General features: G+C 63.3%; 53 protein-coding genes and 1 tRNA gene (1 of these 54 running past the window's edge). 24 read left to right on the top strand and 30 right to left on the bottom strand.

The features are described 5' to 3' along the window. Positions 1-83: 83 nt before the first annotated feature. A complete protein-coding gene (locus tag CK215_RS23865; protein ID WP_245418777.1) occupies positions 84-3,698 on the bottom strand; it encodes a DEAD/DEAH box helicase in 3,615 nt (1,204 codons plus the stop codon). After that, positions 3,691-4,656 carry an aminotransferase gene (locus tag CK215_RS23860; protein ID WP_095832380.1) on the bottom strand — a complete coding sequence of 322 codons (966 nt, stop codon included), beginning with the start codon at positions 4,654-4,656 and terminating at the stop codon, positions 3,691-3,693. Before CK215_RS23860 ends, CK215_RS23865 begins: the two co-directional genes overlap by 8 nt. A gap of 440 nt (positions 4,657-5,096) precedes the next feature. Between CK215_RS23860 and CK215_RS23855 the strand changes: the two genes are divergently transcribed. Genes CK215_RS23855 through CK215_RS23845 form a run of 3 tightly spaced genes read left to right on the top strand, consistent with a single transcriptional unit; the run spans position 5,097 to position 7,698 of the window. After that, positions 5,097-5,528 carry a DUF3489 domain-containing protein gene (locus tag CK215_RS23855; RefSeq protein ID WP_095832379.1) on the top strand — a complete coding sequence of 144 codons (432 nt, stop codon included), beginning with the start codon at positions 5,097-5,099 and terminating at the stop codon, positions 5,526-5,528. 5 nt (positions 5,529-5,533) lie between these two features. Then, positions 5,534-6,007: a DUF2924 domain-containing protein gene (locus CK215_RS23850; RefSeq protein WP_095832396.1), complete on the top strand. Its 474-nt coding sequence runs from the start codon at positions 5,534-5,536 to the stop codon at positions 6,005-6,007. Next, entirely contained in the window at positions 6,004-7,698 is a 1,695-nt protein-coding gene (locus CK215_RS23845) for a recombinase family protein (RefSeq protein ID WP_095832378.1), read from the top strand. Before CK215_RS23850 ends, CK215_RS23845 begins: the two co-directional genes overlap by 4 nt. 431 nt (positions 7,699-8,129) lie before the next feature. Here the strand turns inward: CK215_RS23845 and CK215_RS23840 are convergent. Continuing rightward, positions 8,130-8,205 (bottom strand) — tRNA-Ile (locus tag CK215_RS23840). Positions 8,206-8,419: 214 nt separating this feature from the next. Between CK215_RS23840 and CK215_RS23835 the strand changes: the two genes are divergently transcribed. After that, positions 8,420-9,130, top strand: a complete 711-nt coding sequence (locus CK215_RS23835; protein ID WP_095781353.1) for an SIMPL domain-containing protein — start codon at positions 8,420-8,422, stop codon at positions 9,128-9,130. A gap of 211 nt (positions 9,131-9,341) precedes the next feature. Here the strand turns inward: CK215_RS23835 and CK215_RS23830 are convergent, their stop codons facing one another. Both CK215_RS23830 and CK215_RS23825 read right to left on the bottom strand, forming a co-directional pair. After that, positions 9,342-9,692, bottom strand: a complete 351-nt coding sequence (locus tag CK215_RS23830; RefSeq protein WP_095779689.1) for a hypothetical protein — start codon at positions 9,690-9,692, stop codon at positions 9,342-9,344. A gap of 313 nt (positions 9,693-10,005) precedes the next feature. Continuing rightward, complete coding sequence (locus CK215_RS23825) at positions 10,006-10,452, bottom strand: YcgN family cysteine cluster protein (RefSeq protein WP_066994651.1); 447 nt, start codon at positions 10,450-10,452, stop codon at positions 10,006-10,008. Positions 10,453-10,647: 195 nt separating this feature from the next. Between CK215_RS23825 and CK215_RS23820 the strand changes: the two genes are divergently transcribed. Then, positions 10,648-12,867 (top strand): OmpA family protein, encoded by a 2,220-nt coding sequence (locus CK215_RS23820; protein ID WP_095832377.1) that lies wholly within the window; start codon positions 10,648-10,650, stop codon positions 12,865-12,867. Positions 12,868-13,289: 422 nt separating this feature from the next. On the opposite strand, the gene CK215_RS23815 is transcribed toward CK215_RS23820, so the two are convergent. From CK215_RS23815 to CK215_RS23805, 3 genes are all read right to left on the bottom strand, one after another. Next, positions 13,290-14,156 (bottom strand): NAD(P)-dependent oxidoreductase, encoded by an 867-nt coding sequence (locus tag CK215_RS23815; RefSeq protein WP_095781351.1) that lies wholly within the window; start codon positions 14,154-14,156, stop codon positions 13,290-13,292. A gap of 104 nt (positions 14,157-14,260) precedes the next feature. After that, positions 14,261-14,908 carry a helix-turn-helix transcriptional regulator gene (locus tag CK215_RS23810; RefSeq protein ID WP_095832376.1) on the bottom strand — a complete coding sequence of 216 codons (648 nt, stop codon included), beginning with the start codon at positions 14,906-14,908 and terminating at the stop codon, positions 14,261-14,263. An 8-nt stretch (positions 14,909-14,916) separates the two neighbouring features. Then, complete coding sequence (locus CK215_RS23805) at positions 14,917-15,792, bottom strand: S1C family serine protease (protein ID WP_095781349.1); 876 nt, start codon at positions 15,790-15,792, stop codon at positions 14,917-14,919. 170 nt (positions 15,793-15,962) lie between these two features. Between CK215_RS23805 and CK215_RS23800 the strand changes: the two genes are divergently transcribed. Next, positions 15,963-16,910, top strand: a complete 948-nt coding sequence (locus CK215_RS23800) for a trypsin-like peptidase domain-containing protein (RefSeq protein ID WP_095832375.1) — start codon at positions 15,963-15,965, stop codon at positions 16,908-16,910. Positions 16,911-16,925: 15 nt separating this feature from the next. On the opposite strand, the gene CK215_RS23795 is transcribed toward CK215_RS23800, so the two are convergent. Continuing rightward, complete coding sequence (locus CK215_RS23795) at positions 16,926-17,351, bottom strand: VOC family protein (RefSeq protein WP_095832395.1); 426 nt, start codon at positions 17,349-17,351, stop codon at positions 16,926-16,928. A gap of 66 nt (positions 17,352-17,417) precedes the next feature. On the opposite strand from CK215_RS23795, the gene CK215_RS23790 reads away from it, so the two are divergent. Further along, positions 17,418-18,044 carry a TetR/AcrR family transcriptional regulator gene (locus CK215_RS23790; protein WP_095832374.1) on the top strand — a complete coding sequence of 209 codons (627 nt, stop codon included), beginning with the start codon at positions 17,418-17,420 and terminating at the stop codon, positions 18,042-18,044. Here the strand turns inward: CK215_RS23790 and CK215_RS23785 are convergent. Continuing rightward, the gene (locus CK215_RS23785) at positions 17,986-18,933 is read right to left on the bottom strand and encodes a LysR family transcriptional regulator (RefSeq protein ID WP_066994956.1); all 948 of its coding nucleotides are present in this window, start codon (positions 18,931-18,933) and stop codon (positions 17,986-17,988) included. The two genes, CK215_RS23790 and CK215_RS23785, sit on opposite strands and share 59 nt — an antisense overlap. Before the next feature lie 111 nt (positions 18,934-19,044). On the opposite strand from CK215_RS23785, the gene CK215_RS23780 reads away from it, so the two are divergent. The 3 genes from CK215_RS23780 (at position 19,045) to CK215_RS23770 (ending at position 20,971) form a co-directional block, all read left to right on the top strand. Then, positions 19,045-19,689 carry an FMN-dependent NADH-azoreductase gene (locus tag CK215_RS23780; protein ID WP_066994627.1) on the top strand — a complete coding sequence of 215 codons (645 nt, stop codon included), beginning with the start codon at positions 19,045-19,047 and terminating at the stop codon, positions 19,687-19,689. Positions 19,690-19,755: 66 nt separating this feature from the next. Further along, positions 19,756-19,881 carry a hypothetical protein gene (locus CK215_RS32290; protein ID WP_280953085.1) on the top strand — a complete coding sequence of 42 codons (126 nt, stop codon included), beginning with the start codon at positions 19,756-19,758 and terminating at the stop codon, positions 19,879-19,881. A gap of 157 nt (positions 19,882-20,038) precedes the next feature. After that, on the top strand, positions 20,039-20,971 hold the full coding sequence (locus CK215_RS23770) for a 3-keto-5-aminohexanoate cleavage protein (protein ID WP_066994624.1): 933 nt from the start codon (positions 20,039-20,041) through the stop codon (positions 20,969-20,971). 30 nt (positions 20,972-21,001) lie between these two features. Here CK215_RS23770 and CK215_RS23765 read toward each other — a convergent pair whose 3' ends face one another. From CK215_RS23765 to CK215_RS23735, 7 genes are all read right to left on the bottom strand, one after another. Next, on the bottom strand, positions 21,002-21,295 hold the full coding sequence (locus CK215_RS23765; RefSeq protein WP_066994621.1) for an HlyU family transcriptional regulator: 294 nt from the start codon (positions 21,293-21,295) through the stop codon (positions 21,002-21,004). Between the two features lie 199 nt (positions 21,296-21,494). Then, positions 21,495-22,166 (bottom strand): PadR family transcriptional regulator, encoded by a 672-nt coding sequence (locus CK215_RS23760; protein ID WP_066994618.1) that lies wholly within the window; start codon positions 22,164-22,166, stop codon positions 21,495-21,497. A gap of 148 nt (positions 22,167-22,314) precedes the next feature. Then, entirely contained in the window at positions 22,315-22,695 is a 381-nt protein-coding gene (locus tag CK215_RS23755; protein ID WP_170950370.1) for a DCC1-like thiol-disulfide oxidoreductase family protein, read from the bottom strand. Positions 22,696-22,759: 64 nt separating this feature from the next. Further along, a complete protein-coding gene (locus CK215_RS23750; RefSeq protein WP_066994615.1) occupies positions 22,760-23,053 on the bottom strand; it encodes a GYD domain-containing protein in 294 nt (97 codons plus the stop codon). A gap of 204 nt (positions 23,054-23,257) precedes the next feature. Next, complete coding sequence (gene rpoD / locus CK215_RS23745; protein ID WP_095832373.1) at positions 23,258-25,288, bottom strand: RNA polymerase sigma factor RpoD; 2,031 nt, start codon at positions 25,286-25,288, stop codon at positions 23,258-23,260. A 422-nt stretch (positions 25,289-25,710) separates the two neighbouring features. Then, positions 25,711-27,663: a DNA primase gene (gene dnaG / locus CK215_RS23740; protein WP_095832372.1), complete on the bottom strand. Its 1,953-nt coding sequence runs from the start codon at positions 27,661-27,663 to the stop codon at positions 25,711-25,713. A 138-nt stretch (positions 27,664-27,801) separates the two neighbouring features. Further along, positions 27,802-28,164 carry an RcnB family protein gene (locus tag CK215_RS23735; protein ID WP_066994606.1) on the bottom strand — a complete coding sequence of 121 codons (363 nt, stop codon included), beginning with the start codon at positions 28,162-28,164 and terminating at the stop codon, positions 27,802-27,804. A gap of 362 nt (positions 28,165-28,526) precedes the next feature. Between CK215_RS23735 and CK215_RS23730 the strand changes: the two genes are divergently transcribed. Continuing rightward, entirely contained in the window at positions 28,527-30,191 is a 1,665-nt protein-coding gene (locus CK215_RS23730; protein ID WP_095832371.1) for a Na/Pi cotransporter family protein, read from the top strand. 245 nt (positions 30,192-30,436) lie between these two features. After that, a complete protein-coding gene (locus CK215_RS23725; protein ID WP_095832370.1) occupies positions 30,437-31,618 on the top strand; it encodes an MFS transporter in 1,182 nt (393 codons plus the stop codon). A 25-nt stretch (positions 31,619-31,643) separates the two neighbouring features. Here the strand turns inward: CK215_RS23725 and CK215_RS23720 are convergent, their stop codons facing one another. Further along, the gene (locus tag CK215_RS23720) at positions 31,644-33,020 is read right to left on the bottom strand and encodes a PLP-dependent aminotransferase family protein (protein ID WP_170950369.1); all 1,377 of its coding nucleotides are present in this window, start codon (positions 33,018-33,020) and stop codon (positions 31,644-31,646) included. 111 nt (positions 33,021-33,131) lie between these two features. Between CK215_RS23720 and CK215_RS23715 the strand changes: the two genes are divergently transcribed. Next, positions 33,132-33,515 carry a DUF983 domain-containing protein gene (locus CK215_RS23715; RefSeq protein WP_170950368.1) on the top strand — a complete coding sequence of 128 codons (384 nt, stop codon included), beginning with the start codon at positions 33,132-33,134 and terminating at the stop codon, positions 33,513-33,515. Between the two features lie 27 nt (positions 33,516-33,542). On the opposite strand, the gene CK215_RS23710 is transcribed toward CK215_RS23715, so the two are convergent. Both CK215_RS23710 and CK215_RS23705 read right to left on the bottom strand, forming a co-directional pair. Further along, complete coding sequence (locus CK215_RS23710; protein ID WP_066994598.1) at positions 33,543-34,100, bottom strand: GNAT family N-acetyltransferase; 558 nt, start codon at positions 34,098-34,100, stop codon at positions 33,543-33,545. A gap of 52 nt (positions 34,101-34,152) precedes the next feature. Next, complete coding sequence (locus tag CK215_RS23705) at positions 34,153-34,863, bottom strand: DNA helicase (RefSeq protein WP_066994597.1); 711 nt, start codon at positions 34,861-34,863, stop codon at positions 34,153-34,155. Positions 34,864-35,157: 294 nt separating this feature from the next. Here CK215_RS23705 and CK215_RS23700 point away from each other — a divergent pair, with 294 nt between their 5' ends. Further along, on the top strand, positions 35,158-36,147 hold the full coding sequence (locus tag CK215_RS23700; protein ID WP_095832369.1) for a hypothetical protein: 990 nt from the start codon (positions 35,158-35,160) through the stop codon (positions 36,145-36,147). A gap of 9 nt (positions 36,148-36,156) precedes the next feature. Here CK215_RS23700 and CK215_RS23695 read toward each other — a convergent pair whose 3' ends face one another. Then, positions 36,157-36,606 (bottom strand): GatB/YqeY domain-containing protein, encoded by a 450-nt coding sequence (locus CK215_RS23695; RefSeq protein WP_095779703.1) that lies wholly within the window; start codon positions 36,604-36,606, stop codon positions 36,157-36,159. Positions 36,607-36,877: 271 nt separating this feature from the next. On the opposite strand from CK215_RS23695, the gene carA reads away from it, so the two are divergent. Further along, a complete protein-coding gene (gene carA / locus CK215_RS23690; protein ID WP_095832368.1) occupies positions 36,878-38,080 on the top strand; it encodes a glutamine-hydrolyzing carbamoyl-phosphate synthase small subunit in 1,203 nt (400 codons plus the stop codon). 181 nt (positions 38,081-38,261) lie between these two features. On the opposite strand, the gene CK215_RS23685 is transcribed toward carA, so the two are convergent. The 3 genes from CK215_RS23685 to mntR form a co-directional block, all read right to left on the bottom strand. After that, positions 38,262-39,530: a TCR/Tet family MFS transporter gene (locus tag CK215_RS23685; protein ID WP_095832367.1), complete on the bottom strand. Its 1,269-nt coding sequence runs from the start codon at positions 39,528-39,530 to the stop codon at positions 38,262-38,264. Positions 39,531-39,674: 144 nt separating this feature from the next. Further along, positions 39,675-40,589, bottom strand: coding sequence for a neutral zinc metallopeptidase (locus tag CK215_RS23680; protein ID WP_095832366.1), 915 nt, complete (start codon positions 40,587-40,589; stop codon positions 39,675-39,677). A gap of 365 nt (positions 40,590-40,954) precedes the next feature. Continuing rightward, entirely contained in the window at positions 40,955-41,407 is a 453-nt protein-coding gene (gene mntR / locus CK215_RS23675; protein ID WP_066994948.1) for a manganese-binding transcriptional regulator MntR, read from the bottom strand. Positions 41,408-41,634: 227 nt separating this feature from the next. On the opposite strand from mntR, the gene CK215_RS23670 reads away from it, so the two are divergent. From CK215_RS23670 to CK215_RS23660, 3 genes are all read left to right on the top strand, one after another. After that, positions 41,635-42,984, top strand: a complete 1,350-nt coding sequence (locus tag CK215_RS23670; protein ID WP_095832365.1) for an Nramp family divalent metal transporter — start codon at positions 41,635-41,637, stop codon at positions 42,982-42,984. 45 nt (positions 42,985-43,029) lie between these two features. Continuing rightward, positions 43,030-43,872, top strand: coding sequence for a methyltransferase domain-containing protein (locus CK215_RS23665; protein WP_095832364.1), 843 nt, complete (start codon positions 43,030-43,032; stop codon positions 43,870-43,872). Between the two features lie 97 nt (positions 43,873-43,969). After that, positions 43,970-44,620 (top strand): dihydrofolate reductase family protein, encoded by a 651-nt coding sequence (locus tag CK215_RS23660; protein ID WP_095832363.1) that lies wholly within the window; start codon positions 43,970-43,972, stop codon positions 44,618-44,620. A 50-nt stretch (positions 44,621-44,670) separates the two neighbouring features. On the opposite strand, the gene CK215_RS23655 is transcribed toward CK215_RS23660, so the two are convergent. Continuing rightward, positions 44,671-45,537, bottom strand: a complete 867-nt coding sequence (locus tag CK215_RS23655) for a LysR substrate-binding domain-containing protein (protein ID WP_095832362.1) — start codon at positions 45,535-45,537, stop codon at positions 44,671-44,673. A gap of 100 nt (positions 45,538-45,637) precedes the next feature. On the opposite strand from CK215_RS23655, the gene CK215_RS23650 reads away from it, so the two are divergent. Further along, positions 45,638-46,237 (top strand): LysE family translocator, encoded by a 600-nt coding sequence (locus CK215_RS23650; RefSeq protein WP_095832361.1) that lies wholly within the window; start codon positions 45,638-45,640, stop codon positions 46,235-46,237. A 29-nt stretch (positions 46,238-46,266) separates the two neighbouring features. Here the strand turns inward: CK215_RS23650 and CK215_RS23645 are convergent, their stop codons facing one another. After that, on the bottom strand, positions 46,267-47,445 hold the full coding sequence (locus CK215_RS23645; RefSeq protein WP_095832360.1) for an MFS transporter: 1,179 nt from the start codon (positions 47,443-47,445) through the stop codon (positions 46,267-46,269). A gap of 193 nt (positions 47,446-47,638) precedes the next feature. Here CK215_RS23645 and CK215_RS23640 point away from each other — a divergent pair, with 193 nt between their 5' ends. The 4 genes from CK215_RS23640 to CK215_RS23620 all read left to right on the top strand — a co-directional run bounded on the left by CK215_RS23640 (position 47,639) and on the right by CK215_RS23620 (position 53,626). Next, positions 47,639-47,995 (top strand): helix-turn-helix transcriptional regulator, encoded by a 357-nt coding sequence (locus CK215_RS23640; RefSeq protein WP_095832359.1) that lies wholly within the window; start codon positions 47,639-47,641, stop codon positions 47,993-47,995. A gap of 402 nt (positions 47,996-48,397) precedes the next feature. Continuing rightward, positions 48,398-49,186: an SH3 domain-containing protein gene (locus tag CK215_RS23630; protein WP_348628614.1), complete on the top strand. Its 789-nt coding sequence runs from the start codon at positions 48,398-48,400 to the stop codon at positions 49,184-49,186. Between the two features lie 371 nt (positions 49,187-49,557). Continuing rightward, on the top strand, positions 49,558-53,049 hold the full coding sequence (carB, locus tag CK215_RS23625; protein WP_095832356.1) for a carbamoyl-phosphate synthase large subunit: 3,492 nt from the start codon (positions 49,558-49,560) through the stop codon (positions 53,047-53,049). A gap of 232 nt (positions 53,050-53,281) precedes the next feature. Then, the gene (locus CK215_RS23620) at positions 53,282-53,626 is read left to right on the top strand and encodes a hypothetical protein (protein WP_170950367.1); all 345 of its coding nucleotides are present in this window, start codon (positions 53,282-53,284) and stop codon (positions 53,624-53,626) included. Positions 53,627-53,660: 34 nt separating this feature from the next. Here CK215_RS23620 and CK215_RS23615 read toward each other — a convergent pair whose 3' ends face one another. Both CK215_RS23615 and CK215_RS23610 read right to left on the bottom strand, forming a co-directional pair. Next, positions 53,661-54,128 carry a hypothetical protein gene (locus tag CK215_RS23615; protein WP_095832355.1) on the bottom strand — a complete coding sequence of 156 codons (468 nt, stop codon included), beginning with the start codon at positions 54,126-54,128 and terminating at the stop codon, positions 53,661-53,663. Then, positions 54,129-54,518: a DUF6152 family protein gene (locus CK215_RS23610; protein WP_095832354.1), complete on the bottom strand. Its 390-nt coding sequence runs from the start codon at positions 54,516-54,518 to the stop codon at positions 54,129-54,131. A 221-nt stretch (positions 54,519-54,739) separates the two neighbouring features. Here CK215_RS23610 and CK215_RS23605 point away from each other — a divergent pair, with 221 nt between their 5' ends. Next, positions 54,740-55,060 (top strand): DUF1476 domain-containing protein, encoded by a 321-nt coding sequence (locus CK215_RS23605; protein WP_066994550.1) that lies wholly within the window; start codon positions 54,740-54,742, stop codon positions 55,058-55,060. 29 nt (positions 55,061-55,089) lie between these two features. On the opposite strand, the gene CK215_RS23600 is transcribed toward CK215_RS23605, so the two are convergent. After that, complete coding sequence (locus CK215_RS23600; RefSeq protein WP_095832353.1) at positions 55,090-55,647, bottom strand: DUF4142 domain-containing protein; 558 nt, start codon at positions 55,645-55,647, stop codon at positions 55,090-55,092. Positions 55,648-55,862: 215 nt separating this feature from the next. Further along, a protein-coding gene (locus CK215_RS23595) for a carbohydrate ABC transporter permease (RefSeq protein WP_095823228.1) crosses the window boundary here: on the bottom strand, positions 55,863-55,974 show its final stretch. 713 nt of this gene lie beyond the right edge of the window; 112 of the gene's 825 nt are visible here — the last part of the coding sequence; its start codon lies beyond the right edge, outside the window; it ends in the stop codon at positions 55,863-55,865.

Raw genomic sequence — 55,974 nt, 5'->3', positions numbered from 1 at the left:
AGTCGACCACTACCCATACTATCGCCTGCAATTAGACGGCCGCCGCTGAATGTCAGCCGCTATTGGCAAGTCACGACCGATTGCTAAAAGACCCTCGCCACCGAGACTTCCCCGTTCTCAATAAGAAGATCGTAGTCGTTGGGCTGCCTGAACCCCGTCGGGAAGTCCTTCGGAATTTCCGATACGGCAAGCCTGAAACCAGATGCATCGAGCCAGCGGATGCGCCTTTCGGAACGAACTGGAATGACGGGGTAGCGCCCCGCCCGGCCATCTGTCCCAGCGAGATCTGCAGCAATCGGCGCCCGCCTTACTGCTGCTGCGGCGGGGGTCCTCAATGTCCTGGACCACGACAATAAGTTGCTAGGATCAATCTGATCCTCACCGCTCGGATCTTCGATCTCTTCCTCAAGCCACGCGAGATATTGCCCGCGTATGCCTTCAGCTTCCGGACGCGATTTTGCGATGCCCAGAGAGAGTGCAAAGGCAACAATCGGATCGAGCGTCCCCCAACGTAGCAGCTCTTTTGCCCAAAAGGCATACCACGGAAGCCCAGTGACATCCTTCCACGTGTCGATCGTAGGTGCATCGAGCGGATCATCGGTTCCCTGCGACCATGCACGCGCGACAACTGCGCCGATGGCAACGCCCAAGCGAAACTCGAAATTGTCGGACGTAAATATCTGCCAAGCGCGAAGATCTTGTGGGTCGGGCCTTGCTGCGCCCGGCGCTGCCATCCACCAGCTGAGCACCTCCCGCCAATTGGCATAGAGGGTACGGCCCATTTCTGTGTCGCGAATGGAAAACCCATAACCACCGTCATCGGCAACCGCTTCGCCGAGCGCGATAAAGACGGCAAGGCGCCGCTCTGGACTCATCGTGCCGTAGCCTTCAGTCTGCTGTAGCTCCTCAAGGATGGTCCGCGCGATGGGCTCGAAGCGTCTGCCGACATGGGGAGCGTAACCATAGTCGTAGAGGCGCCTCCGCTCTTCGGCATCAGGATAGATCGTCTCGACCATCCCTCGCCCTCTCTTGATGAAGGCCTGTTCCATCCAGTCTTCGGTCGCTTGTGCGACTTGCGTGAACGTCAATTGCCACAGTTGCGCGAGCATTGCCTCGGTATTGGCCGGCGTTGCTGCGACCGCACTAATCGCCTCAGCCTCCTCTACAGCCGCCAGGATCATGGTGTCGAGCTCATCGAGCCGATCGGCAAGCCGCGCCGCAGGTGTCGCGCGCGATTGACCTGCATCGGGTGAAACGGTCGCAGGGGCAGCAACTTCGAGCCAGCGAAGAAAGTCATCGTCGTCTTCGACATCAGGTAGACGCAGCGCCTGTTGCCGAATAGTGCGGAGCAAGACTGCAAGCGGACTTCTTGTATTGCTCTCACCCGCAGCGTCCGTCCTCAATCTTGCGATGAGCCTGTCATACTCGTCGCGCCGATCGCGCACTTGCCTTCGATGCGTGCCAAGTTGCCTTGCCGCGGACGTGGATGGCACGATCGGCAGAGCGACGAGAGTAAGTCCTTCCATGCCTTTTGCAGCGCCCGGCCGGCCGGCTCGGCCTGAGAGATTGCGGAACTCCGCCGCCGACATCGGATACTCGGTCTGGGTTTGTGTCGCGACATCGAAAATTGTTCGCTTCAATACAGGAAGAAAAATCATGTCGAAGGGCAGATTGACGCCCTCTGTGAGGGTCGCTGTCGCGACAGTGATCGGGCAGACGGACCTATCAATGAGAGCTACCATCAGCCGTCTGAGCCGCTGCGGCATCTGGCCATGATTGGTTGCGATGCCGTGATCAAGAAGGCGGAGTTCGTGAGAGTTCTCGCCGCAGTAATCTACGCAGACCATGCGAGCTTCATTGAACAGTGCCGCATCATCTCCCTCGGTAGGTGGAGCGAAAGCCGGAACGTCCTCCCAGCCCGCCAAATCGAAAGCCTCGGCATACCAGCCCATCGTCAGTTCGGGACGCTGCGAGATCGAGATGAGGATGCGCCGTTCGTCACTAGCGAGGTGCAATGCCGTCCACAGGATGCTGTTCTGTGTAAAATGATTGAGGCTGTTGCGGATGCCTGAAAGCGGCTCCGGCATAGGGTCAATCTTCAGCGGAATGTATACGTCACCCCGGCCTCTCACTCCGAGCCGATGGTCGTTGATCCGGTGCAGCTCTATGCGAGGCGATCCCTTGCTCACCTCGAGTACGCCGATGGCTTGGCGTGTACTGCGATAGTTCGACCCGACCGGTTGCGCTTCAGGGTCAGATTCTATCCAGCGGGCGACGGGCGGAGCCGCACCCCCTGCAACCGCCGTCAGCGCGATGCGCACGATATTCGGTTTGCGCAGTAGCAGGCGCGAGATGAAACTCTCGAGCCGGATTGCCCGATTCGTGTGTTCAGCAAGGGCATTGCGCTCGCGCTCATTGTCTTCAAGAACAACCTGATGAGCCTCATCTACTATGAGTAATTTGAGGCGTGCTAGTAGCACCGGACCAAGATAGCGCATAAGGGCATCCGACTTTTCGACGGTCGCTATCAGAACGGTCGGCGAGGTGGACGTCAGCCACGCATCGGTGATCCCCCAGTCGGAACCGCCGTAGAGTCCTGTCACCACGAAGTCGCGGCCCAATTCACCAGTCAGTTTCGCCTCGACTTCGCCCGCGAGGGCGCGCGATGGCACGACATAGAGGGCTAGTGGTGCAGGGCCATCCTGACCATGCCCCAGGATTAGAAGCTCCTTGAGGATCGCCAGATTGGCGACGAGCGTCTTGCCGGAGCCGGTAGGCGTACAAAGGGCAAATGAGGAGTTGTTGAGGAGCCGTTCGACACCCTGCTTTTGCGACGGCCACAGAATGCCTCGACCGCGCGCATATTGCCGCCTTGCAAACTGGTTTACATCCGGCAGTCTTTCGGGGTTGAGCAAGCCTAATTGCCGCAACGGTTCGTAGATCGTGGATTCGCCGAACCGCTCGCATGCGGATCGCAAAAAGAAGGCGAGTAGCGCCACATCATCGGGCGAAGTTCGCACGAGAAGGCGCTCAACATCTCTCAAGCGATCAAGTGCAACCGAGAACCGCGCTGTATCGCCCCGCCGTAACGTCTGCGCTGCAAGGCCGATACAGCGAACAAGCTCGATGGTGCCGAACCATGTGACACTTTCTTCTGTGCCTTCGCCGAAGAATTTCTCCTCAACGCCTCGCAGGGTAAGGTCACTGTTATCGCTCCAGAACCCCGCAGCTCGACGAAGCACCGCGTCGAAATCGGCCTTCAGAAAATCGGCAAATAGCCGCGATCCCCTATCGTCTGGGACGACCTGACGTAGCAATCCCGAGGCCGTCGCCGGTAGGCCACCAAGCTGATAGCAACCAGCCGCAAACAACGCGGTCGGAATTTCCTCGCCGATCTTATCTCTTGCTCGTGCGAGCCACTCGAGCAGCTCGCCGGCCCTCCGGAACGCGAGTGTCGCTTCCTCGGGACTTCCGTCGCCGACAGTCGAAAGTACTTTGCCAGCGCGAATTAGGTAACGCGACTGCTGGAGGATTGTGTCGGACTCATTCTCGTTCCATTGAATTGTCTCGACATCCCAATCCGTTTGCAGGCATCGGACGAATGATCTTGCCTGCAACGCACTGAGTATTCTTTCCTGAGCGAGATCGTTTTGGATGGCCCGCGCAAGATCGAGACGGTCTTGATCGAACTCAGGCAAGAGCAGTCTCCTTTGCCCAGAGGCTTTCATAGATCGCGTTGATCAAATCATCGCCATCTGCGATGAGCAGTTCGACTACTTGAAGGTCCCGGCCCGCCTTGTATTCATCTGGAACAGCTTCCCAAGGGAGAAGGGACTGACCGGGAACACGTTTGACGGGAGGGCCGCCGACAAGGAGGATCATGTCGGTGCGCTCCACAGGATCGGGATTGCGCCGCGCAAGGATGCGGTCGAGCGAGGCAATAACCTTGGCGAATTTATCGGGCTCGCATTCCTCTAGGATTGCGTGGAGTTGCTCCAAGCCAAGCGGCACGGGAAGAGCCCGATTGACCTCGTACCAGACACCCTTGCCGTTGTGGATTTTCTTTGTCTTGTCAGTCGGATCGTCGATCTTGTCGCCCAGCATGACGGTGTTCACGACCGATAGGGACCAAGTACCGCGCCACTTGGCTTCGCCGGCAATGAAGCGGGTGACGTTTCCTTCTTCATCGACCACAATCGCTATGAAATCGTCGCCTTTACGGCCTAGGACCTCGCGTTTGCGAGTTGCGTCTCGACTGAGAGTGTAGATGTATTGACCTGCGTCTTCATGATTGCGGAAGAGGAACACAGGTATCAAGTATTCGTGCTTCCCAACGAACTTGTAGGTCTCTGACATCATCCCCGACATCACCTCCCCGAAGAGACCTTTGCGAGCGGTCAAAGGCAGTGATCCAGGATATTGGGCGTCGCAACCGACATCGCCGGCGTCCGGATGGAGGCTTATACGAGCCAACCTGTGAAAGCAGCCCCGCGCGTCCAGGTGCGCCGATTCAAAATAAGGCACAAAATCTTTTTGAATATTTGCGTCCGACGCCTGCTTCTCTTCCAGAAGCAAGTGGCCGTAGTTTCCAAACTCGCTCGGATACTTCTTGAGCCAAGCATTAAGTGCTTTTTTGGGAGGAGGTGCGGTATGCATATGACCTGTTTGCTGGGTTGCGCTTTGCAACTTTAGCAAAGCCCCAGAGTTCCGCTACCGCTCTGTCTCGTCATCCAAAACATTCTCTAGATTGGCAGTCGTTCGCGTTTCTTCGGTGATCACGATCGCGATTCTTGGATGTCTACCGGCAAATTCGGCTTTGGCATTTTGCTACGGTTTCAGCAACGGCTGACAAAGGGCTAATTCTGACATTAGGTGGGCGAGCATGCGGAGGTGAGCTGCGTTTGCCGCTTTTCATCTCCGATATAGCTGCCCAATGCGGCACATTCCACTGGACTTCGTTGCGCACGCAAGCATTGCTATAGACAACAACGGGCGTTTTCGCCTTCGCCAGATCGAGGTTCTCTTCAGCCCGCCAAGCGGGCTCAAGTCAGTACAGGCGCCGGATCGGCCGACGCCTCAAACTGAGGAGAACGACCATGGCAACACTCGGCACCGATCAGGGCACGGAATCGGATCACGACAAGCTTCAGATCCCACCGGAGCCACATGAACATATCTGGGATGCGCCGCCCACCGTAGCCAAGCTGGCGAAGAAGTCGACGGCTCCCAAGAAGAAGGCTCGCAACGCAGAAGGCGTCGCCGAGCCGACAGCGGCAAAGTCGCCAAAGCCCACGCCTCGCAATGAGACCAAGCAGAGCAAGTCGGACCTAGTGCTGAAGAAGCTTCGCCTGACCAAAGGCGCAACCATCGAGATGCTGATGGAGGCGACCGGCTGGCAGGCCCACTCGGTGCGGGGCTTCTTGTCGGCGGCGGTCAAGAAGAAGCTTGGCCTCAACCTGGTCAGCGACGTCGGCAAGGACGGGGCCCGCCGCTATCGCATCGACGAGAGTGCCAAGGGCGGCGCTTAATGGTCATGCGCCCCAAGCTCGACATCGAAGCAGAGGTCGCCGCCTTGGGCGACCTCTCCCGCGAGGAACTCGCAACTCAATGGGAGAATATCTACAGGTGCGCGCCACCAAAGGGTGTCAGGCGTGAACTTCTGATTAGGGCGGCAGCCTGGCATCTTCAGGCAAAGCGTCTCGGTGGATTTTCCACCGAGACGCGTCGCATGCTCAGGTCCGCCATAGACCGCGTCGAGAAGAAGATCGCCGACCGCGACAGCCAAGCTAACGTCGCCGCCGACGACATCAAGGTGACGATTGCTCCAAAACGTAAACACGTTTTGCCAGGCGCCCGGTTGGTCCGTGACTGGAACGGCAAGACCCACATCGTCGACGTGATCGAGGATGGCTTCGTCTTCGAGGCCAAGGTCTACCCGTCCCTGTCGTCGATCGCGCGCAAGATCACCGGCGCACATTGGTCCGGTCCGAGGTTCTTCGGGCTATGAGCAGCAACTCGACACCGCGCCTGCGCTGCGCAGTCTATACTCGCAAATCAAGCGAAGAAGGTCTCGACCAGGAATTCAATTCGCTCGATGCCCAACGCGAGGCCTGCGTTGCCTACATTGCCTCACAGGTTGGCCTGGGGTGGAAGCTCGTCCCTGATCGCTATGACGACGGCGGGATCTCAGGCGGAACGATGGAGCGCCCTGCCCTGCAGCGGCTGCTCCAGGACATCCGCGACAAGAAGGTGGATGTCGTGGTCGTGTATAAGATCGACCGCCTCACCCGCTCGCTGATGGACTTCTCGAAGATCGTAGAGATCTTCGACGCCAGTTCGGCGTCTTTCGTCTCAGTCACCCAGCAGTTCAACACCACCACATCGATGGGCCGGCTGACACTCAACGTGCTTCTGTCGTTCGCCCAGTTTGAGCGCGAGGTCACAGCCGAGCGCATCCGCGACAAGATCGCGGCATCCAAGAAGAAGGGCATGTGGATGGGAGGTGTGGTCCCGCTCGGCTATCGCGTGGAGCACCGCAAGCTCGTCATCGACGCGGCAGAGGCAAAGACCGTCCGGCACCTCTTCGATCGCTATCTTGTTTTGAAGTCCGTGCGTGACCTTGCCGACGAGGCAGCGCGGGATGGCCTTATCACTCGAACCCGCGAACGCCAGGATGGGACCGTTGCAGTCACAATGCCATTCGGCCGAGGCAATCTCTATCACCTACTCTCCAACCCCATCTACATCGGCAAGATCAAGCACAAGGATGAGGTCCATGATGGCGAGCAGGAGCCGATCATTGCAGGTCCGGTGTTCGAAGAGGCGCAGGCGCTTTTGGCCAGTCAAGCACCGCGTCGCAGGAGCACGTCGAACGTCAAACAGCCTCATCTTCTCACCGGGCTGCTCTTCGACAGCCAGGGTGAGAAGCTTCGATCAGTGCATGCCAGCAAGAGCGGCGTCCGCTATCGCTACTACGTTTCAAAACAGTTTGTTGATCAGCGGCGCGGCAGCTCCGATGGATGGCGCCTTCCCGCCGATGCAGTTGAATCAGTAATTGAGCATCAGCTAAATCGCATTCTCAGCGATCACAGCCAAATTGCTGATTTGCTTCAGCGATGGGGAGGTCCTGGCGACATTCAGAACGCGATGCGCCGCACGGCTGAGATCAAGGCTACCTGGACCTCCGACACTGCTGTCCATAAGCGATCACTGCTGCAGAAACTGGTCCGTCGCATCACGCTTGGTCAGAAAGTGCTGACAATCGACGTCGCTTGCGGGGCACTTGCCGAACATCTGCTCGATAGAGCTTTGCAAACCGATAGCGATGCCGAAACCATTTCGATCACATGCCCGTTCGACATCAAGCGACGTGGTGTCGAGATGCGCATCGTACTAGGCGATGCCTCATCCAATAGCGCTGAGCCTGACGCCGGGTTGATCGACGTGGTGCAACGCTCGCAGCGTTATCTCAATCAACTCACAGATGGCTCTAGCCGAAGCCTCACGGAGATCGCTAGCTTGAACGCAACGACGGTCTCTGAGGTGAGCAGGCTGCTGCCGCTGGCGTTTCTCTCGCCCAACATCGTGTCCAAGATTATCGCCGGCAACCAGCCAGTCGAACTGACAGCCCATCGGCTGTCGCGGCTCTCAGGTCTTCCGCTCTCCTGGTCCGATCAGTCTGCCCTCCTTAGCCTCTGATTCCGACCATCACCCGAGCATCGCTTTTCCAAAAAGTTGGCTACGGAAATGGGCCTGGAGAGACGGGACCCCGAATTCGGGGCATTCTGGGCCAGGAAGGTGGCGTCTCCGCCAAGCGTTGCCGCGATGGCGTCGCTAACCTACGGAAATGTCGACACTATTCTGAGACGGTCGAAAGAACGCCAAAACTGGCGGACTGAATGGTGGGGGGACAGTCACACAAACCCTCAACCAACTCAGCTTTGCAAGCCCCGGAAATGTCTATTCAATTCCGTCTCTGTTCGCGACGGCACGCCAGAACTCCTGAATCGGTGTAGTTTCATGGCGGCGCTTGGCAGAGACGCATAGAGTCGATGCGCGGTTTGGTTGGAAGTTCGCAGGTGCATCAATGCATCATATCTCTGGAAAACGTAGTAAAAACAGAGACTTAATGGTGGGCCCGGAGGGACTCGAACCCCCAACCAAGCGGTTATGAGCCGCCGGCTCTAACCATTGAGCTACAGGCCCCACGCGGGCTGGCTTAGTGTTTTTCGCCGCCCGGCACAAGGCTTTCGAAAGCGCTGGCGGCAAATGCCAAAATCAGCTCATATTCGCTTCGTAAAGCGGCGTGCGCGCCCATCAGGCGCGTGAACTGGTCCGGACTGCCCGCAACGCCGGGAATCGATGCCTTTTTCGAGTCTGGGCAGAGGTGATACCGGATCGCAGATTTCGAGGAGTTTTCATGACCAAGTATCTTTTGCCTGTCGCGCTCGCTGCTGCGATCGCGTTTCCGGCGCTGGCAAGCGCCGCCGACACCCAGCCGCCTCCGCGCATTGTCGTCTCGGGCGAAGGCGAAGCGACTGTCGCGCCGGACATGGCGATCCTGACGCTCAGCGTCATGCGTGAGGCAAAGACCGCGCGCGCCGCGCTTGATGCCAACAATGATGCCATGGCGGCCGTGATCGCGGCGATGAAATCGGCCGGAATTGCCGATCGCGACCTGCAGACAGCCGGCATCCAGATCAATCCGCGCTACAATTACACCAACAAGGCGGACGGCAGCCAGGAAGCCGAGCTCGTTGCCTACCAGGTGACGAACACGCTGTCGGTGCGCGTGCGCAACGTCGACAAGACCGGCGACATCCTCGACAAAGCGGTGTCGCTCGGGGTCAACCAGGGCGGCGGCATCGCCTTCACCAATGATGATCCGAAGGCCACCATCACCGAGGCGCGCAAGAAGGCGGTTGCCGACGCGCTCGCCAAGGCCAAGACGCTCGCCGCGGCCGCCGGCGTCAACCTTGGCAAGGTGATCGAGATCACCGACCAGAACGTCGCGCCGGCGCCGATGCCGCTGAACGCCAAGGCTTTCGATGCCGCCCGCGCCGCCGTGCCGGTGCAGGCCGGCGAGAATTCCTACACCGTCCAGGTGACCGTCACGTTCGAGCTGAAATAGCTTGCCCGCCGCTTTGGTAATCCGACAAAAACAAAACCCCGGAGGACCGATCCTCCGGGGTTTATCTGAGCCGCGCTTCAGCACTGGCCGAAGGGGCTCCGCTACTCACAGGTGACGTCGGCGAGAGTCATCCTGCTCCCGACCTCGCAGAAGGTCAGCTGGTCCTGCAGAGGATCATGCCCAACCGGTCCTCGCAGGCTCCAGAAAAGCCTCAGCGATAGATGATCGGGCAGCCACGCTCGTTGGCGAAGACCACCACCACGCGGTCGCCATACTGACGGCCGGCCACCTTCACCGTTCGCCGGCTGATGTCGACGATGCGGACGCGGTGCAGGCCCATACGCTCGGCCTTGTCGAGCGCGCGGTCCGGCGAGCAGCCGCGGCGGCGCCAGTCGCGATCGCGGCGGTAATAGCCATCATCGCCGGTGTAGACGCCGAAGCGCGGATCGTGATTGTTGCCGAAGCCGAGATAGAGGCTGTCCGCATGCGCCGCCGGGATGGCGCCGAGCGTGCCAAGCCCGACAAGGGCCGAAAGGGCTGCCGTCTTGATCTGGTTGAACATTGTCTCTCTCCTTGTTGTGGGCCTCTCGCCCTTGAACGGATGATTGGCGAACCAATGATTACAAAATGCCTTTTTGTGTCTGAACTTTGTACGAACCGGCCGTTCATGTCCGGTTCATGTGGAAGAAAGGCAAAACCCCTCACCCGAATGCACTTCCAAATCTGACGCGGGGAACGCGTCACCGCGGCCCCAGTTCCTCGAGTTTCAGATGCGAACCCGCCAGGCTTCGTCATCAAGATGCGAACCCGTCAGGGTTCGTCATCGTCATCAAGATGCGGACCCGTCAGGGTTCCTCATCAAGATGCGGGATCCGTCAGGGTTCGTCATCAAGCACATAATCAAAATAGTCGTCCGGTTCGGCGAGATCCGTTTCCTTGGCCTTCACCCGGCCGCGGATCGAGATCCCGGCCTCATGCACAGTCTCCGCGCTTCCCGAAACCAGCTTGTGCCACCAATAGAGGTCGTGTCCCTCGGCGATGAGCCGGTAGGCGCATGTCTTGGGCAGCCAGGTGATGGTGCGCACATTCTGCGGTGTCAGCCCGACGCAATCGGGCACACGCGCCAGCCGGTTGGCATAATCCGAACAAAGGCATTTTTCGGCGTCGAACAGTCGGCAGCCGACGCTCGTCCAATAGATTTCGCCGGTATCCTCGTCCTCGAGCTTGGACAGGCAGCATTTGCCGCAGCCGTCACAGAGTGATTCCCATTCGGCCGGCGTCATGGCCTCGAGCGTCTTGGTTTTCCAAAATGGCGCATTCATGCGGCTGGATTTGGCCCTCCGGGACCTGTCGGTCAAGCACTGCTGTCACAGTGACCCAGTATCAACATTAGAAAAACACGAAATTGCCTTCAAAAGGCCGGCCGGGCATCCTTGGCTGACAACAATGCCCGGCGGAACCAATTGATGCTGTTGACAGTTTGGGCAGGGATGGGACCCCAGTAGGAGAAAATCGATATGAAACGCCAACCACGGATTCTGGCAGGTACGGCAATCGGCCTGCTAATGGCATCCGCGCCGTTGGGCGCGTATCCGCTGCAGGCCGATCTCGGCCCTTCGCGGGGGACGCCGTTTATCCTAGCGCAGTCGAACTGCGCCGAAGGCCAATCGGCTGAGGAATGTGCGCAAGGCCAGCAGGGGCAAGCCGAGCAGCCGAGGAAAAAGAAGCGCGAGCAGCAGACGGAATCGGCGCCGGCCGAACAGTCCGCCGAGCCCGAGCAGAAGCCGCGCCGGAAGCGGCAGGACCAGCAGCAGTCCGGCCAGGCGGAAGAGGCGGCCCCGGCGGAGCAACAGCTCAAACCGCGCAAGAAACGCGATCAACAGCAGCAGATCGAGGCAGCCCCTGCCGATCAGGGCGGACAGGCTGCGACCGACGAGCAGCAGCCGCGCAAGAAGAAGCGCCAGCAGCAGACCGAAACCGCACCGGCCGAGCAGCCGGCCGAACAGGCCGCGCCGGCGAGCGACGAACAGCAGCCGCGCAGGAAGAAGCGCCAGCAGCAGCAAACCGAAACGGCGCCGGCAGAGCAGCCCGCCGAACAGGCGGCGCCGGCGAGCGACGAACAGCAGCCGCTCAGGAAGAAGCGCCAGCAGCAGCAAACCGAAACCGCACCGGCCGAGCAGCCTGCCGAACAGGCGGCGCCCGCCAACGACAACACGCCGCAGGACAAGCTGCGCAGGAAGAAGCGGGATCAGCAGCAAACCGAGACCGCACCGGCCGAGCAGGCGCCGAAGACCGAAGCTCCTGCCGGCGAGGCACAGCAGGCCGAGCCGCAGCAGAACAATCAGCAAGCAGCACCGGCCGAAGGCGAACAGCCTCTGGACAAGACCAAGCGTAGAAAGACGGTCGGCGAGCAGCCCGGCACCGGTCAGGCGGTGACGGGAGAGCAACCTTCGACCAAGCAGCCCTCCAGCGAAGGCCAGGCAACCACCCAGCCCGCTACCGGTGAGCAGCCGGCTGAAGGCGGCGCGAACGCCGGCGCTGCCGCACAGGGCGAGACCCCTGCCAACGCGAACGAGGCTCCCATCCTCGACAGCCAGAAGGATGTCGTTCGCAAGCGCAAGGGCCGCCAGCCGGCCGGCCAGAACGAGAATGGCCAGGCCGGTGTCGAGCAAGGCGGCAACCAGGCTGGACAGCAGGGCGGCAATCAGGCCGAGCAGCGGCCTGCCGCGATCGATCAGGGGCCGCCGCCCACCGACGACAAGGCGGCCCAGCAGGCGATCAAGCCTGAGAAGCTTGTTCCGGTCACCGAGGAAAAGGGCAAGCGGATCGAGCTTACGCCCGAGCAGGTGGTCCGCGAGCGCCGCCGGCCCCAGGGCGCGGATGTGGTGAAGCAGTTCGGCGACCGCGTGATCCTCCAGTTCAACAACCAGACTTTCGTGGAAAGCAACGAGGCTCCTCGCATCACCCGTGGCGCCAGGGACGTCTATTACGAGGATCTGCCGCGCGGCCGCACCCGCGAGACCGTGGAGCGCGAGAATGGCGTCAAGATCGTCACCATCCGCAACCGCAATGGCGACATTGTCCAGCGTTCGCGCATCACGCCTGACGGGCGCGAATATGTGCTGAGCTATGTCGACGAGCGCTATTACCAGGATGTCGACGACTGGCGCGATCCAGGCGACGACCTGCCGCCGATGCGTCTCGACATATCGCGTCGGGACTACATCCTGGATTCGGAAGAAGTCGAGGATCCGGACGAGTATTACACCTTCCTCGAGCAGCCGCCGGTGGAGAGGGTGCAGCGTCTCTACTCGATCGACGAGGTCAAGCGCTCGGCCCGCGTGCGCGACATCGCCCGGCGTATCGACCTCGACACGCTCAACTTCGATTTCGGCTCGGCGACTCTTTCCGACACCGAAGTGCAGAAGCTCGAAGGCGTGGCCACCGCCATGGACAAACTTCTCAAGAAGAACCCGGCCGAGACCTTCCTGATCGAGGGCCACACCGACGCCGTCGGTACGCCTGACGCGAACCTCGCACTGTCGGATCGGCGTGCCGAGGCGGTCGCCGAAGCGTTGACCAACGCTTTCGGCGTCCCGGCCGAGAACCTCACGACACAGGGCTATGGCGAGGAATATCTCAAGGTGAATACGTCTAGCCCGAACCGCGAGAACCGTCGTGTCGCCATCCGCCGCATCACCTCGCTGGTGGCGCCTGTGGCGAGCAACCAGCAATGACTTCAAGATCCTGAGCCGATTTTCGGAATCAGCGCGACAAGGTTGGGCCCGTCCGGATCCGGACGGGCCCTTTCTCTTGAAATTCAAGAAGAATTGTCCCGCTCATCCCGCCGTGCTCATTGAATCGCCGCATTGCGGCACCCAGATTCCAGTCAGGGCGTTCCCTGCCCTGTCCCGACTCCAGCGGGACACATGAGCCCCGCCGGCGCCCCTCTCCGGCGGGGCTTTATCTTGAAAATAAGTCCACCTGCCGGAAATACGGCGGAACCCCACAGAGCAATTCTAGGAGAATGCGCAGCGGTTTTCGGAATTGCGTAGATCAGGGCGAAACCGCCCCGGAACAGCTCAGGAAGCGTCTCGAACTCGCGTCGAATCCGTCGAAAGGCAGGAAGGGCGCCGCGGAATGAGGCGGCCGCGGGCTGTCAGTAGATCCTTCTGACCTTCGTCGGCGAGTTGGCGAACACCTCGTCAGGCACGAAGAAATCGCCGGCAAGCTGATCCGCCGCGCCTGGCGCATAGGCCGAAAAGTCCGTGACGCCCTCTGCCCGCAGCACCTCTTCGTCGATGTAGAAATTGCCGGTCGCCTCGCGCGCCGGCCGCAGAAAGATCGCGCGCGCGGCATCGGCCATGATGTCGGGCGAGCGGCTCATCGCAGCCACCGTGGCGCCACCCAGGAGATTGCGCACGGCGGCCGTGTCGATGGTCGAGATCGGCCATAGCGAATTGACGGCGATGCCGTCTTTGGCGAACTCGGCGCTCATGCCGAGCGTGCACATGGACATGCCGAACTTGGCCATCGTGTAGGCGACGTGGTTCTTGAACCACTTGGCCTTCATGTCGAGCGGCGGCGCCAGATTCAGGATGTGAGGATTCTTTGCCAACTTCAGGTGTGGAATGCACATTTTGGACACCAGGAACGTGCCGCGCGTGTTGATCTGGTGCATCAGATCGTAGCGCCTCATGTCGGTCTCCAGCGTGCCGGTAAGCTGGATGGCGCTGGCATTGTTGACGCAGATGTCGATGCCGCCGAACCGCTCGACGGTCTTTGCCACCGCCTCGCCGACCTGAGCCTCGTCGCGGATGTCGCAAAGCACCGGCAGCGCCTTGCCGCCGGCCTGCTCGATCTCTTCGGCCGCGCTGTAGATCGTGCCCGGCAGCTTCGGATGCGGCTCGGCGGTTTTGGCCGCAATCGTTATATTGGCGCCGTCGCGCGCCGCGCGCAGCGCGATCGCCAACCCAATCCCGCGCGATCCGCCCGAGATGAACAGCGTCTTTCCCTTGAGCGACATGTCTCGGCTCCCTCTGCAACAGGGAGGCAACTTGCGCGGCGGGCAGCCGTGGCGCAAGGCCAAAGGCACCGGACCGAGGTTACGCAGCGTCGTGCTGAAAGGGTCTAGACCAGCACCAGCCCTTGCCGCATCGCGATGGCGATCGCATCGGTGCGGTTGGCGGCGCCGAGCTTGATCAGGATCGCGGCGACGTGGAATTTCGCCGTGTGGACGGAGATGTTGAGCCGACGGGCGATCACCTTATTGGGCGCGCCTTCCGCCAGCAGTGCGAGCACTTCAGCCTCGCGCGGCGACAACGCCGCGCGGGGCTGGTTGTCGTCGGGCGTCTCGTCCTCGGACACCCCCGCGTGGAACTCGCCATGTGCACCAAGATCTGACGGTCCTGCCCGGCCGATGCGATAGCCGGTCGCCGCCAAGCGCAAGGCGGCGGCAATCAGCAGGCCGTCGGCGGACGCCGGCAGCGTCGCAAACACATTGCCGCCCGCCCTTTCATGGCCGGCGCGGCGCGACAGCAGCACACATGGCGTTGCCGGGCTCACGGCCCGGCTTTCCGAAGCAGCCTCATCGACCAAGGCGACATCCGCCGTTTGACCCATGCCGCTCCCGGCGAGGATCGGCAGCAGGTCCTCGCTCGCCGCAAGCGCATCGACCAGTTGCTCGGCTCGCGCCGCGTCGCCGAGCGCGATCAGCACCGTCAGCCGGTTGCTTGCCGGCTCCAGTCGAGCAATCGTTTGTATCGCGCTGCTTGCCATCGGCCCTCTCAGCTCAACGGCTTTTCGCCGATGGTGATCGAAACATCGCGCTCAGCGCCGCCACTCAAGATACCGAGCGTCACGGTGGTGCCGGCGCTGTCCGGCCCGAGCTTGCGGATAAGCTCGCGCGGCCCATGCACGGCCTCGCCATTCCAGGTGACGATGATGTCGCCGACATGCAGGCCGGCGGCTTTCGCCGGGCCGCTGTCGTCGAGGCTCATCACCATGGCGCCGTGGGTGTCGCTGTTGCGGATCGGGTGCAGCCCGGCACCGAGATAGCCGCGCGCGACATGTCCCTTCTGGCGCAGCGTCGCGACCGCCCGCTCGATCGTCTCGTAAGGCATGACCAGCGCCCGCCGGCGCGGCCCGAACAAGAGCATGCCGATCAGGCCGCCCTTGGCATCGAGCACCGGACCGCCCTCGAAGCGGCCGCCGGTGTTGATGGCCAGATTGATGCGGCGGTCGATCGCGCCGCCGCGCATCGAGCGCCAGGCGGACCCGACCTCGCCGACCGTGCCAAAGACCGCAAGTGCTGCCCCTTCGCTACTGCCGACGGCGATCGCCACATTGCCGGGGCGCACGGCAGCGGCCTCAGCCAGTTGCGGCAGACCGGCGGCGGCGGAAGCCGGCTTCAGCAGGGCAACGCCCGTCGAAGGGTCGCGGCCGGCAAGCTCGGCTTTCACAGTTTCGCCCGAGGCCAGCGTCAGCTCGATCTCCTCTCCGGCTTCGACCGCTTCCTCCGCGGTAACAAAGAAGCCGTCGCGCCAGTGGAAGGCGCTGGCGGTGCGGTGGTGATGCGTAGCGAAGCTTGCCAGCGCCGGCGCGGCGGCCGCCGCGACATCGGCAACGGCATCGGAAAAGGCACTGAGGTTGAAGTTGCTCATATCGATGATCTCCTGGGTTCTGTGACCCAGATATCGCTCCATGGCGCTGCCGCGGATACTCGCCTGACGGCTAGTCGAGTGCCTGACTGGCCATGTGGTCAGGTCGCGGCAATTGCTGCCGCTCCGCACATATAGGCATCGTTTGCGCCAGATCACACGGGAGCCCACCCATGGCCTTCGCCGCCGAAAAACTCCAATCCGATGACGCCTTGCTCGACGCCTACTCGGCGACGGTCGCCGACGCCGTCGATCGAATCGGACCGGCCGTCTGCCGCATCGAGCGCATTGGTGCCGGCGGCCATGGCTCGGGCTTCGTGATCGCTCAGGACGGGCTGGTCGTCACCAATTTCCACGTCGTCGGCGACGCCCGCGACGTTCGGGTCACGATGCCGGATGGCGCTTCGCGCGAGGGGCGCGTGCTTGGCCGCGACCCCGACACCGACATCGCGCTGGTGCGCGCCGACGGCAGCTTTGCCGACGTCGCCCCGCTCGGCGATTCCAAGCGCCTCAGGCGCGGCCAGATCGCGATCGCCATCGGCAATCCGCTCGGCTTCGAATGGACCGTCACCGCCGGCGTCGTCTCGGCGCTCGGCCGCTCGATGCGCGCCTCGACCGGCAGGCTGATCGACGACGTCATTCAGACCGATGCCGCGCTCAACCCCGGCAATTCCGGCGGACCGCTGGTGTCGTCGGCCGGCGAAGTCATCGGCGTCAACACCGCCATGATCCACGGCGCGCAAGGCATTGCCTTCGCGGTCGCCTCCAACACCGCCAATTTCGTCATTTCCGAGATCATCCGCTTCGGCCGCGTGCGCCGCGCCTTCATCGGCGTCTCTGCCGATACGACCAACCTGCCGCGCCGTGCCGCACTTCTCTCGCAGGTCACGACCAACACGGCCGTGCGCCTGCGCAGTGTCGAGAAGAACGGCCCCGCCGCGAGGGCTGGCCTGAAGGAAGGCGACATCATCGCCGCTATCGACGGCCGACCGGTCACCGGCGTCGATGATCTCGTGCGTATGCTCGACGCCGAACGTATCGGTCGCGAGACGCTCTGCACCGTCGTGCGCCCCACCGGCGTCAGCCAGGTCGCCGTGACGCCGGTGGCGCGGACGAACTGAGACCCGCTGTTCGGCCTAGCTCCCGGCCGCGCCATTGGCGTATTGCGCCAGGAATTCTTCGCTCGGCGCAATAGGCTTGATCACGTCGATCAGTACGCCGTTGGGATCCTTGGTGATGAAATGGCGCTGGCCGAAGGGCTCGTCGCGCAAGCTGCGCAGGATCGGCAGGCCTGCGGCGACGATGCGCTCATAGACGGCGTCGGGATCGCGGACCTCGAAATTGATCAGCAGGCCGGACGTGCGTCCCCGGCCCTCCTCAGGGATTGTCTCATGGTCCCCGTCGACGATGCCGAGATTGACGCGGCGATCCTCGGACGACTGCAGATGGACGTACCAGTCGCTGTCGAACAGCGCCTTGAAGCGGAAATGCTCGACATAAAAGGCGGCCGTGGCGGCGACGTCGCTGGTCATCAGCACCGGATAATAGCTGGTCGTCTTCATCTTTCTTTCTCCTGCCATCCGACATACAGTCTGTATGTAAATGCAAATAACATACAGGCTGTATGTATGCAACAAGAGTCTGGACGCCGCTCCAACCGCGACCGCACCGAGGCGACGCGCGCCGATCTGATCCGCGCGGCGCGCAAACTGTTTACGGAAAAATCCTATGCGGAGACGGGCACGCCGGAGATCGTGGCCGCCGCCGGCGTGACGCGTGGGGCGCTCTATCATCATTTTGCCGACAAGCAGGCGTTGTTCGCCGCGGTCGTCGATCAGGAGGCAGCGACCGTCGCAGCGGAGATCGACCGCGCCTCCCCCGCCTCGCTCTCGGCCCGCGATGCCTTGATCGCCGGCTCCGACGCCTATCTCGCGGCGATGCGCGCGCCCGGCCGCACTCGGCTTTTGCTGCTCGATGGACCGGCCGTGCTTGGCCGCGCGGCGATGGACGAGATCGACAACCGCCACGGCAACCGCTCGCTGCGCGAAGGCCTGGTCGGAGCCATGCGCGCGCGCTCGATGGTCAAGCTGCCGGCCGAGGCGCTGACCGCCCTGCTGGCCGCCGCCTTCGATCGTGCGGCTTTGGCCATCGAGGCCGGCGCATCGGCCGAGGATTATCGCGCCGTGCTGATCGCGCTCATGGACGGCTTGTCTCCGGCTCCTCCTCCGTCCAAACGCCCGGCTCCAGCTCGTTGAAGCAGCCGAGCTGCCGCTTGAACTCGTCGATGAGCCACGAAGCCGCCGGCTTGGGGCTGCGGTCGTTGCGGTGCATCGCGTACATCGGCGCACGCACCTCGCGATAAGGCTCGAGATCGAGCTCGACCAGCCGCCCGCTGGCGATGTCGTCGGCAATCAGCCAGCGCGGCAGCCCGCCCCAGCCGAGACCCTCACGCATCAGGGCGTGCTTGGTGCGCACATCGGTCAGCCGCCAGGTGCGATAGGCAAACACGCCATAGTCGCGGCCCCGCGTCCGCTCCGACTGGTCGGAGACGACAAGCTGGATGTGGTCGCGCAGATCTTCGATCGCAATTGGCTTCGGCAGTTTCGCCAGCGGGTGGTCGGGTGCGGCAGCCGGCACCAGCGAGATGAAGCCGATGCGCAGCAGATTGACGTCCGCATCGCCTTGCAGGCCGCCAAAGCCGAGGTCCGACTGGCCGTTGACGACCTGATCGACGATCAGGCCGAGCGAACCGATATAGAGGCGCAGCATCACCGCCGGGAACTGGGCCTCGAAAGCCTTGAGCACCCGCACGAGCGCCGGCGAAGGCAGCGCCACGTCGACCGACAGGCTCACTTCCGCCTCCAGCCCTTGCCTATAGCCGTCGGCGCGCGAGCGGATGCGCTGCAGCACGCCGATCATGCGCCGCGCGTCCTCCAGCATGGCCTTTCCGACATCGGTCAGTTGGGGCTCGCGCAGGCCTTCGCGCTCGAACAGTTTCAGGCCCAGTTGCGCTTCCAGGTTCGCGATGCCGTAGCTCACCACCGACTGCGCCCTGTTTAGCTTGCGCCCCGCGGCCGAGAAGCTGCCGGTGTCGGCCACCGCCACCAGGATCTGCAATTGGTCGAGCGTCGGATTTGGCTGCATGATCAATCCACATTCCCGATGGATACTATGCAAATAATACCAGTTTTCCGGATAGAGCGGCAACCCCATATTGGACGGGAAAGTCAATCCAACCCAAAAGGGGACACCGCCATGTCCATACTGCTTGTTACCTCCAGCCCGCGCGGCGCCGCCTCGCACTCGACCCGCGTCGCCACCGATCTTGCTCAGAAGCTGGTCGCCGCCGATCCGTCCAACACACTTGTCGTGCGCGACTTGGTCGCCGATCCGCTGCCGCATATCGATCCTGACTATGCCACCGGCATCTACACCCCGGCCGAGGCACGCAGCCCGCGTCAGGCCGAGGTGGTCGGCGTATCCGATGCGGTGCTCGACGAGCTGTTCGCGGCTGACACGATTATCCTCGCCACCGGTTTCATCAACTTCAACATTTCCTCGACGTTGAAGTCGTGGATCGACCACGTCGCACGCTCGGGCAGGACTTTTGCTTATGGTGAGAATGGCCCGAAGGGCTTGGTCGCCGGCAAGAAGGTCTATATCGTGCTTGCTTCGGGCGGCATCTATTCCGAGGGTGCCGCGGTGCAGATGGATCACGCCATCCCCTACCTGCGCGGCGTGCTTGCCTTCCTGGGCATGACGGACGTCGAAGTGATCCGCGTCGAAGGCGTCGGCATGGGCGCCGACGCGGTTACCGCCGCGCTTGCCAAGGCGACCGCCAAGGTGGATGCGATCGCTGCCGCGGCTGCTAACGCGGACGGGATCGCCGTGGCCGCGTAATCATTGCCCTGAGAATGAAGATACCCTGAGAATGACAAGGCGGGCGCCGATTGGCGCCTGCCTTTCTTGCATGTTCGTCAAGCCGTCCCGATCTGGAACGACTGTTTCTTCCCGCTGGTGCTGATCACCTTCGACAATTTGAGGAAACTGCCCCAGGGCCTGACGGTGTTCGTCGGATTCACCGCCGGCTAGCTGTTCACCGGGCTGACACTGGCGGCGCTGCCGAGTACCCTGTTCTATGTCGTGCCGTCGAAGCGGTTCATTGCCGGCATCACCCAAGCGGTCGAACAGGACGCGGTCGAACAGGGCGCGGCCGAATAGCGAAGAGATCAGATCAGGGCATCAAAAAGTGGCAAGCCAGAACAAGATCATCATCACCTGCGCGGTCACAGGCTCGATCCACACGCCGTCAATGTCGCCGCACTTGCCGGTGACGGCCGAGGAGATCGCGACCGCCGCTATCGAGGCGGCCGAGGCGGGTGCCGCGATCGTCCACCTTCATGCCCGCAATCCGGTCGACGGACGCCCCGACCAGTCGACCGAGGCGTTCGCCCCTTTCCTGCAGGTCATCAAGCAGCGCTCCAACTGCGTCGTCAACATCACCACCGGTGGTGCGGCGACGATGAGCGTGGAGGAACGCGTCAGGCCCGCGAAAGTCTTCGCGCCCGAGGTCGCCTCGCTCAACATGGGCTCGATGAACTTCGCGCTGTTTCCGATGCTGGAGCGCTTCAAGACGTTCGAGCATGAGTGGGAGCGGCCCTATCTCGAATCGTCGCGCGACCGGATCTTCCGCAACACTTTCGGCGATATCGAGCACATATTGCGCACCTGCGCCGACAACGGCACGCGCTTCGAGATCGAGTGCTACGACATCGGCCATCTCTATACCCTGGCGCATTTCGTCGAGCGCGGGCTGGTGAAGGCACCGTTCTTCGTCCAGAGCGTGTTCGGCATCCTCGGCGGAATCGGCACGCATCCGGAGGACGTCGCCCATATGAAGCGCACGGCCGATCGGCTGTTCGGCAACGAATATCACTGGTCGGTGCTGGGCGCCGGCCGCCACCAACTGCCGATCGCCACGCAGGCGATCGCGCTGGGCGGCAATGTGCGGGTTGGCCTGGAGGACTCGTTATGGATCGGCAAGGGCAAGCTTGCCCGCTCGAGCGCCGAACAAGTAACGAAGGTCCGCCAGATCATCGAGGGCTTCGGCGCCTCGATCGCCACGCCCGACGAGGCGCGGCACATCCTGCAGCTGAAGGGCGGCGACAAAGTCGCGTTCTGATCCCGACAAAAACGGACCCCGCGGCAACGCCTATCCGAACATCCGCTCGCCCTGCTCGTCGACGAGCTGGATGCCCTTCTTGATCGAGATGTCGACCGCATCGTCCAGCCCGGCGAAACGGTCGGCGCGGATGAAGCGGTGCTCCTTCATCACGCCGTCCACTTCCTTGGAGACGATGCCGCAGGTCTGGTACTGGCCGTCCGCCTTGTAGGGCGTGGCGCTGATCAGGAATCCCTTGTGCTCGACCTGCTTTGCCGGCTTCGCGGCTCCGGTGTCCGTCGCCTCACCACCGCCGCCGCCGAAAAGACGTTTCAGAAAAGACATAGCGCATCCTCCAACGGCAAATCGTCCTGCATCACATAGCGTGCCGCAGGACGATTTTCACTACAGCATGATCCCGAAAACTGTGCAGCGGTTTCGGGAAGAGCATGCTCACAAAGATAAACGGGATGACTTTTGGAAGTCATCCCGCTTTGACGGTCATTGGTCGAGCCAGCAATAGCTCCTTCAGTGCCGGGGCGGCTCATCGACGTGAGAGGGCCTCGAGCGCTGCGGCGGCGTCTTCCAGAATGCTGATCGCCTCGGCCTGCTTGTCCTCCGGCGCATCGACAATATCGCTGAGTGCGGCGCGTAGGCGGTGGCGCAGTGCGCGGAACCGGTCGCGCTTTTCGTGACGGCCACGCCGGCCGCCGTCCTCGCCCTCGTCGTTCCAGCCGAACCAGTCGCGCGCCTTGGCCATCTTGCGGCCGAACCGCTCGAGATGGTCGAGCACGTGATCGATCATCTCGCGATTTTGCTCGAGATGCGCCCTGCCCGCCTCGGTAATCGAGAACACCTTCTTGTTGCCTTCGCTTGACGAGACGGCATAGCCGGCCTCTTCGAGAAAGGTCAGCGTCGGATAGACCACGCCCGGGCTAGGGCTGTAGATGCCGCTGGTGCGTTCCTCCAGCGCCTTGATGATGTCGTAGCCGTGCCGCGGCGCCTCCGCCAGAAGCGACAGCGTGATCAGCTTGAGATCGCCATCGGCTAGCATGCGGCCGGCGCGGAACATGTCGCCCGGACCGCCGCGGCCGCCGCCGCGCATGCCCTGCCCGAAGGGACCAAAGCCGCCGCCGCGACCGCCGAAACGACCGGCCATGTGCATGAACATGCGCTGACCGAAATGGTTGTACCCGAAGGGACTATGCTTGTGCATGGATCGCTCCTTGAGTTCTATCTTACGATATATCTTAAGTAGGCGGCGGCTCGAGTCAAGTCAAGATATATCTTACGATGTATCTTGGTTCACGCCAAGCGAACTCGCCAGGCGGTCGAAATGCGACGCCACGCCCTGCGAAAACCGGCTACCAGCGGCCTTTGCGGCGGTTCCAGGCGTAGAGAAGATCGGCCAAGCGATCATAGACAAAGCGCGTCAGCCGCAGCACGGCCGGATTGCCGAACAGGGTGGCCAGCCATCCCTCGCCAGGCGTGAGCCGCCAGACGGCGATCGCCACATCGGCACCGACCAGCAGCTTGCCCTCGGCATCGGTCGCATGCAGCCGCCGGCGGACATCCTCGAGCGAAGCGCCGAAGGCTGAAAGCGCTTGCGGTTCGAAATTGATGTCGCGGAATTCGACGCGGCCGGACTTGACCGCTTCAATCAGCCGCCGTTTCTGGCGGTTGATGCCGGCATCACAAACCGGGCAGCGTGTGTTGTACCAGACAGTCAGCAACGGTTCAGGCATCGCGCGACTATCGGCGACCGAGCGCGGCACCGCAACAGCATCGAGCCGGGCTGTTTCCGGCGCTCTACCCCAGCGAACTGATGATCTCGCGGTAGGCGAATTCCGGAAACGCCTTCATCGTCCGCGTCCTGACATTGCCGCCCGACGACAACATCAGCGCGAAGCGGGCAAGCACGGCATCGTCCGGCGCTTCGACAATGGCGACCATGTCGCATTCGCCCATCGTCAGATAGAATGCCTTGAAAGATCCGCCCATTTCACCGAGCAGCTTCTTGGCGGCATCGAGCCGCTTCGGCGACTCCCGCACGTTCTTGGCGCCCAATTCGGTCCAGTTGATAAGCACGATGTAGGTTGTCATGGCACACCTCCCACCGGGAGCCACGGAGCGCGACGCCTGACAGTTGCGACCGGCGTCCGGGGCGGGCATCCGGCTTGTCGCCCACAAAATGCATCCGACCCTGAAATTATCCTCCTGTTGAGCAAGCCCGGCAAGGCGGCATAACAAATGACAGGAAATGAAAAAGGACGCCGAGGCGCCCTTTTTCGTATGTTGCGTTTCCGCTCAGCTGTCCAGGAAGCTTCTCAGCTTCCGCGAGCGGCTCGGATGCTTGAGCTTGCGCAGCGCCTTGGCCTCGATCTGACGGATACGCTCGCGGGTGACCGAGAACTGCTGGCCGACCTCTTCCAGCGTGTGGTCGGTGTTCATTCCGATGCCGAAGCGCATCCGCAGAACACGCTCCTCGCGCGGGGTGAGCGAAGCCAGCACGCGCGTGGTCGTCTCGCGCAGATTGGCTTGGATCGCCGCGTCGATCGGCAGGATCGCCATCTTGTCCTCGATGAAGTCGCCGAGATGCGAATCCTCCTCGTCGCCGACCGGCGTTTCGAGCGAGATCGGCTCCTTGGCGATCTTCAGCACCTTGCGCACTTTCTCGAGCGGCATTGCGAGCTTCTCTGCCAGCTCTTCCGGCGTCGGCTCGCGGCCGATCTCATGCAGCATCTGGCGCGAGGTACGGACGATCTTGTTGATCGTCTCGATCATGTGCACCGGAATGCGGATGGTGCGCGCCTGATCGGCGATCGAGCGGGTGATCGCCTGCCGGATCCACCATGTCGCGTAGGTCGAGAACTTGTAGCCGCGGCGGTACTCGAATTTGTCGACCGCCTTCATCAGGCCGATATTGCCTTCCTGGATCAGGTCCAGGAACTGCAGGCCGCGATTGGTATACTTCTTGGCGATGGAGATGACGAGCCGAAGGTTCGCTTCCACCATTTCCTTCTTGGCGATCGCGGCCTCGCGCTCGCCCTTCTGCACCTGGTTGACGATCCTGCGGAATTCCAGAATCGAGATCGCCGTCTCGGTGGCGAGGTTCTGGATCTCGGCGCGCAGCTCCTTGATCGCGTCCTTCTCGTTCTTGGTGAATTCCTTCCAGCCGCGCGACGTGAGATTCGCGATCGAGCGGGTCCAGTTCGGATCGAGCTCCGAGCCCTGATACTCCTTGAGGAACTCCTCGCGGCGCACTCCGTAGCTTTCGGCGAGCCGAAGCAGCTTGCCCTCGTTCTGCACCAGGCGTTTGTTGATGTCGTAGAGCTGCTCGACCAGCGCTTCGATGCGCGCGGTGTTGAGCGACAGCGACTTCACCGCCTTGATGAGCTGCTCCTTCAGCTCCTTCAGCCGGCGATCCTGGCTGGGCGAAAGCGTGCCGGCAGCCGCCAGCCGGTTCTCGACCTGTTGGTCCTGCAGTTTGCGAAGCTTCTTGTAAGTGTCGGCGATGACGTCGAGCGTCTCCATCACCTGCGGGCGCAGTTCCGCTTCCATCGCGGCAAGCGACAGGCTCGCCTCGTCCTCGTCGTCTTCCTCTTCTTCCAGCCCGCGCGTGTCGCCGCCGACATTGGTGATGTCGTCTTCTTCCTCGCGCGCCGCCGCGCGGCCGCGCGGCTTCTCCTCGGCCTTGGGCGCTTCCTCGACGCGTTCGACGACCGGCGCCTGCTTGGCCTCGGGGCCGGCATAGGTCGCCTCGAGGTCGATGATCTCGCGCAGCAGGATCTTCGATTCGTTGAGCTCGTCGCGCCAGATGATGATCGCCTGGAAGGTGAGCGGGCTCTCGCATAGGCCCGCGATCATCGTCTCGCGGCCGGCCTCGATGCGCTTGGCGATCGCGATTTCGCCCTCGCGCGACAGGAGCTCGACCGAGCCCATCTCGCGCAGATACATGCGCACCGGATCGTCGGTGCGGTCGGTCGGCTCTTTCTTGGTGGTCGTGGTGGCAACGGCGGTGCCGGTCTGCTCGGCAAGCTCGTTGGCGTCTTCCTCGGAGTCGGCGCCCGCGTCGCCGCCTTCCGCCTCCTCGCCCTGCTCGTCGTCCTCTACGACGTTGATGCCCATGTCGGACAGCATGGCCATCGTGTCCTCGATCTGCTCGGATGTCACTTCCTCCGAGGGCAGCACCGAGTTCAGTTCGTCCATGGTCACATAGCCGCGCTTCTTGGCGGCCTTGATCATCTTCTTGACAGCATCATCGGAAAGGTCGAGCAGCGGGCCATCTGTGGCGCCTTCACGTTCGGTCTCGACCTCTTCCTTTTCCTTTGTCGCCATTCTTTGTCGTCTCCAAGCGGCCGAATATCGAAGCCGCGTAAACTGCCGGACCGGTCAAACCGGATGCGCTCGCCCCAGAACGCTTCTTACCGGGCCAGTGACCGCATCATCTCTTTTGTTTGCTGCCTGTCGTTGCCCCAAAACCGGTTCCACTTTTGGGCGACATGCATTAAGTCCAGATTAACCCTGGTATCTGTGGCAGGCCTTTTGCCTGTCCAGTCGCCAGAACCTTACATCGCTCAAAATTTCCCACCGACGCCGGGCACGGTTAACGTTTCGAATCGTCCTGATTCCGCCAATCTGCCAGAAGGTCAAGCGCCTCTGGCATGATTCGCATGAAAAAAGCGAATCAATTGCCCGACTTAGAGGCGTCGAATCGACGCGCCTTGAGCATTTCCACTTCATTTCGGGCCGACCTGGGCCTAAGCGCGCCCAGCCCTGCCCGACGAAACGCCGAACCCTTCGATCAGCGCTTCCGTTGCCTGTACATCGTTGAATTGCGCTTGAATCTCAACGAGATGCCGAAAATTTTCGTCCGACGGGTCTGCATCGAGCGCCGCCTGCGCCTGTTTCAGCTCCCTATGTAAGGTGCGCGCGCTGCGCTGCAAGTGCAGCGCTTGGTTGAAGGCGTCCCGGGCATCGTCAAGTCCCGCGGTTTCGAGCGCCGGCCACTGCCGCGCCCGCTTGATCAGCGCCACCGCGCGTTCCCAGATGTCGCCGCATCCGGCGCGCTCGATGGTGGCGATGACTGCGTCGCGGTCGTCGGCCGCGTCATGCGCCATCGCGTCGAGGATGGCTGCATGCAGCCGCCTGAGATCCGAATTGGCAAGATCGAGGAATTCGACATGCGCGAAATTCTCGTCGATCAGCGGCGGATGGTTGACCAGCGCCACGATGATCGTCGCCTCGCGTACCGACATGGCCTCGCCCGTGCGCTTGACCAGCGCCGAGCGGCCGAGGCTTTCGGTGATGGCGGTGCGCGCGCCCGCAGCGCTCCGGCCAAACGCCCCGCCAGGCGCCGAACCTCTGCCGCGCTCGCCTGGCCGGCCGTCCTGGCGTCCCCCGTGTAGGCCTTGCCGCGCGCCGCGCTGCGAGCCGAAGAAGCTTAGGACGCGCTCGCGCATCTCCTGCTGATAGTGGTAGCGCAGGCTTTCGTCGCGGATGCGGCCGGTAAGCTCGCGCAGCGTCTTCTCGAGCTCCGCCCGCCGCTCCGGCGTATCGAACACGCCGCCGGCCGTCTCGCGCATCCACAGAAGATCGGCGAGCGGCCGCGCTTCCGAAAGCACCGCGCGGAACGCGTCCGGCCCATCCGCTTTGACCAGATCGTCGGGGTCCTTGCCTTCGGGCAGCAGCGCGAAGCGTGCCGAGCGCCCGGGCTGGATCGCCGGCAGGGCGAGGTCGGCGGCGCGCCAGGCGGCCTTCAGCCCGGCCTGGTCGCCGTCGAAGCAAAGCACCGGCTCGCCGGCCATGCGCCACAAAAGCTCGAGCTGGTTTTCGGTAAGCGCCGTGCCGAGAGGCGCCACGGCATTCTCGAAGCCGGCCTGTGCCAGCGCGATCACGTCCATATAGCCTTCGACGGCGATCACCGTGCCGCCCTTGGCCACCGCTTTGCGGGCGCGGGCGAAATTGTAGAGCACGTTGCCCTTGTGGAAGAGCTCGGTCTCCGGCGAGTTCATGTATTTCGCCAAAGCGTCCGGCGCCAGCGCCCGACCGCCGAAGGCGATGATCCTGCCGCGCGAATCCGGGATCGGGAACATGATGCGGTCGCGGAACCAGTCATAGGAGACCGGGATGTCGTCGCCATGCCGGACCAGTCCGCAGGCTTCGATATCGGCCTTCGGCACCCCCTTGTCGGCGAGGTATTCCTTGAGCGCGTTGCGGCTGTCCGGCGCATAGCCGAGCCGGAAGGACTGCTGCGTCGCCGGCGTCAGACCGCGGTCGCGCAGATAGGCGCGGGCCTTGGCGCCTTCCGGTCCCTGCAGGCGCTCCTGGAAGAAGACCGTCGCCATCTCCATGACGTCGGTCAGGCTGGCGCGTTCCTTCTCGCGCTTTTCTTCTTGGGCGTCGCGCACCGGCACCGGCACGCCGGCCATCTCTGCGATCCTTTCGACCGCTTCGGGAAAGCTCATGCCGTCGAGCTCGGTCAGGAACTTGAAATGATCACCCGAGACCGAACAGCCGAAACAGTGATAGCGCCCCTTCTTGTCCTCGCAGTGGAACGACGGGCTCTTTTCGCCGTGAAACGGGCAGCACGCCCAATAATCGCCGCGCGATGCGTTGGACTTCTTCCTATCCCAGGAAACGCGTTGACCGATCACCGAAGAAATCGGCACGCGGTCGCGTATCTCGTCGAGGAAGGCGGGTGGAAAGCGCATCGGGAAAGGCTCGTTTACCCTCCATATAATCAAGCCGCTTGGGCGCGACGACTCGATAAGCCCGATCGTACCCGCTTTTCACAGACAAAAAGAAGGCGGCCGCGCGGCCGCCTTCCCGTCTTTCGGACCATTCCCCGCTCAGTGCGCGGCGATCGCGCCGAAGATGATACCGGAGACGATGCTGACCAAAAGGTAGTCGTTGCCGACGCGAATCCACTCCTGGCCGGGGCCGGGACGGCGCAGCCCATAACGGTGCCAGTCGCGAACCGCCTGATGGCGCTTCCAGCTGGAATACTTCTGCCCATTGCGCCAATGGCTGCGCTTCACCACGACCTTCTTCTTCACGACGCGCTTCTCGACATGCCGGCCCGGCTTCTGCCAGTCGACCTGTGTGTAGGTCGATTGCGTCTCGCTCGGCTGAACGAGCGGCGCCGCCTGGCCCGAAAAGGCCGAAGCGGTCAGCATCGCGGCGGTCACGGTGGAAAGTATGAGACGCTTCATGGTCAGTGCTCCTTGGTTGTCGATAGGCAGGGAGATATTCCGGCTGGCATGAACCGAAACTGAACACCCTGGTTACAATTCCGTAATGAATTCCGTTGGTTACGCAAGCAGCTTCACCAATTTACAGAAACCGGTTCAAGCCCAGGCTTCGCGTCGACGCGACATTTGCCGCCTGTCCGACCGCGATCTGCAACCAAAGCACCTTCTATCCATTTCCGACACAGGCCGTCGTGTGCCGAATGTCGGCCGAATCGGGTAAAATTTATTATCCGGCTAATGTAAACTGCTTTAGTCTCGACCTTCGAAATGCTTGCGATTCGCACCTTTTTCCGCTTCCTGGCCGCCTCGTTGCGAGGCTCGGCATGAGCGGATCCGTTGTCCTTCTGCACCTTGCCGGCGCAGTGGCGCTGATGCTGTTCGCCACCCGCATGGTAAAAACCGGTGTCGAGCGCGCCTATGGCGATGTGCTGCGTCACAGGCTGCGCGCCACCATGCGCAAGCCGCTGATGGCGGTGCTGGCCGGCTGTGGCCTCGCGATCGCGCTGCAGAGTTCAACCGCCGTCACGCTGCTGGTCGGCTCCTTCGCCGGCGCCGGCATCGTGTCGGGCGCCGCCGGGCAGCTTGCCGTGCGCGGCGCCGAGATCGGCTCGGCCTTGGTCGCGAAGCTTCTTACCTTTGATCTGTCGCTCGTGGTGCCGTTGTGCCTGGTCGCAGGAACCATCATGTTCATGGCCACCGAGCGCCGCGATTGGCGTCAGACCGGCCGCATCCTTGTCGGCATCGGCCTTCTGATCCTGTCGCTGGAGATGATCGGCCAAGCTTCCGAGCCGTTGCGCGACAGCCAGCTCATGCCGGTCATCATCGACTACTTCTCCGGCGATGCGATCAGCTCCTACCTGCTGGCGGCACTGATCACCTGGCTGTTCCAGTCGAGCATCGCGGCGGTCCTGCTCATGGCCACGCTCGCCGGCCGGGGTTTGATCACTCCGGAGCTCGGCGTCGTCCTGATCCTGGGCGTCAATCTCGGTTCCTCGATCATCGCGCCGATGCTCACCCGCTCGGCAGCGGCGGAAGTCCGCATCGTGCCGATCGGCAATCTTCTGATGCGCGGGCTTGGCTCGCTCGTGATGCTGATCCTGTTCATGATTTTCAGACCGCACTTCTCCTTCCTCGGCACGACGGCCTCCGGCCAGATCGTCAACGCCCATATCCTGTTCAACGTGATCATCCTGCTTGCCGGGCTGCCGCTCGCCGGCCTCGTCTATCGCGCTTCGCAGAAGATCGTGGCGCTCGGTACTAAGCCCGAACCGGCGGCAGCGCTCGACGTGGTCGAACTGTCGGCGCTGAACGAGAGCGCGCTCGACACGCCAAGCCAGGCCTTGGCCAACGCCACGCGCGAGGTGGTCCGGGTCTGCGAGACGATCGAGATCATGCTGAAGCGGATCATCGAGCTCTATGAAAGCGCCGACGCCGGCAAGATCAAGGCGCTGGCCGCGCTCGACGACCGGGTCGACCAGAAGCACGCCGCGATCAAGCTCTATCTGGCCAAGGTCACCAAGAACCCCCTGAGCGAGGACGAGGCGCTGCGCTGCCAGGAACTGATCGGCGCCTGCGTTAAGCTGGAGCAGGTCGGCGACATCATCGTGCGCAACATGCTTGTGCATGTCAGGAAGAAGCTGGAGCGCGGGCTGGAATTCACGCCCGAGGGCTGGCGCGAGCTTTGTGCTTTCCATGCCTCGGTTCTGGCCAATGCGCGGCTTGCCTTCAACGTGCTGGTCTCGCGCGACCCGGAAACCGCCCGCCAGTTGGTGCTCGAGAAGGACCTGCTGCGCGAGCGCGAGAAAGAGACCAGCGCCAGCCACTTCGTGCGGCTGCGCGACGGGACCGCGAAAAGCGTCGAGACCAGTTCGATCCATCTCGACACCATCCGCGACCTCAAGCAGATCAATTCGCTGCTCGCCTCCATGGCCTACCCGGTGCTGGAGGAGCGCGGGCTGCTCGGCGGCTCGCGGCTGAAGGCAAGCTAGCATCGACCGACCGGCCCGCACAAAATTAGCCTTTGCTGATCCTCGCCGTCGGCTAGGTGACGGTGAGATTGACAGACGGCTCGGACTGGGCGTCCTCACGGCACGAAGAGGGCCTTGTGCTCGTTTAGGCGGGACCACTGCCCAACCCGGTCAAGAAAACCTAAAGCGGCATCGACAATTTCTGCATTGCCCGCAGCGTCCATCCATGGTTTGAGGCCAGCTCATTCAGGATCGCTGTCCGCGCCATGCTGCCCCTCATTGCCCTGTTCATTGCCGCCTTCGCTTTCGGCACGACTGAGTTCGTCATCGCCGGCGTGCTGCCGGAGGTAGCGCAGGGTCTGAGTGTTTCCGTGCCCACCGCCGGCTATCTCGTCTCCGGCTATGCCTGCGGCATCGCCATTGGTGGTCCGCTCCTGGCGCTCGCAACCAGCAGGGTCTCGCGAAAGTCGCTGCTCATCGCCCTGACCATTGCCTTCACTCTTGGCCAGGCCGCATGCGCGCTGGCGCCCGATTTCACCTCGATGCTTCTCCTGCGCATTGCCACTGCAGTGGCGCATGGCTGCTATTTCGGCGTCGCCATGGTGGTCGCGGTCGGCCTGGTGCGCGAGGACCAGCGCGGCCGGGCGGTCGCGGTCATCCTCTCTGGATTGACCGTCTCCAATGTTATCGGCGTTCCGGCCGGCACCGCGATCGGCGGTCTCTGGGGCTGGCGGGCGACCTTCTGGGTGATGTGCGCGCTGGGCGTCATCGCGATCGTTGCCATGCTTGCGCTGCTGCCCCGCACGGCAGGCGCCGCCAACCGACCCGCCGGCCTCGCGCGCGAGGTGCGCGTGTTGGGGCGTCAGCAGGTCTGGACCTCGCTCATCCTGATGCTGATGTTGATGATCGGCCAGTTCGGCCTCTTCACCTACATCACGCCGACGCTGCTCGAAGTCACCGGCCTCCACGAAAGCCTGATCCCGTTTGTGCTGCTGCTCAACGGCGTCGGCGCGACGATCGGCGTTCTCTTGGGCGGCAAGCTTGCCGACTGGAAGCTGATGCCGTCGCTGATCGCCATGCTTTTCCTGCAGGCGGTAATGCTTGGCGTCATCTATGCGGTCAGTCCCTACCCGGTGCCGATGATCGTCGCGATCGTCATATGGGGCGGCCTCAACTTCGCCATCGGCGCGCCGATCCAGACCCGGATCCTGGCCTGGACGGCAGATGCGTCGAACCTTGCCTCGTCGTTGATTCCCTCGGGCTTCAATGTCGGCATCGCGCTCGCCGCCTCGCTGGGCGCTGCGATGCTCAATGCCGGTCTTGGCTATCGCAGCCTGCCGGTCGCCGGCGCGTTTGCCATGCTGGTGGCCGTGGCGGTCGCGCTTGCCTCGCAGGCTTGGGAATCGCGCACCCGAGCGACGCCGCCGTTGCCGGCTGCGGCGGAATAGAGCCTCGGCGTGGCGCTCTGCCGCCTCAGACGTGAGGACGCAAGGAGCCAGAGCCGCCCGACAGGATCGACACCAAACTGTGAAGCCCCTCCTCCAGCCTTTCGTGGCTGGATGCGGCACCCAACGCCAGCCGCAAGCCATCAGCGGCACTGGGCACGACGGAGAACTCTTCCGCCGGGCTGAGGGCCAATCCGCGACGGCGTGCGATCTCGGCGATATCCGATGAACACAATCGCGCATCCAGCGGATACCAAAGATGCAGGCTTGATTCCGTCGAGGCGAAACCGGCCGGCAGGATCTTGCGCGCGATCGTCTGCCTGGCCTCTGCTTCGGCACGCACCGCGGCGGTGATCTCGCCGGCCAGGCCGCTTCGCACCCACTCGCAGGCGAGCCCCGTCATCAGCGGCGGCGCCATCATGGTGGTGCCCCGGATTGTCGCCGCGATCCGCTCGACGGATTTCACGTCAGGCGCCGCCAGGAACGCCGTGCGCAGAAATGGCGAGATGCATTTCGCCAATGTAGCCACATGGAATGTCCGCTCCGGCGCCAGGCTGAGGAAGGCTGGCGGTGAAGTGGTCTGCAGTGGACTGTAGGGATCGTCCTCGACGATCACCAGGCCAAGCCTGCCCGCCATCCGAACCAGGTCCCGGCGCCGGCCCGCCGGCATGGTGAGCGTGGTCGGATTGTGAAGTGTCGCGTTGAGATAGAGAACGCGGGCGCCGTATCGTCGCGCCGCTTCCTCCAGATAGTCGGGGCGCATGCCGTCATCGTCGCGGCCCGCCCCAGCCAGCTTTCGCCCCGTGGCCTGCGCCAGCTCGATCAGGCCGGGATAGGTCAGCGCGTCCGTGAGGATCGTATCGCCCTCGCGGGTTTGCGACAGAAGGACGGCGGCGAGCAGCGCCTGCGCCCCCGAACCAACAGCAACGCGCTCGACAGGCAACCTGTCGCCGGCTGTGGCAAGCCAAAACGAGCCAGCGGCGCGTTCGGCGGGAGAACCCGGGCCGGGATGGTAGGAAAGCAGTGCTTCGGCGCTGGAACGTTTGAGCAGTCCCTCGATGCCACTCCGGATCAATGCCGGCAGGCTGAGGCCCGAAGGCGCCGGCGGAATGTTCATGCTCAGATCGAGGATCGGCTCTTCCGGCTCGCCGGGGGTGACGAAGGTGCCGCGACCGGTCGTTGCATCGATCAGGTTCCTGCGGCGGGCTTCGGTGAACGCCCGGGTGACCGTGGTCAGATCCACGCCAAGGAAGCGGGCAAGCTCTCGCTGCGGCGGCAGCCTGTCCCCCGGTTGCAGCCGCCCGATCGAGCGGGCAGCCGCAAGCGCCTCGACGATCTTGAGATAGAGCGGTCGTGAGTCTTCCGCCAAGGGAGAAAGCCAGCTGAGGTCCCCTTCACTGTTCATGCCACCGGTATCCATACATTTTGTCGCATTGTATGCATACAATAATCATATTAGTATGTATGCGTGACCTCAAGGCCGATCGAATGCATGCGAGGTCCTGGAGTGATGACCATGCACGACGCGCACTATCCCCACCTCGAACCCTGGCGGGTCGGCATCCGCGGGCGATGCCCGCGTTGCGGAGAGGGCCGGCTGTTCGACGGATTTCTGAAGCTGGCGCCGAAATGCGAAGTCTGCGGGCTCAACTATTCTTTTGCCGATCCGGCCGACGGACCCGCCTTTTTCGTCATCTGCTTTGCCTGCGTGCCCTCCGTCCTGTTCGCCGTCTGGGCGCAGGTGACGTTCGAGCCATCCATGTGGTTCCACGCCTTCGTTTCGGTGCCGATCATCCTTGCGACCTGCATTCCGCCGCTCAGGCCGCTGAAAGGCTGGCTTGTCGCGAGCCAGTTCTACTACAAGGCCGCAGAAGGAAGACTGGCCAGGCCCGGCGAATAAGGTTCTCAAGTTCGCTTGCCTTGAGACCTAAAGGTCGATCCGGTACTTGAGGCTCTCCGCGCCACCATAGGCGGCGACTTTGGCGAACCGCCCGACGAGAATGCCGCCATTGGCGAGCACCACCTTCTGGGATGCAAGATTGTCGAGATCCGTGGTGATCTCGACATAGTCGAGACCGACCGCCCTTGCCTCGTGAAGCATCAGCCGCAGCGCTTCGGTGGCATAGCCGCGCCCCTTCTTCCATGGCATCACGGCATAGCCGATGTGGCCGAGCACGTGCGGCGGCAGCGCCGACGTGCCCTTCTGCCAGCGAAGCCCGATCGAGCCGGCGGCCTCGCCGTCCCAGATCCAGCGCCGGAAGCCCGGCAGACGCGGCACTGTCGTGCCGTCCGGCAGCGCGATCGGCGACCCTTTCGCCTCGGGGTCGTCCAGGTCGGCGAGAAATGCCACCGGATCTTCTTCAATGGCCTCGAGCTGCTCGCGCGTAGCCTCCAGCAGCCGCACATTGTCCGGCGACCAGCCGCGCTCCAGCGCCGCCTTGTAGGATGGCAGATGCTCGAGCGCTGGTTTGACGAGTTCGACCATGAAGCCGTGTCCTTTGCGAGATCGGCAGGCATAGCCCCGGTCAGGATCGCCCTCAAGCTGACTGAAAGCGGATTTCGCCCTTGTTGAGGAAGCACATCTTGTCGAAGAGCGATAAATCGAGTGGGTTCGGCAGCCGGACATCGTCAAGGTCGGGAAAAGGCTTCCTGGACGCATCGTATGACCGGTCGACCTGGGAGATGAAGACCAGCACCAGCCCGCGTTCCCGGGCAAATGATCTCAAGGCGCGTATCTGGACCATGAGCTCGGGATCTTCGCGCTTCTGGTCGAGCAGTTGCAGATAGTCGATCACCGCCAGCGTGCCGCGCGGCGCCGACCCCAACGCCTCGATGATGTAGGCGGCGCTGATGGCGTCGGAATTGTCGAACTCGAACAGATGGTCGAAAACGGCCGGGTCGACGCCGATGTCGCGGAACCGGTCGAGGATATCGGCATGCATGTATTCCAGGGTGAAGAATACGGCGCGACTGCCCTGCTTCATGGCCGCCACGGCGAGTTCGAGGCTCATCAGCGTCTTGCCCTGACCCGGCCGGGCCGCAACGAGGACCATGTCGCCGGGTATCAGTTGCGCCAGCAGCCTCCCGGCGGGTGCGGCCTCGGCGGCTTTCGCCGCAAGCAGGCTCCAGCTGCCAAAGCCTTCCTTGAAGGCCATGCGGTCAAGCGCCTCATGAAGGGGAACATTTTCCTTGCGCGACAGCAACCTCGCCTGGCGCTTCAGATGATAGACGGGTGCGGAAAGCCGCATCAAAAAACCTCCTATTGCGAGCAGTCTTCGCAATCCCTCCTTATGCCGATGCTCGAACAGTCGGTTTAGCGATCGAATGCCCTGCATGAACAATGCTTTCCCAACGGAGGGAGGAGGCGTGGGCGCGCCGGAATCAGATAGTAGCCAACTTCTTGCCTGTCGAAAATCGCAGATGCGCCAGCTTCGGCAGATCGCACTAGACACAAGAAGTGTTTCGCCCATCGGCGCTATGCTCTTATGATTGGCGCAGGTGATTCACCACAAGCGATACCAGTTCGAGGGGGGATTAATCCGGTGCGGTTGATATCTGTTCCGCTTGGTGCCGCCGTCCTCTTCGTCCTCGCCGCTCTGACGGCATCGGTCGGCTCGTTCGCGGCGTTGCGCCCATCGAACATTCCGGACTGGCTGCAGCGCCATGTCGGCGACAACGAAGGTCAGATCTCGCAGGTCGTGCTGGAGCGGGCGCGCGTCCTCTACCAGAAGAAGGTCAGTGAAGGTTCGGTCAGCAACCCCTGCTACTTCGCCATGGATGCAACGCGGCCCGGCGACCTGGGCAACAGTGTGCTTGGCCAACGCTACTATATCATCTGCGAGGCCAAGCAGCTCTTTCGAGCGGTTTCTTCGGGCCATGGCGGCGGCCGCAATCTCAAAGGCGTTGCCGATTTCTCCAATGGCAGGCGTTGCGCGAAAAACTTCGGCAACGCGATGGATTCGGAGCTGACGGCAGGCGGAGCCTACATGACCGCCGAGACCAAGACGTCCTTCAAGGGCTATTATCGCGTCGGTGCGCAGAACGCGGTGTTCATGCGTACCTTCATCCAGTTCGATGGCGAAGGCGAAGCGGCGAACGCCAGGCAGCGCGTGATCGGCGGCCATCCGGCAGCCTTGCTCAGGGGCATGTGCCTGCGGAAAGATCCGAACAGCTCCTACGCCGACCATGACGGCTTCGTCCCGTTCGGCAAGCTGGTGAATTATGCCGGCGGCCGCAGCAATGGCTGCACCAGCTGGTCGCCGGCCGATGCCGAGCAGATCATCCCGTTGGTGAAGAACAACCCGACCACGCTCTACATCTATCCTGAATCGCGCGACATCGCCGCTGTGGCGCGCGCAAAGGCCGCCGGCCAAGCGCTGTCGGCTGCGGGCGTCTATTGGAACGCATCCTGCCTGAAGGAAATCGGCTCTCCGAAGTTCTGGCCGAAGAAGACCCTCGAGCCGATCATCGCGCAGTACAAGAAAGACCATCCGGCACCGCCGCCGCAGCCGGTGCCGATCTGCAAGAACTGAGCCGGTCTTCTACTGGAGCAGCCCCTTGATGATGGCGCTCGCCTTGGCGAAATCCATCTGGCCGGCATATTTCTGCTTCAGCGCGCCGATCACCTTGCCCATGTCCTTCTGGCTGGCGGCACCCGTCGCCGCGATCGCCTCGCGCGCCGCCGCCGTGATCGCCACATCGTCGAGCTGTGCCGGCAGGAACTCGCGGATGATCTCCATCTCGCCGCGCTCCTGCGCCGCCAGTTCCGGCCGCTTGCCGTCCTCGAAGGCTTTGGCCGATTCCTCGCGCTGCTTCACCATCTTGGAAAGGATCTGCAGGATCTCTTCCTCGCTCGCCGCCGGCTTGCCCGCGCCGCGATTGGCGATGTCGCGGTCGTGGATGGCGGCCTGGATCAGCCTGAGCGTCGGCAGCCGATGCTTGTCCTGCGCCTTCATCGCGCTCTTCATGGATTCGGCGATTTTCTCGCGCATGATGCTTCTCCTTCGATCGCGGCGGACAATAGCTTCGCTGGACGCTCAAGGCAAATCCAGGCAAATCATTGATTTTGCTCGGCGAAATAAAACGATTCCGCTCGGAGGAAGCGTCATTGACCGCTTTGCCGCCATCCCCTATGTACTGAGCCTCGCATGAACTGAAACTTTGGTTGCGCGCAGGCTCGCGAATTCGCCGCCGCGCGTCGTTTGCTGCGCGGATCGTCCCCTGCAACGGGATGATCCGGAAGCCGCCTCTAGGAGTGCCGCCATGGCCACGACCGCCCCTTGGGCCACCGAAAAGCCGACCGCCCTTCTGGTGCTCGCCGACGGCACGGTGATCGAAGGCCGCGGCCTCGGCGCCACCGGATCGGCGGTCGCCGAAGTCTGCTTCAACACCGCCCTGACCGGGTACGAGGAGATCCTTACCGACCCCTCCTATGCCGGCCAGATCGTCACCTTCACCTTCCCGCATATCGGCAATGTCGGCACCAACAGCGAGGATATCGAGGATTTGCATCCGGCTGCCCGCGCGGGCGCCGTCGGCGCGATCTTCAAGGCCAATGTCACCGACCCCTCCAATTACCGGGCAGCCGGACATCTCGATCAATGGCTGAAGAGGCGCGGCATCGTCGCGCTTTCGGGGATCGACACTCGCGCTCTCACCGTGCTGATCCGCGAGAAAGGCATGCCCAATGCCGTCATCGCCCATGCACCGGATGGCGTTTTCGACCTCGACGACCTGAAGCGGCGCGCCGCCGCCTGGTCGGGCCTTATCGGGCTGGACCTCGCCAAGGAGGTCACCTCGGGTCAATCCTCGGTCTGGCGCGAGACGCCCTGGGCCTGGAACAAAGGCTTCGGCGAGCAGGACGAGCCGTCGCTGCATGTCGTGGCCATCGACTATGGCGTCAAGCGAAACATCCTGCGCCTGCTCGCGGGCCTCGGCGCCAAGGTCACCGTCGTGCCCGCCAAGACCGGCGCGGAAGAGATCCTAGCCATACAGCCGGACGGCATCTTCCTGTCCAATGGCCCCGGCGATCCGGAAGCGACGGGCGAATATGCCGTGCCGGTCATCCAGAACCTGCTGAAAACCGATCTCCCGGTGTTCGGCATCTGTCTCGGCCACCAGATGCTGGCGCTGGCGCTCGGCGGCAAGACCGAGAAGATGCATCAGGGCCATCACGGCGCCAACCATCCGGTCAAGGACCACACAACTGGCAAGGTCGAGATCGTCTCGATGAACCATGGCTTCGCCGTCGACGCGGACTCGCTGCCCGAAGGCGTCGAGGAAACCCACGTCTCGCTGTTTGACGGCTCGAATTGCGGCATCGCGCTGACTGGCCGGCCGGTGTTCTCGGTCCAGCACCATCCCGAGGCCTCACCCGGCCCGCAGGATTCGCACTATCTCTTCCGCCGCTTCGTCAATCTCATTCGCGAGCGGCGCGGCGAGCCGACGCTGGCCGAGCGCGCCTAGCTCAAAGCGCCCAGTCCAAGGCGATTCGGGGTCAGGCGGAGCCGCGGTCGAAGACGGGCGCGGAGCGACCACACTGGGCGGGGTCCGAGAACCGGAGCGGACCGTACTTTTGGGTCGTGCGCACTGGAAGCGCAGGAAGCCGTCATTTAACAGGCCGGCATCACCCGGCTATCAACACGCCTTAAGCCGCGTCGGTCACCGCTTCCTGCGCGTGCATCCGCTCGACCTCCTTCGGTGTCGGCTTGGCGACCTTCGTCACGAAGACGATCACGGCCAATGTGAGGAAAACCGCGCCGAGCACATAGGGCGCGCCGCCGAACTCTACCGGCGCGCTTGGGCCGGTGAACCAGGAAAAGATCGCCGTATAAAGCAGCGGCGTGATGATCGAGGTGATCGAGAAGATCGAGGTCATCGCGCCCTGCAATTCGCCTTGCGCCGAAGGCGGCACCTTGGCGGCCGCAAGGCTCCTCAATGGCGGGTCGGCGAGCGCTTCCAGGCAGCCGGCGACGATCACCGCGTAGATCATCCAACCCTGCGTCGCAAACGCGTAGCCAAAGGCGCTGAGCGCGGTGAAGGTCAGGCCGATCGCAGCGGTGCTCCACTCGCCGAGCTTCGGGATGACACGGGGCAGCACCGTCGCCATGACGATCGCGCCGCAAAGGCCGAAGGCGCCGAGGGAGAAGCCGATCTGCTGCTCGTTCCAGCCATAACGGTAGCTTGAAACGAAGGACCAGACCGCCGGATACATCATGTGGCCGAGCGTCATCAGGAAGAAGACCAGCCCGATCCAGCCAATGCCGGGATAGTTGCGCATCTGGATCAGCGTGCCGACCGGATTGGCGCGTTTCCATTCGAAGCGGCGACGATGCTGCTCGTCCAGCGTCTCCGGCAGCAAGAACATCGCGATGAGGAAGTTCACGAAGGCGAGCCCGGCGGCGAAGTAGAACGGCACGCGCGGCCCGAACGTGCCGAGCAGTCCGCCGAGCACCGGGCCGATGACGAAGCCGACGCCGAAGGCAATGCCGAGCAGGCCGAAATTCTTGGCCCTGTTCTCGTCGTTCGAGATGTCGGCGATGAAGGCCGACGTCGTCGAATAGCTGGCGCCCGAAATGCCGGCGAGCACGCGTCCGATGAACAGCATCGGATAGGACCAGGCGATGGCGCAGATCAGATTGTCGATGGAGAAGGTGAGCACCGAGGCAAGCAGGATCGGCCGCCGCCCGAAACGGTCGCTTAAGCCGCCGATGACAGGCGCGAAGAAGAACTGCATCGCCGCATAGACGAAAAACAGCCAGCCGCCCTCGATAGCCGCCTCGCTGACGCCGACGCCGGTCAGTTCCTGCAGATAGGCCGGCAGCACCGGCATGATGATGCCGAAGCCGATGACGTCGAGCAGCAGCGTCGTGAAAACGAGCGCAAGGCCCCGCTTGGCGGTCTTGGGGTCGATCATGGTGACAAGCTCCTCGGCCGCCTTGGACGGGAGGCTCTTATAGGCGAGCCAGCCGGCCGGAACAATAAGCGAACGACCGCAACTGCCTCATCCTGACATCAGTTCCCGGCAGCCCGCCGCGGTGCCGCAGCCCTGCGTCGCTGTTCAGACCGGATTGTTGAATGTATCGCAGTCCGAAAGCTTGCCGCTCTTGTAGCCGCGCGCCAGCCAGGTCTGCCGCTGCGCCGACGTGCCGTGGTTGAAGCTTTCCGGAACCACATAGCCCTGCATTTTTTTCTGCAGCGTGTCGTCGCCGATCTGCTTGGCGGCATTCAGCGCGCTTTCCATGTCGCCCTGCTCCAGAATGCCCTTCTGCGCGGTATAGTGCGCCCAGACACCGGCGAAGCAGTCGGCCTGAAGCTCGACCCGGACCGACATCTGATTGGCCTCGGCCTCGCCCATGCCCTGCCGCATCTGGTTGAATTTCGACATGATGCCGGTGAGGTTCTGCACGTGATGGCCGACCTCATGCGCGATCACGTAGGCGCGGGCGAATTCACCCGAGGCGCCGAACTGCTGGTCGAGCTGCTGGAAGAAGGTCATGTCGAGATAGACCTTGTGATCGCCCGGGCAATAGAACGGTCCCGCCGCCGAAGAGGCAAAGCCGCAAGCCGACCGGATCTGGCTGCTGAACAGCACCAGTTTCGGGTCCTCGTAGGTGAGGCCATTGGCCTTGAAGATACCGCTCCATGTGTCCTCGGTCTCGGCGAGCACGGTCGCCACGAACTGTTTCATCTCGTCCGAGGCGGGCGCGCCGCTGTCCGGCGAACTGCTGTCTTCGGTAATCTGGCCGCCGCCCGGCACAAGGCCACCACCTTCACCCAGGATCTGCGATGGATCGAAGCCGAAATACCATCCGGCGAGAACCACCAGAATGACGAAGATGATGCTGCCGCCGCCGCCCGCTCGCCCCCCGATCGGAACGCGGAACTGCCGCGGACTGCCACCGCCGAACCCGCCGCCGCTGTCGCTGCGCTCGTCCTCGATATTGTCGCTCTGACGGCGGCCTCTCCAAAGCATGGCAACTTCCTCGCAATGCAGATGTTCTGGAAGGTCCGGCCTATGACCGCCCCCTTCAGACAATTATCGCAACGGTCACGCCGAGTCACAGCATTTTTGCTGACGAAAAGACCGCGCGTCCGGCTCCAGATGGGATGAAATCAAAGCTTTTGCTTCGAGCCGGTTTCGGACTCGGTCTTGCGCTCGTCACGAGCCGCCGCGTGTCTCAACCCGTTGGCCGCTTTCTTGCCCTTCGTGGTCCGTGCCTGTTCAACGCCCGTCGCTTCCTCCCTTCCACGCGATCATCGCGCAACGTCAGGAGCAACGTGCGTGCCGTTCGGCGGTTCCAGCGACTCGTCGGTCGGGAAGTTTAACGCTGGCCGGGCTCAGCGTGTCGTCATCGCCCTGCGAAATGCATCCAGCGTCTCGGCGCTGACATGGTGCTCGATGCCCTCGGCATCGATCCGCGCCGTCTCGGCGCTGACACCCAGCGAGCGCAGGAAGGCTTCGACAGTCTCGTGACGGATGCGGCTCTCCTGCGCCACCTTGCGACCGGCGTCCGTGAGAAACACCCCGCGATAGGGTTTCCTGGACACCAGCCCGTCGGCGCAGAGCCGTGTCAGCATTTTTGCCACGGTGGGTTGCGCGACGCCAAGCCTGGCCGCGATATCGACCTGACGGGCCTCGTTTCCGTCCTCGATCAGATCGGCGATCAGCTCGACATAGTCCTCGACAAGCGCGCTGCGGCGCGCTTCGCGGGTCTGCCTGAACCCTTCCGAATGGATTTCGGCATCAGGAAGCGGCTTTTCGCGTCGAACTGGTCTGTTCCTCAGCGCCAATACGCGCTCCTTCATGGCTGAATCGGCTCCGCACTCATAGCACGGACCGTAGTGCTCTGGCCGTTTATTTGCATTCCCGGGTCGGCGCAACCCGGCGTTTGCTGCTGCACGCGGCGCCTGTCGGCTTGCATCACAAGAGCTTGAACAATGAAGTATAGCCTGTTGCATAATGTTCAGCTTTAGCATACATAGTGGCGATCCTCGATACCCTTCCAGCGGACCCCCCGATGTCAGAAGCAGTGTCCCGTCCCTCGTGGCAATTTGCCCGCTCCGATGAGACTGAGCAGCCCAGTCTGCGCGAGGTCAATGCCTCGATCAGGGTGCCCGACACCGGTCTCTGGTTCCGCCGCCTGTTCGCCTTCATGGGTCCCGGCTATATGGTCTCGGTCGGCTATATGGACCCGGGCAACTGGGCGACAGACCTCGCCGGCGGCGCCCAGTTCGGCTACACGCTGCTTTTCATCATCATGCTGTCGAATCTGATGGCGATCCTGTTGCAGGCGCTGGCCGCCCGCCTCGGCATCGCCACCGGCCGCGACCTCGCGCAGGCCTGCCGCGCCTATTATCCGCGTCCGGTAAATTTCCTGCTCTGGATCGCCTGCGAACTGGCGATCATCGCCTGCGACCTCGCCGAGGTGATCGGCACGGCGATTGCGCTGCAGCTCCTGTTCGGCATCCCGCTGATCGGCGGCGCCGTCCTCACCGCGCTCGACGCCTTCCTTGTGCTGCTGCTCATGAACAGGGGCTTCCGTTATCTCGAGGCGTTCGTCGTCGCGCTCCTGATCATCATCTTTGGCTGCTTCGCCATCCAGATCTTCGTCGCCGCCCCGCCCGCAGGCACAATCCTGCATTCGATGTTCGTGCCGTCGTCCCAGATCGTCACCAACCCGACGATGCTCTACATCGCCATCGGCATCATCGGCGCCACCGTGATGCCGCACAATCTCTACCTGCACTCCTCGATCGTGCAGACCCGCGCCTATGAGCGCACCGATGCAGGCAAGCGCGATGCCATCAAGTGGGCGACCACAGATTCGACCATCGCGCTGATCCTGGCGCTGTTCGTCAACGCGTCCATCCTGATCGTCGCGGCAGTGGCCTTCCACGGCACCGGGCACCAGGATGTCGCCGAGATCGGTCAGGCTTTCGAATTGCTGTCGCCGCTGTTGGGCTTGAGCATTGCCTCGATCCTGTTCGCGGTCGCGCTGCTCGCCTCCGGGCTCAACTCGACGGTCACCGCCACGCTTGCCGGCCAGATCGTGATGGAAGGCTTCCTGCGTCTGCGCATTCCGCAATGGGCGCGCCGCCTGCTGACGCGCGGCCTTGCCATCGTCCCCGTCGTGATCGTCACCGCGCTCTACGGCGAAAAGGGCACGGCCCAGCTCCTGGTCTTCAGCCAGGTCATCCTGTCGATGCAGTTGCCCTTCGCCGTTGTGCCGCTGGTACAGTTCGTCTCGGATAAGAAGAAGATGGGCAGTTTCGTCATCTCGCGCGGCGTCGCCGCACTCGCCTGGGTAGTCGCGGCGATCATCCTAGTGCTCAACTTCAAGCTGCTCTTCGACACTTTTGCCGGCTGAGTTCGAGCCGCGACATCCCGGCCGGCCGCGCTATCTTCTGAAAGCATGACCGTTTCGGACGACGCCCGAAAATTCTACGCCAAACTGATGGCCGCGCATGCGCGCTCCGCCGATCCCCGCATCGAGGAGGCGTTCGCCTCCGTGCCGCGCGAGGCCTTTCTCGGCCCTGGACCTTGGACAGTCTTTGCCGGCGACGGAGCGTTCAAAACCCCGACTGCCGATCCAAGCTACATCTACCAGAACGTGCTGGTGGTGCTCGATGCCGACAAGGGCATCAACAACGGCGAACCGGTTCTGCACGCCATGTGGATCGGGAAGATCGAACCGAAACCCGGCGAAGCCGTCACCCATATCGGCGTCGGCACCGGCTACTATACCGCGCTGCTGGCAAGGCTGGTCGAGCCCGGCGGCAGCGTCACCGCCTTCGAGATCGAAGCAGATCTCGCCGCGCAAGCCAAGGTGAACCTCGCGGCCTACCCCAATGTCGAGGTCGTTGCCGGCGACGCTGTCGCCGGCCCGCTGCCGCCCTCCGACATCATCTATGTCAATGCTGCCGTCATTGCCCCGCCCCCTGCGTGGCTGAGGGCGCTCAGGCCCGGCGGCCGGCTGATCTTCCCCTGGCGGCCGGCGCAGCGTATCGGCCTCGCCGTGCTGGTCACCCGCATGCAGGCGGGGTTCGCCTGCCGACCCTTCATGGGTTCCTGGTTCATCCCTTGCGTCGGCGCCTCCCTCGCCGGCCCGGACGCAAAAGTGCCAACCCGCGAACGCGCCAGCCGCACGCGCTCGATCTGGCTGACCGAAGACAAGGCGCCCGATCGAACCGCCACCGCCGTGTTCGGCGATGTCTGGTTTTCGTCCCGCGCCATGCGCGCCGACAGCGAACGATAGAAATCTGCGGGAGTCTGTGTCGGAACGCAGGCTCGTCGCCCGTCCTTAGGCCGAAATCCGGCCGCGACGGCACGGATCACGAAAAGGGAGAAGACAGGTGCGCAAGATTATCGCCGCCACATTCGTCAGCCTCGACGGGGTCATGCAGGCGCCGGGCGGCCCGGAAGAAGACCCGGTCGGCGGCTTTCAATTCGGCGGCTGGACCTTCCATTACTTTGACGAGGTGGCGGGCGAGGCAATGGACGAATTGTTCTCCACGCCCTTCGCCCTGCTGCTCGGTCGCAGAACCTATGACATCTTCGCCGCGTACTGGCCGTATCAGAAAGATCCGATAGCAGATGCCTTCAACCCGGCGACCAAATATGTCGCGACGCATCGGCCGGATAGCCTGACCTGGCAGAACACGCAGGCGCTTGGACCAGATGTCGTTGCCAGACTCAGGCAGCTCAAGCAGGAAGACGGACCCGATCTGCTCATCCAGGGTTCGGGCAATCTGATCCAGACCCTGCTCGCCAATGGGCTGATCGACGAGATCCGGTTGATGATCTTCCCGCTGTTGCTGGGCAAGGGAAAGCGCCTGTTCGGCGATGACGCGATGCCCGCCGCCTTCAAGCTCATCAAGTCGCAAACCACCAGCACGGGTGTCATCATGGCGACCTATGAACGTGGCGGCGACGTCAAGACCGGATCTTTTGCGACAGAGCAGCCTTCCGAAGCCGAGCTCGAACGGCGCAAGAACTGGAAGTAGCGCCAAGGTTCCTCGCCCCCAAAGCGGGGGCGAGGAACGAAAAGTGTCGCTCACGCTGCCTGGCGATGCCGCGCCAGACCCTCGCGGATATGAGTGGCGAATGCCTCTGCCGTCGGCGTGACCGCATGCTTCGGCAGGTGCAGGTTGACGGAAAAATTCGGCAGCGCCGGTAAGTCGGCGTCGGACAGGATGTCGAGGTCGGCCGGAACCGTCGAGGCGAGCCAGGTGGTCACCGCAAGGTCCGACCGTACCGTTGCGGTCGTTGCGTCGATGTTACCGTTCTCGAACACGGTGCGCCAATCGAGCCCATGCGTGCCGAGCGCCGCCAGCACCGCCGGACGGAAGGCGCAGGTATCCGCGACCATGGAGACCGGCAAAGGCCGCTTCAGGCGCGCGGAGCCGCCTTTGGCGCCGACCCAGACCAGCCGATCGACCACCAGGCATTCGCCGGCCGTCGGACCGGCCCGCTCCTCGATGACGGCAAGGTCGATTGTCCCCGCCGCCAGCGCCGCCGCGAGTTCCGGCGAAGAGGCGCAGACCAGCGAAATCTCCACCTGCGGATAGGCTTCGGCGTAGGTTTTCAAAACAGGTTGCAGCAATGTGCCGACAAGGTCGTAGGGCACGCCGATCCGCACCCCGCCGGCGACCGCCTTGCCGCTTATCTCCGCCAGGATCTCGTCATTGAGCCGCAAGAGACGCCGGCCCTTGCCGAGCAGCCGTTCGCCCGAACGCGTCAGTCTCAAGCCGCGGCGGTCGCGCTCGAACAACATCTGGCCAAGGATCTCCTCCAGCCGCTTGATCTGCTGGCTGACGGCGCCCTGGGTCAGATTGAGGGCGTTGGCCGCGGCCGTCATGCTGGCTTTGTCGGCCGTCGTCACGAAGGTGCGGACAAGTGTGGTGTCGAGATCGCGGAACATCGCTGCATTATAATCACTAATGCAGACCATATCCAACATTGCATTTACTGATAGCGCCCAGCGCCTAACATGCAGGCTCCTTCCACCGTGGAGGCTTTGGATGTCCGAAACCATCATCCCCCTTGTCCTGTTCGCGTTGATCTCGACCTCGACGCCCGGCATCGCCACGACGCTGTCGACGGCATCCGGGGCGCAGTTCGGCTTTCGCCGATCGGTGCCGCTGATGGCCGGCAGCGCCGCGGGACTGGCCTCGGTAGCGGCGGCGGGTGCTGCCGGCCTGGCCGGGCTGATCGCCGCCGTCCCCTCGCTCCAGCTTGCGATGAAGATCGCCGGCTCGCTCTATCTGGTCTGGCTGGCGATCAGGATCGGCCGCAGCGGCCCGCCCAAGCTCGACGTGAGCATGGCCAGGCCGAACAGCTTCTTCGGCGGCGCCGGCATCCAGTGGATGAATCCCAAGGGTTGGGCAATGGGCCTGGGTGCGGCCGCCTCCTTCGGGGCGCTTGCCGACGGCCCCTTGCAGTTGGCATTGCTGCTCGGTGCCGTGTTCGGCCTTGCCGCGGCCGTCTCGCTGTCGCTCTGGTGCGTAGCCGGCACGCTGCTGGCACGTTTGCTACGAACCGAGCGGCAATGGCGCGCGCTCAACATCGTGCTTGGCCTGCTGCTGGCCGCCTCCATCCTGCAGATGTGGCGGCCAGCCTGAGGCGGGCAAGTCTTTCAGGGTTGCGAAGTCTATTCCGCCGGCATGGCGACCGGGCGGGCGAGCGCGCGACCCGCGAGCACCACACCCAGCCCGACGATCGGGAATACAGCCGCCACCAGACCGAGATCGGCCGGCGCGCCGAAGCGCAGCACCGCACCGCCGACCACCGCGCCAAGGGCGACGCCGAAATAGAGCGCCGAGGCGTTGAGCGAGAGCACGATCGGGGCGGCATCGGGCGCTATTTTGATGATCCGGCTCGCCTGGGCCGGCGGGAAGGCCCAGCCGACGATGCCCCACGGCACCATCATGCCCATCAGCGCCGGCCCGGCGATCGAATGCGGCAGGAAGGTCGGGATCAGCGAGAGGGTAACGAGCATCGCTGCGCTCAGCCCCAGCGACCAGCAAACCGTGCGCGCCGCGCCGAAACGGTCCGCCGCCTGGCCGCCGGCGATGTTGCCGATGACGGCGCCAACGCCGAATGCGAGCAGCATGCCGGGAAGCGCCAGCGGACTGAGGCCGCCGCCCTCGATCGCCAGAGGCGCGATGAAGGCAAAGACGGTGAAGGCGCCGACGAGCGCCAGCACGGTCGTGACCAGGATCGGCAACACGCCGGGACGGACCGCCGCCGCGAGCCGCGCCTTGAGCGGCAGCCTGGTGCCGACAATGCCGCGCGGCAGCCGCCACCACAGGATCGCTCCGGCAAGCGCGCCGAGGCCGGCAATGGCGAAGAAGGGGCCGCGCCAGCCGGCAATCGCCGCCACCAGCGCGCCGAGCGGCGCGCCGACCGCGACCGCCACCGTGGTGCCGCCGACCACGACCGCGATGGCGCGGGCCCTGTGATGGTCGTCGACCAGCGCCACAGCGGTGCCTTGCGCGGTTGCCGCGAACAGGCCCGACGATAGCGCCATGACGATGCGTGCTAGGAGCAGCAATTCGAATGACGAGCTTCGCGCCGCGACAATATTGCCGATGACGAAGAACACCAGCGTCCACAGGATGACGCGCCGCCGGTCCCACTCGCCGGTCAGCGTCGCCAGGATCGGCGCGCCGATCGCATAGGCGAGCGCGAAAGCGGTGATCAGCGAGCCGGCGAGCGGAACGGAGATGCCGGCATCCGCAGCGATATCGGGAAGAAGGCTGGAGATGACGAAGCCTTCGGTCGAGATCGCAAACGATCCGAGCGCAAGCCAGAAGATCCGCTTGTCCATGGGATATGTCCTTTGTTCAAAAGTTATTGAACAATTGGACCTGAAGGGGCATGATGTCAACGGAGCTTGGGCAAATTAGCCGAACCCTGCTGACAGCCCTGTGTCAGGACGGCATAGAAACCGGGAAGCTGCGTAACCAAGCAAGAAGCGGAGACGCGTTGAAGTTGGTGCCGTTTGCGCTTAATTCTCAGCCATGACCTTGCCTCATCCGACCGCCGATCAGATCAGCCTGCCGATCGTGCTTGCCGTGCTCGGCGACCCGACCCGGCTGGCAATCGTGCGCTTTCTCGCCAGCAAGGAAGGCGTGCCGATGAACTGCGGCAAGTTCCTCGACCTCGCCTCCAAGACCAATCTCAGCTACCACCTCGCCAAGCTGCGCGAGGCTGGCGTGACGCGCACCGAAGCGGTCGGCACCAGCCGGCTGATCACCCTGCGCCGCGACGACCTCGACAGGCGCTTCCCCGGCCTGCTCGACAGCGTGATCGCGGCCGCCGGCGAGGACAAGGCGCTTCCAGCGGTCGGCACCGCCGACACCGAGATCGACGCCTGATGCGCATTGCGCTTCTGGCCGATATCCATGGCAACGTGCTGGCCCTCCAGCCTGCCGGATCGCGTTGTGCGGCCATAGCCATCGCAGCGAGCTCATCCGCATTCCCGGCGGCGCATGTCTTCGAGCAGGGCAGCCGGCAGCGCCCTACGGCATCGTCGAGCGGATGCCTCCGGCCGCTGCGACCGCTTCGAGGCGATCGCCGTGGACTATGACCATGAAGCAGCCGCAAAGCAGGCCGAAGCAGGGCGACGGCCGGAATGGGCGCGCGCGCCGCGGACCGGATTTATAAAGATTGAGCGCAGCAGCTCATATTTGATTGAGCGAAGCTATATCTGATTGAGCGGAAACGCCAGGATTGCAGTGCATTTAAGCATGAAGCGCAAAGTCACGCTCCGATCGACATTGCTGATCGCCGCACCTTTGCTGCTGGCCGCCGTGCCGGCTTTGGCCCAGGACGCGCCAGCCACGATCATTTCGATCATCGGCGGCCTCGCCCCGGACGATCTCCTCAACATCCGCACCACCGCCTCCCCGGATGGAAAGATCGCGGCGCGCCTGCCCAACGGCGCAGCCGTGAAGAATTACGGCTGCAAAACCGTCAAAAACTATCCCTGGTGCAAGGTCGAGGACACGCAGGACGCGCACATCACTGGATGGGCGCCGGCCCGCTATCTCAGCCCGAACAACCCGGCCCCGGCGCCCGAGGATGCCGCCGTGCCGGCAACTGACGCCGGCCCGCCACAGGAAGCGAACGCGCCCGAGCCTGCCGAAGAACCGCAGCCGGACATCGCCGCGCGCCTGGGTCGCAGCGAGCCGGCCGATCCGCCATCCGCGGCCGATATCAGCGCCATCGCCATGCAGGATGCCTACGCCCTCGCCTTCGCCGCCTCGGCAATCACGGAGTCCGACACCCCTGCGCCAGACGCCGCCGGCGGCATCCCCTGCGCGCGTCAGATCGGCCAGCCGATGACCCGCTGCGAGATCAGCGTCGCACATGAGGCCGGCGACAGCGTCGTGACCGTGACCTGGCCGGACGGCGGCACGCGCATCATTCACTTCCATGACGGCAAGCCGGCCGGCTCGGACTCCTCCGACGAATTCCGCTTCACCCGCGAAGGCAGCTTGAACATGATCCGCATCGGTGTTTCGGAGCGCTTTGAGATCACGGATCAGCTGGCACTGGGGAATTGATAGGCTGAAGACGCCGGCGGGACAGCGCCCCCCTCTGTCCTGCCGGACATCTCCCCCACGTGGGGGGAGATCGGCTGTTTTGGCGCCCCGCTTTTTCTTCACCATCGAAAATTGGCGAAAGCAGTCGTGACGTCCAACCTCCTCCCTCGTGGGGGAGATGCCCGGCAGGGCAGAGGGGGGCGCGAAGGAATGAGACGCCTGTTTTGTTCCGGCACGCCAACCCGCAAAACCCTCATTTTCGGGGTTACATCCGCCAAAACTCTTCCCTATAAGGCCCTCCTAGCCTGATACCAGAATCGCAAGCACAACCGGCCGGGTCCTCCCCGCCCGGTTTGTCGTGCAAGCCGCTCGCCGAACGGAATCCATAGACCATGCCAAGACGCACCGACATCAAGTCGATCCTGATCATCGGGGCCGGCCCCATCGTCATCGGCCAGGCATGCGAGTTCGACTATTCCGGGACCCAGGCCTGCAAGGCGCTGAAGGAAGAGGGTTTCCGCGTCATCCTGGTCAACTCCAACCCGGCCACGATCATGACCGATCCGGAGCTGGCCGACGCCACCTATATCGAACCGATCACGCCGGAAGTGGTGGCGAAGATCATCGCCAAGGAGCGCCCCGACGCGCTGCTGCCCACCATGGGCGGCCAGACCGCGCTCAACACCGCGCTGTCGCTGCGCCGCATGGGCGTGCTCGACCGCTACAATGTCGAGATGATCGGCGCCGATGCGCATGCCATCGACAAGGCCGAGGACCGCGCGCTGTTCCGCCAGGCGATGAGCAAGATCGGGCTGGAGACGCCGCGCTCGATGCTGGCCAACGCCACAGAAGTCAAGGACGCCGACCGCAAGATCCACGAGGCCGAGCGCGCCGCGCTCAAAGCCGAGAACCCCGAAAACCTCGATGCCGCGCTCGACGCGCTGGAGACGCGCTGGAACCTCGGCGAAGGCGACCGCAAGCAGCGCTATATCAGCCACGCCATGGCGATCGCGGCGCAAGCGCTCGACCATGTCGGCCTGCCGGCGATCATCCGCCCCTCCTTCACCATGGGCGGCACCGGCGGCGGCATCGCCTACAACCGCGCCGAATTCTACGACATCGTCCAGTCCGGCCTCGACGCCTCGCCGACCACCGAGGTGCTGATCGAGGAAAGCGTGCTCGGCTGGAAGGAGTACGAGATGGAAGTGGTCCGCGACAAGGCGGACAACTGCATCATCATCTGCTCGATCGAGAACCTCGACCCGATGGGCGTGCACACCGGCGATTCCATCACCGTCGCGCCGGCGCTGACCTTGACCGACAAAGAGTATCAGATGATGCGCAACGCCTCGATCGCGGTGCTGCGCGAGATCGGCGTCGAGACGGGCGGCTCCAATGTGCAGTTCGCCGTCAACCCGGCCGATGGCCGCCTGGTGGTGATCGAGATGAACCCGCGCGTCTCGCGCTCGTCCGCGCTCGCCTCGAAGGCGACCGGCTTCCCGATTGCCAAGGTCGCGGCAAAGCTTGCCGTCGGCTACACGCTGGACGAGCTGGAGAACGACATCACCGGCGGCGCGACGCCGGCCTCGTTCGAGCCGTCGATCGACTATGTGGTGACCAAGATCCCGCGCTTCGCCTTCGAGAAATTCCCCGGCGCCGAGCCGGTGCTGACCACCGCCATGAAGTCGGTCGGCGAGGTCATGGCCATCGGCCGCAGCTTCCAGGAATCGCTGCAGAAGGCGCTGCGCGGACTGGAAACCGGCCTCACCGGCCTCGACGAGATCGAGATCCCCGGCCTTGGCTCGGCAGACCACGTCGACGACCGCAACGCCATCCGCGCGGCGCTCGGCACGCCGACGCCCGATCGGCTGCGCATGGTGGCGCAGGCGATCCGCATGGGTACCTCGCTCGAAGACGTGCACGCCATGTGCAAGATCGACCCATGGTTCCTCGAGCAGATCGCCGGCATCATCGCCATGGAAGAGCGCATCCGCGAGCACGGCCTGCCGCAGGACGCGGCGAACCTGCGCATGCTGAAGGCGATGGGCTTTTCCGACGCACGCCTCGCGTCGCTGACCAGAACCGACGCCGAAGTCATTCAGAAGACCAGGCAAAAGCTCGGCGTTCATCCGGTCTATAAGCGCATCGACACCTGCGCCGCCGAGTTCGCCTCGCCGACCGCCTATATGTACTCGACCTATGAGACGCCCTTCGCCGGCGAGCTCGCCAACGAGGCGCGTGTGTCGTCGCGCAAGAAGGTCGTCATCCTCGGCGGCGGCCCGAACCGCATCGGCCAGGGCATCGAGTTCGACTATTGCTGCTGCCATGCCGCCTTTGCGCTGCGCGATGCCGGCTTCGAGGCGATCATGGTCAACTGCAACCCGGAGACCGTGTCGACCGACTACGACACGTCCGACCGGCTCTATTTCGATCCGCTGACGCCGGAGGACGTGCTGGAGATCCTGCGCGCCGAGCAGGCCTCCGGGGAACTGGTCGGCGTCATCGTCCAATTCGGCGGCCAGACACCGCTGAAGCTGGCCGACGCGCTGGAGAAGGCCGGCATCCCGATCCTCGGCACTTCGCCCGACATGATCGACCTTGCGGAAGATCGCGACCGCTTCCAGAAGCTGTTGCACAAGCTCGGGCTCACCCAGCCGAAGAACGGCATTGCCTATTCGGTCGAGCAGGCGCGCCTCGTCGCTGCCGAGCTCGGCTTCCCGCTGGTGGTGCGCCCGTCCTATGTGCTCGGCGGCCGCGCCATGCAGATCATCTACAATGAAGGCATGCTGCAGACCTACCTGCTCGACACCGTGCCCGGCCTGGTGCCGGAGGACATCAAGCAGAAATACCCGGCCGACAAGACCGGCCAGATCAACACGCTGCTCGGCAAGAACCCGCTTTTGTTCGACACTTATCTCACCGGCGCCACCGAGGTCGATGTCGACTGCCTTTGCGACGGCAAGGAGACCTTCGTCTCCGGCATCCTGGAGCACATCGAGGAGGCCGGCATCCATTCGGGCGACAGCGCCTGCTCGTTGCCGGTATATTCGCTGCAGCCGGACCTCGTCGACGAGCTGGAACGCCAGACCGCCGCACTTGCCCGGGCGCTCAATGTCGGCGGCCTGATGAACGTGCAATACGCCATCAAGGACGGCACGGTCTATGTGCTTGAGGTCAATCCGCGCGCCTCGCGCACCGTGCCCTTCGTCGCCAAGACCATCGGCCGTCCCATTGCGAAAATCGCCGCCCGCATCATGGCCGGCGAGACGCTGGAAAACGCCTTCGCGCATTACGGCGCCATGCCCGACGCGCGCAATCCCGGCCATATCGCGGTCAAGGAAGCCGTCTTCCCCTTCGCCCGCTTCCCCGGCGTCGACATCCTGCTCGGGCCGGAAATGCGCTCGACCGGCGAGGTCATGGGCCTCGACCGCGACTTTGCGCTGGCCTTCGCCAAGAGCCAGTTAGGGGCCAATGTCGACCTGCCCCGCTCCGGCACGCTGTTCGTCTCGGTGCGCGACGAAGACAAGAAGGGGATTCTGCCCGCCGTAAAACGCCTCGCCGAGCAGGGCTTCAAGGTGCTTGCCACTTCCGGCACCGCCCGCTTCCTCGCCGAGAACGGCGTGACGGCGGAAAAGATCAACAAGGTACTCGAAGGCCGCCCCCACATCGAGGACGCCATCCGCAACCGCCAGGTCCAGATCGTCTTCAACACCACCGACGGCCAGAAAGCCGTGTCGGACTCGAAGTCGCTGCGGCGTGCGACACTGATGCAGAAGGTGCCGTATTACACGACCCTGTCGGGCGCGGCGGCCGTGGCCGAAGCGATCGCGGCGCTGCGGGCGGGGAACCTCGAAGTGCGGCCGCTGCAGGAGTATTTTGGGTGAGGCTATTGGCGCAGCTTCGCCGCCTCGCCGATCCTGCACCGGCGCGATTGGCGAAAGCCGCGATGGCGGCTGATCTTCCCACTTGTGGGGGAGATGTCCGGCAGGACAGAGGGGGGCGCGCCGTAGAGCGCGACTGCGTGCCCGTTCATCTCAGCGCATTTTGGTACCGGCACCGATTAGCAACTCCGGAACCCCGCTTCCCCGCGTTCTGCCCGTAGGCTAAAAATCTGCGATGGGTGACATCTCCGAAGACGAAATCGATCTGCGCTGCCCGCAGGTGGTCGCCGACAACGCCGCCAAGGGGCTGCGCCTGCGCAAGGAGTTCGGCCGCGGCGGCACCGAGATCGGCGTGGCGCGGGCGACAGAGCTGAAGAGCAGGCGGAAACTTTCACCCTCGACCATCCGCCGCATGGTCAGCTATTTCGCCCGCCATGAGGTCGACAAGCGCGGCAAGAACTACGGCGACGAGCAAAATCCCTCTGCCGGCTACATCGCCTGGCTGCTGTGGGGCGGCGACGAAGGCCGCGCCTGGGCGCTGGAGATGAAGAAGAAGGTCGGCAACGCGCCGGATATCTGAGCAGCAAGCGGAGCGCTCTCTTCCTGGAATTGCTTCACAAAAACCCTATGAACCGCCCGGCGAAAAGCACGCAGGTCCACAGGCCGAGCGAAATCACGGCCAGGACGGCCGCGATGCCCCCGGCCGACTCGGCCACGCCGCTCGTGCGGGTCAAGTGCGTGAAGGCTAGGAAATTGGTCCCCGCCAGCAGGATCAGCGTCATCTTGGCAAGGAAGACCGGCATCGCCGCATAGGTGCTCGCCTTTACCGAAAACAGCAACGCCCCGGTGATGATCGCGCCGCCAAACGCCCCAAGGGCTACGCGGCGCAGCAATGCGACGAACGCCGCCTGCGGCAGCGAGCGGAAGGCACCACAGATCCTGAGGTCCATCAGAACGACGCTGGTCAGGAGCGCGCCGATCGCCATGATGTGCAGCGCGTTGACGACAGGATAGGCGACGAAGGAGGCCTTCAGCCCCCGCACCAAGGCAAGCTGCTCGATGCCGGCCAGAAACTCCGCCATCTAGGCCGGCGGCAGACGGTCGGGATACACGTCGTAGCGCTTGCCGCCGACGATGATGCGCACCGCCTTCATGCGCTTTTCCGCCTCCTCGCGCGAGCGATGGCCGATCGCGGTCACCGCGTCGCCGACCTTGGCGACCTCCTCGGTGAAGCCGGCGGCGATGGTGCGGGCCGGCGGCGCCATCTCCACCCGCCACACCTCGCCCTGCGCATCGACGTCCAGCGTCGCATGCGGATTGCCGATATAGATCGCCGCGATCTTGCCCTTGAGCTCGAAGAACTCGTCCTGCGTCCACGACCAGCCGTGATGGGCATAGGCGGCAGTGCCTGCAGCAAACATCAATGCCGCCGCCAGCACGACACCCTGCATATGGTTCAACGGCAACTGCATCGCCCATTTCCTCCACTCTTCCCGCCAGCGGTCGAAAGTAGGCTACGGCCCGGCCAGGTCAAATCACATCGGAGCTTCAGCCCGGCATGGCACGAATTTCGGGTCCGCGGCGTCCATAGCACGATCAGGCCTTGCTACAGGCCTTCATGCTCCCCATTTTCGCTTCTCCTGGCCGCTCATGCATCGGAGGCGGTCGAACTCACGTCTGAGCGAGGCAAAACATGAGCAGCATGAGGGACCGTCAGGAAGGCTTCGAAAAGAAATTCGCAATGGACGAGGAGACGAAGTTCAAGGCCGTGGCGCGCCGGAACAAGCTGCTCGGCCTGTGGGCCGCCGAAAAGCTCGGCAAATCCGGCGTGGATGCCGACGCCTATGCGAAAGAGGTGGTGCGCGCGGATTTCGAGGAAGCGGGCGACAACGACGTGTTCCGCAAGGTCCGTGCCGACTTCGACGCGGCAGGCGTCGTCCAGTCGGATGCCCAGATTCGCCAGGCCATGGACGAGTTGCTGGCAACGGCGGTCGAGCAGATCAAGGCGAGCTGAGGACCCGCTGCGGGGGCAGAAACCACCCCTCACCCGTGATGCGCCACCGCCAGTTCCTTCACATGCTTCTCGTGCATTTTCAGCACCGGCAGAGTCTTCTTGGCGAATTCCTTCAGCGCCGGGTCGTCGCCGGAATTGGCATAGGTGCTGAACAGCGCGACCGCGTCCCTGTGCGCATCCATCAGCATCTTGATATACTTCCGGTCGAACTCTGTGCCGCTCGCCTGTTTGAGCTCGCCTAGCATCTGCTGTTCCTTAGGCCCCAGGGCGGGGCCGGCAGGCTTGATAGAAGCCGTCGTCTGGCCCTGGCTCATCGCCGCCTTGAAATCCTCCCCTGCCTTGGTGTGGTCCCTGACCATCTCGTTGGCAAAAGCCTTGAGTTCGTCCGACTGCGACTTCTCCTCGGCCAGCCTGCTCGCCTGGATTTCGAACTCATTGGCATTGGGTACGGTGGTGACGAAAGTCTGCGTGTCGACCTTATTGTCTGCCGCCATTGGCGCGACATCGTTGCTGTCGCTCGACTGAGCAAGAGTGGCCTGCGCGCCGGCAAGGAGCGCCATGGCGGCCGCGGTCAGAAGCGTTTTCATCTGGAATCTCCGATCAGCCCCTTGCACTTCCAACGCGAAATGGCGCTGCCGGTTGCGTTGAGGGCCCGTGAAGGAGGCTGTGTTGAGAGTCAGGGTCAGGCCGAGCCGAGGATGGCGGTTCCGAGAACCGGAGCGGAGAGTGCTTGAAGTACGTGAACACCGAAGCGCAGGACACCGCCATTCGCAGCCCGGCATCACCTGAACATCAGCACGGCCTATCCCTTCACGCCGCCGGCGGTTAGGCCGGAAACGATCTTGCGTTGGAAGATCAGCACCAGCACCACCAGCGGCACCGTGACGATCACCGAAGCGGCCATGATGTTGCCC

The organism is Mesorhizobium sp. WSM3864 (assembly GCF_002294955.1).
Taxonomy (GTDB): domain Bacteria; phylum Pseudomonadota; class Alphaproteobacteria; order Rhizobiales; family Rhizobiaceae; genus Mesorhizobium.
Note: the sequence above shows the minus strand (reverse complement) of the source record. Positions and strands in the feature narration are given on the sequence as shown.

Excerpts from the sequence above, each read along its gene's own strand:
- CK215_RS23610 (WP_095832354.1), bottom strand. The coding sequence starts at position 54,518 with ATGCAGTTGCCGTTGAACCATATGCAGGGTGTCGTGCTGGCGGCGGCA.
- CK215_RS23645 (WP_095832360.1), bottom strand. The coding sequence starts at position 47,445 with ATGGACAAGCGGATCTTCTGGCTTGCGCTCGGATCGTTTGCGATCTCG.
- CK215_RS23825 (WP_066994651.1), bottom strand. The coding sequence starts at position 10,452 with ATGAATGCGCCATTTTGGAAAACCAAGACGCTCGAGGCCATGACGCCG.
- CK215_RS23835 (WP_095781353.1), top strand. The coding sequence starts at position 8,420 with ATGACCAAGTATCTTTTGCCTGTCGCGCTCGCTGCTGCGATCGCGTTT.
- CK215_RS23620 (WP_170950367.1), top strand. The coding sequence starts at position 53,282 with ATGGGTGACATCTCCGAAGACGAAATCGATCTGCGCTGCCCGCAGGTG.
- carA (WP_095832368.1), top strand. The coding sequence starts at position 36,878 with ATGGCCACGACCGCCCCTTGGGCCACCGAAAAGCCGACCGCCCTTCTG.
- CK215_RS23820 (WP_095832377.1), top strand. The coding sequence starts at position 10,648 with ATGAAACGCCAACCACGGATTCTGGCAGGTACGGCAATCGGCCTGCTA.
- CK215_RS23605 (WP_066994550.1), top strand. The coding sequence starts at position 54,740 with ATGAGCAGCATGAGGGACCGTCAGGAAGGCTTCGAAAAGAAATTCGCA.
- CK215_RS23800 (WP_095832375.1), top strand. The coding sequence starts at position 15,963 with ATGGCCTTCGCCGCCGAAAAACTCCAATCCGATGACGCCTTGCTCGAC.
- CK215_RS23730 (WP_095832371.1), top strand. The coding sequence starts at position 28,527 with ATGAGCGGATCCGTTGTCCTTCTGCACCTTGCCGGCGCAGTGGCGCTG.
- CK215_RS23695 (WP_095779703.1), bottom strand. The coding sequence starts at position 36,606 with ATGCGCGAGAAAATCGCCGAATCCATGAAGAGCGCGATGAAGGCGCAG.
- CK215_RS23785 (WP_066994956.1), bottom strand. The coding sequence starts at position 18,933 with ATGCAGCCAAATCCGACGCTCGACCAATTGCAGATCCTGGTGGCGGTG.
- CK215_RS23860 (WP_095832380.1), bottom strand. The coding sequence starts at position 4,656 with ATGCATACCGCACCTCCTCCCAAAAAAGCACTTAATGCTTGGCTCAAG.
- CK215_RS23830 (WP_095779689.1), bottom strand. The coding sequence starts at position 9,692 with ATGTTCAACCAGATCAAGACGGCAGCCCTTTCGGCCCTTGTCGGGCTT.
- CK215_RS23650 (WP_095832361.1), top strand. The coding sequence starts at position 45,638 with ATGTCCGAAACCATCATCCCCCTTGTCCTGTTCGCGTTGATCTCGACC.
- CK215_RS23705 (WP_066994597.1), bottom strand. The coding sequence starts at position 34,863 with ATGCGGCTTTCCGCACCCGTCTATCATCTGAAGCGCCAGGCGAGGTTG.
- CK215_RS23765 (WP_066994621.1), bottom strand. The coding sequence starts at position 21,295 with ATGTCTTTTCTGAAACGTCTTTTCGGCGGCGGCGGTGGTGAGGCGACG.
- CK215_RS23640 (WP_095832359.1), top strand. The coding sequence starts at position 47,639 with ATGACCTTGCCTCATCCGACCGCCGATCAGATCAGCCTGCCGATCGTG.
- CK215_RS23755 (WP_170950370.1), bottom strand. The coding sequence starts at position 22,695 with ATGCCTGAACCGTTGCTGACTGTCTGGTACAACACACGCTGCCCGGTT.
- CK215_RS23680 (WP_095832366.1), bottom strand. The coding sequence starts at position 40,589 with ATGCTTTGGAGAGGCCGCCGTCAGAGCGACAATATCGAGGACGAGCGC.
- CK215_RS23715 (WP_170950368.1), top strand. The coding sequence starts at position 33,132 with ATGCACGACGCGCACTATCCCCACCTCGAACCCTGGCGGGTCGGCATC.
- CK215_RS23760 (WP_066994618.1), bottom strand. The coding sequence starts at position 22,166 with ATGCACAAGCATAGTCCCTTCGGGTACAACCATTTCGGTCAGCGCATG.
- CK215_RS23665 (WP_095832364.1), top strand. The coding sequence starts at position 43,030 with ATGACCGTTTCGGACGACGCCCGAAAATTCTACGCCAAACTGATGGCC.
- CK215_RS23815 (WP_095781351.1), bottom strand. The coding sequence starts at position 14,156 with ATGTCGCTCAAGGGAAAGACGCTGTTCATCTCGGGCGGATCGCGCGGG.
- CK215_RS23780 (WP_066994627.1), top strand. The coding sequence starts at position 19,045 with ATGTCCATACTGCTTGTTACCTCCAGCCCGCGCGGCGCCGCCTCGCAC.
- CK215_RS23795 (WP_095832395.1), bottom strand. The coding sequence starts at position 17,351 with ATGAAGACGACCAGCTATTATCCGGTGCTGATGACCAGCGACGTCGCC.
- CK215_RS23750 (WP_066994615.1), bottom strand. The coding sequence starts at position 23,053 with ATGACAACCTACATCGTGCTTATCAACTGGACCGAATTGGGCGCCAAG.
- CK215_RS23615 (WP_095832355.1), bottom strand. The coding sequence starts at position 54,128 with ATGGCGGAGTTTCTGGCCGGCATCGAGCAGCTTGCCTTGGTGCGGGGG.
- CK215_RS23600 (WP_095832353.1), bottom strand. The coding sequence starts at position 55,647 with ATGAAAACGCTTCTGACCGCGGCCGCCATGGCGCTCCTTGCCGGCGCG.
- carB (WP_095832356.1), top strand. The coding sequence starts at position 49,558 with ATGCCAAGACGCACCGACATCAAGTCGATCCTGATCATCGGGGCCGGC.
- CK215_RS23735 (WP_066994606.1), bottom strand. The coding sequence starts at position 28,164 with ATGAAGCGTCTCATACTTTCCACCGTGACCGCCGCGATGCTGACCGCT.
- CK215_RS23725 (WP_095832370.1), top strand. The coding sequence starts at position 30,437 with ATGCTGCCCCTCATTGCCCTGTTCATTGCCGCCTTCGCTTTCGGCACG.
- CK215_RS23810 (WP_095832376.1), bottom strand. The coding sequence starts at position 14,908 with ATGGCAAGCAGCGCGATACAAACGATTGCTCGACTGGAGCCGGCAAGC.
- CK215_RS23845 (WP_095832378.1), top strand. The coding sequence starts at position 6,004 with ATGAGCAGCAACTCGACACCGCGCCTGCGCTGCGCAGTCTATACTCGC.
- dnaG (WP_095832372.1), bottom strand. The coding sequence starts at position 27,663 with ATGCGCTTTCCACCCGCCTTCCTCGACGAGATACGCGACCGCGTGCCG.
- CK215_RS23855 (WP_095832379.1), top strand. The coding sequence starts at position 5,097 with ATGGCAACACTCGGCACCGATCAGGGCACGGAATCGGATCACGACAAG.
- CK215_RS23655 (WP_095832362.1), bottom strand. The coding sequence starts at position 45,537 with ATGTTCCGCGATCTCGACACCACACTTGTCCGCACCTTCGTGACGACG.
- CK215_RS23710 (WP_066994598.1), bottom strand. The coding sequence starts at position 34,100 with ATGGTCGAACTCGTCAAACCAGCGCTCGAGCATCTGCCATCCTACAAG.
- CK215_RS23850 (WP_095832396.1), top strand. The coding sequence starts at position 5,534 with ATGCGCCCCAAGCTCGACATCGAAGCAGAGGTCGCCGCCTTGGGCGAC.
- CK215_RS23685 (WP_095832367.1), bottom strand. The coding sequence starts at position 39,530 with ATGATCGACCCCAAGACCGCCAAGCGGGGCCTTGCGCTCGTTTTCACG.
- CK215_RS23790 (WP_095832374.1), top strand. The coding sequence starts at position 17,418 with ATGCAACAAGAGTCTGGACGCCGCTCCAACCGCGACCGCACCGAGGCG.
- CK215_RS23670 (WP_095832365.1), top strand. The coding sequence starts at position 41,635 with ATGTCAGAAGCAGTGTCCCGTCCCTCGTGGCAATTTGCCCGCTCCGAT.
- rpoD (WP_095832373.1), bottom strand. The coding sequence starts at position 25,288 with ATGGCGACAAAGGAAAAGGAAGAGGTCGAGACCGAACGTGAAGGCGCC.
- CK215_RS23805 (WP_095781349.1), bottom strand. The coding sequence starts at position 15,792 with ATGAGCAACTTCAACCTCAGTGCCTTTTCCGATGCCGTTGCCGATGTC.
- CK215_RS23720 (WP_170950369.1), bottom strand. The coding sequence starts at position 33,020 with ATGAACAGTGAAGGGGACCTCAGCTGGCTTTCTCCCTTGGCGGAAGAC.